Here is a 57671-nt window from a genome sequence, read left to right as displayed (position 1 = left end):
GCAATCGACTGCCCGAGTGAGGTCTTACCAACCCCGGGAGGTCCGACCAGGCAAAGGATCGGCCCTTTAACTTTTTTGACGCGCTTTTGCACGGCCAAGTACTCGAGAATCCGCTCCTTGACCTCTTCCAGACCGTAATGTTCTTTCTCGAGAATCTCTTCAGCTTTCTTGAGATCATGCCTTACCCGACTGGCTTTTTTCCAGGGTAGGCTCAACATCCAATCGATATAGCTGCGCAGAACCGATGCCTCTGCCGACATCGGTGACATCATCTTCAACTTGGCAAGTTCAGCGCGGGTTTTCTTTTCCGCTTCTGCACTCATGCCGGAGTCTGCAATTTTATTTTCCAGCTCTTCAATTTCATTGGGCTCTTCGGTTATTTCGCCCAACTCCTTCTGAATCGCCTTCATCTGCTCATTCAGGTAATACTCGCGCTGGCTCTTCTCCATCTGCTTTTTCACGCGGCCACGAATGCGCTTCTCCACCTGTATCAGGTCAATCTCCGAATCCATAAGGCCTAGCAGATGCTCGAGGCGCTCTTTCACACTGGAGGTTTCCAGGAGCTCCTGTTTCTGTGCCAACTCGAGGGACATATGAGCAGAAATAGTATCCGCCAGGCGTCCCGGCTCGTCGATGCCCGAAAGAGAGGTAATTACCTCATTGGGCACCTTTTTGCTCACAGAGACATACTGCTCAAACTGAGTCATAACAGAACGCACCAGGGCCTCAGCCTCGGACTCTGGCAGTTCCAAGGTCTCCATGGGCTCCACGGTGGCCTCGAAGTGGTTTTCACGCTCCATTACATCGCGGATGTTCACTCTCTCCCCCCCTCTACTAGCACTTTAACTGTGCCGTCAGGGAGCTTGAGCAGCTGCAAAACACTGGCAATCGTGCCCACGCGATAGATGTCCTCAGCACCAGGATCATCTTCCGATGCCTTTTTCTGAGCAACGAGTAAAACTTGCTTATCCCTGCGCATGGCCTCTTCCAGGGCCTCAATGGATTTTTCCCTGCCGACAAACAGCGGGATCACCATGTGGGGGTAAACAACAACATCGCGCAATGGCAACAACGGATATTCAAGCTTGGTGTCGGATGACTGATCCATAGAACTCCTCTCGGCCCTATCACTGGGTATTTGGCGCGGCATCATGCTGCTGTAGAAAATGACAGCTCAATTTGGGCCACCGCCCTTCAGTTGCTAGAGATGGGGGGGGGAGCCCGGAATACAAGTCTAATCTCGCGACCAATTTGTGCCGAACTCAACTGAATACCAATAAGCCGCCCTTGCATAGGGAACCTTAAAAGGTAAATAAATCGTCTTTCTGATAAGCAGAAGTTATAAAAAAAGCCCCTGACTGGGGCTTTTTCGTCGTTAAGCGCTACTCTTCAGGAGCCGCTTTCTGAGGCTGCGCCTCACTCTCATAGACAAGCAGTGGGGCTGACTCGCCTTTGATGACCGCTTCATCGATAACCACTTTAACCACATTGTCAGTGGACGGGATATCGTACATGGTCTCCAACAGAACTGACTCCATTATTGAACGCAATCCACGGGCGCCGGTTTTACGCTCCATCGCCTTGGTAGCTACAGCGTCCAGGGCATCTGGACGGAAGTCCAGCTCCACATCCTCCATCTCAAACAGCTTACCGTACTGTTTGGTCAGGGCATTGCGTGGCTCCGTTAGGATCTGCACCAGGGCCTCGCGATCCAGCTCTTCGAGAGTTGCGGTGACCGGCAAGCGCCCGACAAACTCGGGGATCAGGCCGTAACGAACCAAATCTTCAGGCTCCAGATCCCTGAGGATCTCGCCAAAATTACTGGCCCCGTCTTTTGACTTTACCTCAGCACTAAAGCCTATCCCACCCTTCTCGGAACGATCGCGGATCACTTTGTCGAGACCGGCAAATGCGCCGCCACAAATAAACAGGATATTGGAAGTATCCACCTGCAAAAATTCTTGCTGGGGATGCTTGCGGCCGCCCTGCGGGGGCACAGAAGCTACTGTACCTTCAATCAACTTCAGCAATGCCTGCTGCACACCCTCACCAGAAACATCACGGGTGATCGATGGGTTGTCTGATTTGCGGGAGATTTTGTCGATCTCATCGATATAGACAATACCCTGCTGCGCCTTCTCGACGTCGTAGTCACACTTCTGCAACAATTTCTGGATGATGTTCTCAACATCCTCACCCACATATCCCGCCTCAGTCAGCGTGGTGGCATCAGCAATGGTGAAAGGCACATTGAGTAATCGCGCAAGGGTTTCTGCAAGCAGGGTCTTACCGCTGCCGGTAGGGCCAACCAACAGGATGTTGGATTTACTCAGCTCTACCTCATCCTTGCTTTTCACACCGGATTTACTGCGCAGGCGCTTGTAATGGTTATATACGGCAACCGCCAGAACGCGCTTGGCCCCCTCTTGACCAATAACGTACTGGTCGAGAATCTCGGTAATTTCACGCGGCGTGGGCAGGCGCCCCTCCGGACCCTCCGCACTCTCCTGGACCTCTTCGCGAATAATGTCGGTACAAAGTTCGACACATTCATCGCAGATAAAGACTGACGGTCCAGCGATTAACTTCCGCACTTCCTGCTGGCTCTTGCCACAGAAAGAGCAGTACAGCAATTTGCCGCTGTCTTCTCCGCTGCTTTTGTCGGTCATCAAAATACTCCGTGGTCACTGGCCGGCCAGGGCCTTCAAATTCAGCTATTACAGCAAGATGCTGTCTTTTGGCGTAATTTTCAAGCCCCCTTTCAAGGAAGTCTGCTCAAAATTATCCACTTTATTAGGAAAACGCCACTAGCAAATTTTTTTCGTTGAAATTCTATTTTTGCAGTGCCTGGCGATGGGACATAACATCGTCCACCAAACCATACTCCTTGGCCTCATCGGCACTTAAAAAGTGGTCTCGCTCAGTATCCCGCTCAATATCACTGACCGGGCGGCCGGAGTGATGAGCCATCAGTTCATTGAGCCGATGGCGGATCTTCAGGATCTCCTGCGCCTGGATATGGATATCACTTGCCTGCCCCTGAGCTCCACCACTGGGCTGGTGGATCATCACCCGAGAATTTGGTGTGGCAAAGCGTTTACCTTGAGCACCTGCGGTTAGCAGGAAGGCACCCATGCTACACGCCTGACCGATACACATGGTGCTTACATCAGGCTTGATAAACTGCATGGTGTCATAAATTGACATGCCAGCAGTCACAGAGCCTCCCGGAGAGTTGATATACAGGTGGATATCCTTATCGGGGTTCTCAGCCTCCAGGAACAGCAGCTGAGCAACGACCAAGTTAGCCATATGGTCTTCAACTGGTCCAACCAGGAAAATAATCCGCTCTTTGAGCAGGCGGGAATAGATATCAAATGAACGCTCACCCCGGGCAGTTTGCTCCACCACCATGGGTACCAAACCGCTTGCTGAAGGATCGATCGAGGCTTGGGGATAATCAATTCGTGCCATAGGTACCATTGCTTCCTTTTGTGGCGTTTTCGGCAGCACAGCAAATAGGCGACTATCGCCCATGCTGAAAAATTCGTTTTCAGAGCTTAACCGGTCGGGCCAGATAAAGCCAGCCGGCAAAAAGGAAGGAGATGCTGCGACGCCCGACAAAGTCAGGCGCCAGCGCATTCTTGAGAGAGAGGGTATCAGCCCTGCTTCTGCGGCTTGATTACGTCGTCGTAGGTGCTTTCCACCTCTTCAACTTTCGCAGCGTTCAGTACGAAATCGACAACCTGATCTTCCAGTACCACAGACTCAACACCGGACAATAGTTCACGGTTGTTATAGTAATATTCAACCACTTCTTCCGGCTGCTGATAAGTGGATGCCAGCTCTTCAACCTTCGCTTTTACGCGGTCTGCATCTACAGACAGGTTATTCTGCTTAACAATCTCACCCACAACAAGACCCAACACTACACGACGCTTGGCCTGCTCTTCAAACATGGTATCTGGCAGCATTCGCTCGGCATCTTCAGCTTTAATCTGACCGCCGAACTGTTGAACCATTTGACCGCGCAGAGTGCGGACTTCGCCGGCAACCAGTGCGGACGGCAATTCAACCGGATGCTTTTCAAACAACTGGTCCATCACCTGGGTCTTAACTTTATTCAGAGCGGCATTTTTCAGTTCACGCTCCATATTGTTGCGAACTTCCTCGCGGAACTTCTCTTCACCGCCCTCTTGAACACCATAAGCTATGAAGAACTCTTCGTTCAGTTCAGGCAGCTCAGGTTTTTCAGAGGCAGTTACTTTAATATTGAAAGTTACCGCAGCACCACGCAGCTCTTCAGCTTGATAGTCTTCCGGGAAGGTCAGATCCAGGTCTTTTTCCTCACCGGGCTTCATACCCAGAATGCCATCCTCAAAACCGGGAATCATTTGGCCAGAACCGAGTACCAGCTGGTGGCCTTCTGCTTTACCACCCTCAAACTCTTCGCCGTCTTTGCGGCCTATGAAATCGATAACAACACGGTCACCCTTTTGCGCTTTGCGCTTGGTGTCTTTCCAGGAGGACTGCTGCTTGCGCAACACGTCAATCATGTTATTAACATCAGCATCCGTTACCGCGGCAACCGGGCGCTCTACGCTGATTTCTGCCAGTTCAGACAGCTCCACCTCAGGATAGACTTCAAAAGTGGCAACGTATTCCAGGTTTTCGCCAGCAGCTGTCTGCCTAGCTTCAATGCTGGGCTGACCCGCAGGCTTCAACTCTTCTTTCTGAACTGCGTCGGAAAAAGAGCGACTCATAACCTCGCCGAGCACTTCCTGACGGACACCGGCACCAAAGCGCTGACGCACAACTTTCAAGGGCACCTTACCCTTACGGAAGCCATTTACGCGAACAGTTTTGGCGGCCTGCTGGAGACGCTTGTCCACTTCTTTATCGACGATTTCCGCCGGCAAATTAACCGTTAAACGACGCTCCAGACCGGAAGTAGTTTCGATGGAAACCTGCATGTTTATCCTCGTGAGACTATCTCTTTTATCGCGCCGCAGCGCCAACGAATACCGGGCACCAGGAAATTACCGGCTGCCTCGTATGGCATAGCCACTTAAACTGCAAAGCAATTACCGGCCAGCGCCAAATACAAGGAGCCCGCACTCACCCCTCCAGGGTAAGTCATGCGGACTCCAAAGTTTTTAATTTGGTGGGGACGGGGAGACTCGAACTCCCACACCTTTCGGCACCAGAACCTAAATCTGGCGTGTCTACCAATTTCACCACGTCCCCAAAACCTTCTTTGCCGCTAACCCTTTGAAATGTAAAAGGTTTCAGCTCAAAACAAGAGCCCATTGCGACAAGGGGTGCAGATTGTGCCACAGCATTTTAAAGGCTTCAACATCTTGCCGAACAGAAATCTCACAAAATTAAAAAAGGCGCCACTTGGGCGCCTTTTTAACAGCCGGGGGAGCTTTATACCCGTTCTACGATCGTGGTGATACCCTGACCGAGCCCGATACACATGGTGGATGCACCCAGGCTGCCACCCTCATTTTGCATTACGCTCAGGAGAGTGCCCGTAATACGCACGCCGGAGCAGCCGAAGGGGTGCCCCAGGGCGATAGCGCCGCCGTATAGGTTGACCTTCTCATCCATCTGCTCGAGCAGATCGAGATCCTTCAGCACTGGCAATGCCTGAGCTGCAAACGCCTCATTCAGCTCAACTTTGTCAATATCACTGATAGTCAGGCCCGCCTTCTTAAGTGCCTTCTTGGTGGAAGGTACAGGGCCATAACCCATGATGGAGGGATCAACTCCGGCCAGGGTCATTTCTTTCACCCGGGCAATCGGGGTCATACCCAGAGCCTGAGCGCGCTCAGCCGACATTACCAGCATTACAGAGGCGCCGTCGGTGATTTGCGAGGAGGTTCCAGCAGTTACCTGGCCGTGCTTGGGGTCGAAAGCCGGCTTCAACTGGGACAGGCCTTCCACTGTGGTGTCCGGACGAATAGTCTGGTCCGCTTCCACCAGAAACGGTACGCCGTCATCATCGTGGCCCTCAATAGCGATTATTTCGCGATTGAACTTACCCGCCCTGGTAGCCTCTGCGGCTCGATGGTGAGATCGCGCACCAAACTCATCCATCTGCTGGCGCTGGATACCGTGCATCATTGCCAGATACTCAGCAGTCATGCCCATGGAACCTGCAGCCTTAGCCATATAACGCCCCAACATAGGATTGGGACTAACGTGCTCCATCATATTCAGGTGACCCATGTGCTCGACACCACCTACAACATACACATCACCTACACCAGCCTGGATATTCGCGGCAGCAGTGTGCAAGGAGGACATCGAGGAGCCACACAGGCGATTAACCGTTTGTGCTGGAATAGTGTGTGGCAGACCAGCACGTAACAGGATAAAGCGGGCAACATTGAAGCCCTGCTCATCGCGCTGCATTACACAACCCCAAATCAGGTCATCGATCTCAGCGGGATCCAACTTTTCGTTGCGTTGCAGGAATTTTCTCAGCAGCTCTGCGGACATATCGTCGGCGCGAACATGGCGATATACGCCATTTTTCGAGCGACCCATTGCCGTACGTGCGTAGTCGACGATTACGGCATCTCTAGGATTTAAACTCATCGCTATTCTCCTCACTTGTTGCCGTAGTAGGTTTTGCCACTTGCGGCCATTTCACGCATGCGATCGGTCGGCTTGTACAGCTCACCCAGATCAGCATACTTATCGGCAATTTTTACGAACTCTTCCAGACCGATACTATCCAGCCAAGCGAAAATGCCACCGCGGAACGGAGGGAATCCGATGCCATAGATCAGAGCCATATCAGCTTCAGCAGGGGAGTCGACAATACCCTCTTCCAGGCAGCGAGCCAGCTCGGTCGCCATAGGCACCATCATGCGCTCAATAACTTCGTCTTTTTCAAATTCACGACGCTCTGCGACATGTGGTTTGAGCAGCTCATAGGACTCTTCGGTAGCCACTTTTTTCGGGCGGCCTTTTTTGTCCTGTTCGTAGTTGTAAAAGCCCTTGTCATTCTTCTGGCCATAACGGCCCGCCTCGTACATAACGTCGGAAGCAGCGGTGAAGTTTTTACCCATGCGCTCAGGAAAACCCTCAGCCATTACGCTCTCAGCGTGAACGCCAGTATCAATACCGACAACATCCATTAAGTAGGCGGGGCCCATAGGCCAACCCCAGCGCTCCATAACCTTATCGATAGCCTGGAAGTCAGCACCATCGCGCACCAACATGGAGAAACCGGCAAAGTAAGGGAAGAGTACCCGGTTTACCAGGAACCCGGGGCAATCACGCACAACGATGGCTTTTTTACCCATCTTGTTCGCGTAGGCAACTACACGTGCAACAGCAGAATCAGAGGTCTTCTCACCGCGAATCACTTCCACCAGCGGCATTTTGTGCACCGGATTAAAGAAGTGCATTCCCAGGAAGTTTTCTGGGCGCGAGAGAGGCTCAGCCAGGTGATTGATAGAAATGGTGGAGGTATTGGAAGCGATTACAGTGTCATTGCTTACCTTGGTTTCCACTTCTTTCAGCACGGCGTGTTTTACTTTCGGATTTTCGACAACCGCCTCTACAACAACATCGATATCCTCGAACCCGTCATAGCTCAGGGTTGGCTCGATGCGATTGAGCACCTCACCCATTTTAACCGGTGTAAGGCGCTTGCGATCAACCAGTTTGGACAGCAGCTTGTTCGCTTCATTCAGACCGAGATCGATACCCTTTTGATCGATATCCTTCATCTTGATCGGAGTGCCTTTGTAGGCAGACTGGTAGGCGATACCACCACCCATAATGCCAGCACCGAGAACCGCAGCGCGCTCGATAGGTTTATCGGCTTTCTTTTCCCAGCCTTTGGCAACTTTGCCAATAGCCTGATCAGCAAGGAAAAGGCCTACCAGCGACTTGGCAGTGTCAGTCTGGGCACAGAAGATAAATTTCTCCTGCTCAACTTTCAGGGCCTCGTCGCGAGTCAGCTTGTAACCCTGCTCTATAGACTCTACCGCAGCAACCGGGGATGGATAATTCTTGCCTGCCTGCTGACCAACAAATGCCTTAGTGGTGAAGAAGGCCATCAACGCTTCGGTGTCATTCAAGGGAATTGGAGACTTCTTGGCCTCACGGCTGGCTTTATAGTCCAGCTCCCCGCTGATCGCGCGCTCAAGCAGCTTGAGCGCCACATCTTTGAGCTTGTCGGTCGGGACTACAGTATCTACAGCGTGAACTTCCAGTGCTGCAGCCGGCTTTTGCTCTTTGCCTGCTGCGATCCACTCAGCAGCCACATCAACACCCACAACCCTGGGCAGACGCACTGTACCGCCCCAACCCGGAATCAAGCCGAGCTTGACTTCAGGCAAGCCAACTTTGGCCTGCTCACCCATTACACGGAAGTCACAACCCAGGCAGACTTCAAAGCCACCACCCAATGCATAACCATTGATAGCAACTGCAGTCGGTACTGGTAGATCTTCCAAGCGGTTGATATTTTCATTGTTCTGATTCATCAAATCAGCAACACCTTCTGCGCCCGCAGAGAAGGCACCACCAAATTCGGTGATATCGGCACCGACAATAAAGACACTCTTACCACTGGTAAGCAATACGCCTTTTACGCCGTCTGCTGCTTCAATAGCATCCAGCGCTTGAGAGAATTCGGAAACCGTCTGACGGTTAAACTTGTTGACGGATTCGCCTTGCAGGTCGAATTTAAGCTCGGCGATGCCGTTATCCAGCATCTGTACCGTGAGCGCTTTGCCACTAAATAACATTGATTGACCTCTTTTATTCTGGGCCGCAATCCTGGACCCGGGGTCGGAATTTTTGTGCAACCATGGGCCGTCCGCATGGCGCGGAGACGCTTGTGCCCAATCTGGTCAGCCGTAGTATAGCCAGATTCAAACGATTGTTTGAATACTATTTCTTACAAATGGAATGGCGCCAACGGCGTTCGAGTACAGAAAACGACCAACCTTTTGAAGCGGTGGCCGGGTATTGGAACCGGAGCTAGTCTATCGCGGATTGATTCGTCTTTTCAGCCGCCTGGCGCGATTTACTCTTTGTTGGCCTCGACTTCTAGCTCAGCAGACAAAATACCGGTAGGGATTTGTGCCGGGGTCGCTGCATGGACAACTATACAGTCACAACTACCGGGATTCCTGAACCGATGCGGCCGCTTACCACTGAAGTAGAAGCCATCTCCGACGCCCAGCAGGGCCAGGTCAGAACCCACGGTAACTTCCAGCTCACCGGCCACAATTATTCCCCCAACCTCACCATTGGCAGCCGCCAAGTCCGGCCCAGAGTCCTGCCCGACAGGGAATACTTTTCGCAGGATAGACATACTGCGCCGGCCATGAAAGCCGCCGAGCAACTGGCAGCGCACTGCCCCACCGCCAATATCAGGCATTTCACTTGCACGGAAGAAAATCTGATCGGGTTTGCCAAGCTCGAGAGAGAAAAACTCAGCTAGAGACATTGGGACACTTCCCAATATTTTATTGAGCGACCCAACTGAAGGACTCACTCGCCCCTGCTCAATGAAGGAAATTGTCGCATTGGTAACCCCTGCCCGTCGCGCCATCTCACGCTGGGAAATACCATAGATTTTGCGCACTATCTTCAGGCGCGCACCCACATCATTGATTTCCCCAGACTCACTGCACACATCCATGTCTGCCATTGCATTTCCTGTCAAATAAAAGCATTAAGCCCCGACTTGGCCACTTTGCGTAGCTATGGTGACTCACAGGGGCAATCTCCATCCGCCCACTCTACACCATATCGCTATAGGGGTTATTTTTGGGCAGAGAAACTGGTGAAAGCCCTGGAAGAACCACCTCTTCAGTAGAGAGGTCAATGTCGCCTTCATCAATCAAGCCCTCCCCAAATCGGTAGATGGTATCCAGCTCTCCCCGACTTGCCCGGACATCATAAGCCTGGGCCTGCTCAACAACGGCCTCATTGTTCTTGCGGTAAGTCGCCACGGCTTTTTTCCCGTGACGCTTCTCAATCATATTTCGGGTCAGGCCCGGAGAGAGCACTGCGGCAGTGGCGTTATTACCACCAAAACCTTTTGAGTTCAGAAGGGCGAGGTCCAGGGAGCTCGGATCTCTCTCGACATGCTCAAGGGAAAAGTCCAGATTCGCCTGATGAACGTCATCGGCAACCCGCTCAGTTGTCACTATACCCGGCAATATCCCCTTATCAAAAATACCCAGGGCCGTGACCAGCTGATCCCCGCTAGCCGCGGCAACAGTGTGGCCCACATAGGCTTTAACAGCGCAAACAGGCCAATTTTCAATACCAAAGGCTCCCGCTAATCGATCGAGAATCGCTGATTCGGTCACACGATTTTGCGGTGTGCTGGAACCGTGAGCCTGAACAAAGCTACGCCTGCGCAAGCCCTCTTCACCGACAATTGAACTGGCTTCCGCCATGGCTCTGGCCATAGTCAGGTAGTTACCCGGACCGGGTGCGGAGATTGACTTCTTATTACCATCGGCATTGATATACACTCCGGCAACGGAGCCGTGGATATTTGCACCAAGTTCCAATGCCAGCGCATCATCCATCAAAATTGCCCACTGGGTACCTTCGCCCAAGGTAAACCCACAGTTCTCTCCAAAGGGGCGGCTGGTGCGACGAAAATCCACCTCACCAGGGTAGAGTTTGCGCAGATTTTCGATAGTCGCCAAAGCCCCCATTGTGGAATAACCATCCACAACTTCCGGCACCAACGGAGCCTCGGCGGCCCCTACGATGGCAACACGGGCACGACCGCTGCGAATATCTTCAACCCCAGCGCGCAGATTGTACAAATAGCTCGCGCAAGCTCCCGTGACCGCACCGGTCGATCCCACATTATCCAGAACATAGGCATTAACAAAATCCGCAGGCATGCTGTTCAAGCCTAGCGCCAACTGCTTGGAGCTCACCCGCGAGCCTCGCAGCCGGGACTGCATCAGCCCACCATTGCCAAAGTGGTCCAACTGGCTCATTGCCGAGGAAGCGTAAACAGAAATATTACCGGGTCCCGCAGCTGCAACTACAGCTTCCCAATCAATACCCATGGATCGCACTGCGTCAGAAGCGCCCAGTACGGCCAGCTGCAGACCTCGGGGGTGGAAGCGTGAATTGTAATGGTCTCCTGGCTCAAAGCCGGTTGGCAACTGCCCGGCGGCACCTACTGGAATTTCCCGGTAGCTATCCAACATCACCGACAAACTCGGAGCCGTCACTCGCACTTTGCCACTACCAATAGCCTCCACTTGCCAATCTGCCGGCTGGGGATGGGGTAATTGCCGCGTCGATATCTCGAAAGTAATGCCATTGGCATTGTTCAGATTTGCAGCTTGGTGAAAATGGCATTTGCGGTAGTCATAAAAGCGCGTCTCAAGTTCACGCACCAGGGTCCCATTCAACACCTGTCGCTCGAGTTCCGCACCCAGGGGACCCTCTGCGTCTGCCCCGGCACGAAGTCCCATCAGCGCGGCGAGATCGGACAGGGTGTCGGCCCGCTCTCTCTGGCCGAGCTTATCCAGCACCAAACGGGAATAGCCCCGATGAAAGGAACTACGTCCTGCGGGGTTAAAACCACCAAACGCGGTGATTACGGGAAGGCGCTGCATCCTGATCTCCAGCCAAGCACTAAACACTTAATTTTCGAGTTGGGGAGTGTAGGGGGTGGCGATTCCGCCCAGTTATGGGCATACTGGCCAGCAAAATTGAGTGTTTTGGCCAATGGCGCAAGTGCGCTTGGGTATGCAATGCGAACGGTTACCTTTCTCCTGATTGATCAAATGCTGGCAACCGGCACAGTACTTCCACTTGAGATGCTGCGTGGCGCTGAAAGCCGCGCCCGGGTAGAGGGAAAAAAAGAATCCCTGCGCCTGATTACTGCCAGCCTGGATGGGCGTCCAGTCAATACCCGCTGCGGCTTTTCTTTCCAGCCCGATGTCGCCCTAAGTGAGGTCCCGAACAGTGACCTTGTCTACATTCCCGCTCTATGGCGCAACCCGCGCCCCGCACTTAAGCGTAGCGGGGCGCTACTGGACTGGCTCAGGGTTCAGGCGGAGGCTGGAGCCGCAATCAATGCAGTAGGCACCGGTGTTTGTTTTCTGGCGGAGGCAGGACTGCTCGATGGCAAGCCGGCCACGACTCACTGGCACTATTTTGACCAGTTCAGTACCGATTACCCAAAAGTTAAGCTTAAACAGCAGTATTTTATTACCCAGGCGGATAAGCTCTTTTGTGCAGCAAGCGTCAACGCTCTCGCCGATGTTACCGTACATATGATTCGCCAGCTATACGGACCTGCAGTCGCAAGCCATGTGGAACGCAATTTCTCCCACGAAATTCGCAGGCCATTTGAGGAAATTGCCTATTCTGAGGGCGCTGTACATCTACATCCAGATGAAGATATTGTTCAGGCCCAGGCTTGGCTGAAGGAGCATTGCAACACCGAGGTGCGCCTGAGTGAAGTTGCACAGATGTTTGATATGAGCGTGCGCTCATTTAACCGACGCTTCAAGCTGGCTACAGGGCAGACCCCCCTGCAGTACCTGCAAAATGTACGGGTGGACATGGCTCGCGAGCTTTTACAATCCAGTAACCTGTCAGTCAACGAAATTGCAGAGAAAGTTGGCTATCAGGATATGGGTCACTTTACCGCGCTTTTCAAAAAATTCCTGGCCACAACACCCAGCGAATACCGCACCACTGTGCGAGCAAAGTTATTCCGGGTAAATACCTGATTTACGCAGGAAAATTACATCACTGTCGGCAAATTGCAGTTCGGCGCCCAGTTGCTGGGCCAGCCAATGAAAAGTCTGCACACTAAAAAAACAGATATGGGTAGGATCGCGAATATAGTGCCAGCTGGCAAAACGGTCTGTAGAGATAACCAGCTTCGTCATTAACGCCAACATCCCACCACGGCGCAACCTTTGCCACAAGCACGCCAATTCCTCTCCTGGCGCTGCGAGGTGCTCGATCACCTCTGTCGCAACGATAAAATCATACGATTTTTTTAGGGCGTCGGTGGTGGGAATATAGTAACGATCATATAGTTCAACCCTGTGGCCATCTCCGGCCAAAATTTTGGCGAGAAGCGGGGCCGGGCCACAACCAAAATCCAGGCCATCACTTGCCGGTGACAACGCATCCAGTAACGGGGCAGCACAACGACTGAGAAAACGATGATAGCCCTCATCCTCCATGGAGTTTTCATGCAGGTCGTAATAGGCATGCTCTTCATCGGGGGTAAGGTGGTATTCACTCGGAACAAATATCATCGCGCAGCGATCACATTGGTGATAACTGCGGAATTTATCGCGATAGTAAAACTGTACCGCCGTATGGCGGCACAGTGGACATTCATAAGTCAAATCAGGCCGCTACCGTATCTGACTTTTTCGTTCCCTCAGCATGCTGTAGCAAATTACCTTCACTGATTTCAATCTTGCGCGGCTTCATTGCCTCAGGAATTTCTCTCACCAATTCTATATGAAGCAATCCATTGGCGAGTTTTGCATCGGTCACTTTAACATGATCCGCAAGCTGGAAGCGCCGCTCAAAATTTCTTGCAGCTATACCTCGGTGCAGGAAGTTTCCCCCAGGAGACTCATCCGGTTTTTTACCTGCTACAGTCAAGCGATTTTGCTCAACCTGAATATCCAATTCTGATTGCTCAAAACCCGCAACAGCCATAGTAATCCTATAACTATCCTCACCAGTCAGCTCTATATCATATGGTGGGTAGGTAGGCTGTTTTTGCTCGCTGGTAGTCATAGCATCCAGCAGGCTGGCCATACGGTCAAAACCGATCGCAGAGCGATACAAAGGGGAAAAATCAAAATTACGCATTGTTATATCCTCAATTCAGAGCAATATTAAGTTTCACTCGCCACTAGGCCCGAGCATTTTCACGGGAAACACTTTAGAAAGCTGCCTCCCATACTTTAAAAATATGGGTAACAAATAGTAATTCAAGGGCAAAAGGAGAAAAAAGATGACAAAAGAGCTGGGAATGGCCAGCAGAGGCTCTTCGCGTTTGTTTGTTGGAATTCGCCCACAGACTGAATTACAGATACTCCTTGATAACTTATGCGCACAATACAAGGATATATTACTTCCTCGCCCATCAGCCGGAATACGCTGGACCAACCGACTAAACCGGCACCTTACACTGATATTTCTTGGCGAAACAATTAACGAAAAAATACCATTTATTCAGCTGGGACTAAAAAAAATTGCAACAGAAACAGGTGGGTTTGAAGGGCGCATCACCTCACTAAATCTCTTTCCCAAAAGTCACTCAAAAATACTCGCTGCCGAACTGGAATGCGAAGCAAAATTATTAAAGCTACACGAGGACTGTAAAGGGTTAATCGAAAATCTGGGCATGGTGCCCGAAAAACTAAGCTATCGCCCACATATTACACTGGCTCGCTGCAGGAGCGGGTTTTTCAGGTTTCCCCCCGCAGTTTTGGACTGTCCCCTTTGGCTTGGGAACATCACCCTCTACCAAAGCACTCCTAGAGCGGAAAGCAGCCTTTATCGCCCACTCTATGAAGCAACCCTGGCGGGCGCCAGGAAGATCAAGTAAAAAAAGCCCGCAGATTGCGGGCTTTGGAAAGTTTATTTTAGGGAGTTCAAAACATACTCCGGATACATCACAAGACGCGGCCTTGAAAGGCGCCGGGCATCAAAGACAAATACATAGCGCGTACCATCATCCTCCGCTGGGATTGTACGGCGGAATTTCCAAGTGTTGATTTTATACGTCTGCCTGCCGGCTTCGACTGTGGTTACCAGCCGATATTGATTCTTACCAAGGAATTCGAAGGACACCCTCTCTCTTCCCGAGGGTCGCAACTCCAGATTGCGGAAGGTCTGTTTGTTATCCCCATCCTGATCGGCAAGCAGAGACGTTAAACGCTCCTGCTCACGCTTTACATAAGCGAGCAGCTCAGGGTCGATATCCCGCTCCACAGCCGGCGCGGGCTTCGGCTGAGATATTGTTTCACGCTTTTTGGGTTTTTCTATTGCCGCTGTTTTCAGCTTGGGAGGCTTGGGCTTCTCAAGTCGAGCGCTTTTGGCCAGAGCAGCTCTACGCTCGGACTCCTCCGCCTTGGCCAACATGGAGTCCACCAGCTGGCTGATCTGATCCTGCTGGGCAGAGATCTTGGCCTTGGTCTCGGTTATGGACCGCTGCTCTTCAGCCAGTTTTGCCTGCAACTCTTTGTAGTTTGCCTGGATAAACTCGAGACGGCGGCTCCGGCTATCTACGCCACGCTCTGCCATTGCAAAACCGTGCTTGGCCTTGGTCAAACGACGCTCGGTATCCGAATTCGCGTTGGAGTCGTGACTGCGGCGCGCCTCCTCCAGCTCAAGGCGACTCTCTTCGAACTCCTTGCGCAGCCCGCTCAGGGACTCCTGTGCGCGCTCGAGCTTGTACTCATAGGAGAGTAGCTCGTTCTCAATATCTTCCAGCTGGACCTGCTTATTCTCGAGAGACTGCTCCAGTCGCGCAAGTCGGTTCTTTTCCACCGTCAGGGCTGATTGCGCCTGCGCTACGGCCCCGCCAAAAACTACCAAGCCCGCTAGGAAGAGCGAGCAGTACCGCTTTACTGCCATTGTAAAGAACCCATTTCTCGATTTTTTGCCACACGTGAGATAAAAGCGCAGAGCCTAATTTTTGTTCAAACGTCCCAAAATTTGCTGCGCACTACCGTTAATTTTACGCAGGCTAAAGCTCGTGAGCAATGACCTCTCGTCCACATTTCGTATTCACTTGCTCAATAAACCCCCAAAACCCTAGAGACAAAGTCAACTGAATGATGAATCGTTAAAATTTATATGACATTTTGCTGCGATAGCGCTTGATTTTTTTTTTAGCGGAAGCATTATGGATAGCAGGGAGATGATCGCTGGACTCAGCGGAAACCCGACCCGGACGTAAAACACCCTAGCTGTATTATCAGCAAACTTTCGTTGCGATCCCGGCGGCTCGGTGCTCCAACTGCAGGCACGACTCCTCCCTCTAGGGCGCCCTACCTTCTTTCAGCAAACCGCAAAAGCGGCCTGCATGGTTTCCTTTAACCGGAGGTATTTGCCCATGAAATCAGCGCCTAACGATAACATTGTGTTCCGCGATATCGACAAATCAGCCACACTGGCCACCACGGTATCCAAAAAGTTACATAAACTGGAACGTTATTGTGGCGACATCATTCGCAGTCGTGTAGTCCTGGAAGCCCCCCACCAACACAAAAGTAAAGGCCGACAATTTCGCGCCTCCCTGGAACTCGCCATCAGCGGCAATCCAGTCACCATTAGCAGTGAAAACGAATCTATCCACCGGGCGGTCAACGACACATTTGCCTCTGCTGAGCGCTGCTTGAAAGAACGCAGCGAACGCAGAAAAGCCTTGCGCCACCAGGCACTTTACGAAGAAGTAGAAACAGAAGCGGAAGAGTAATTCGAGGAGATTAAACAAAAAGGCAGCGCACAAGCGCTGCCTTTTTATAAGTAACACACTCCACTTGAGCAGGAAGGAACTTCAATAAATCCAACCTCCCTGCACGCCAGCTCGATAGCAGAGACTCACAGCACAGCCACATCTACAAACACCAAGTTAAATTTCCCGCCTAGCCTCCCACTGGTGTACGCATTGTGACAAACTCTTCTGCTGCAGTCGGGTGGATCCCGATAGTTTCATCAAATGTCTTCTTGGTTGCACCAGCTTTCAGGGCTACTGCCATTCCCTGGATAATTTCGCCGGCATCATCACCGACCATATGCACACCGATCACTTTGTTCGTATCGGCATCGATGACCAATTTCATCAATGTCCGCTCAGTATTGCCACTCACCGTGTGGCGCATTGGCCGGAACTCTGATTTATAAACAGAAACCGAGACACCTGAATCCCTCGCCTCCTCCTCTGACAAGCCCACGGTACCGATATTTGGCTGGCAGAATACAGCTGTGGGAATATTGTTGTAATCTATTTCCGCAGTATTACCTGTGCGCCAGTGCTTCACCAGCGCCATGGCCTCTGCCAGTGCCACAGGTGTAAGTTGGGGCTCACCAGTAACATCACCTAGCGCATAGATGGAATGCACATTTGTACGGAAGTTGTCATCCACCGAGATAGTGCCGTCCTTATGGAGCACCACTCCTTGCTGCTCCAAGCCCAACCCTGAGGTGTTAGCCTTGCGCCCGGTAGCATAGAGAACCATATCCACATTCAGGCTGGAACCAGCTTCATCATGCACAAGAAGACTGCCGTCTTGCAGTTTTTCAATCGCCTTGACTTGGTGATTGAATTTCAAATCAATACCTTTTTTGACCACCTCATCGCGCACAAAATTGCGGACATCCCGGTCAAATCCACGCAGAAATAAATCGCGACGGTAGGAAAGGTGAGTATCCGCTCCCAAGCCAGCAAAAATTCCAGCAAACTCTACGGCAATATAACCCCCACCAACAACTAATACGCGTTTCGGGAAATACTCCATGGAAAAAACTTCATTGGAGGTCAACACAAATTCTCTACCGGGAATTTCCGGGACAAATGGCCAGCCACCAGTGGCAACTAAAATTCGCTCAGCTGTAAACTCACGTCCATTCACAACCACAACATGAGGGTCGGCGATGCTGGCACGCCCATCAATTACTGTTACACCGGAATTATCCAGCAGATTGCGATAGATCCCATTGAGCCTGGTAATTTCTTTCGCATTGTTATCCCTTAAAGTGGGCCACTCAAAATTCCCACCGGAGTTCTTCCAGCCATAGGCCTTTGCATCATCAAAATTTTCACTGTAACCGCTAGCGTAAACAAACAGCTTTTTCGGAACACACCCCACATTGACACAGGTCCCCCCCATATAGCGGTCTTCCGCCACTGCAACTTTCATGCCCTGGCTTGCAGCCATACGTGCTGCACGTACACCACCAGAGCCCGCCCCGATTACAAAAAGATCAAACTCATATTCCGCCAAAACAAACCTCTATATTTCACTTAATTTTTCAACAAAGAGCCAAAGGGAATCACAACCTAGAAACGCATTCAGGACAAAGCTGTCACTCCTCACTTAATAATCGTTGACACTTTTTGACGCTTTAGATATTCATGTGAAGAGTGTCACAAAAAATGGCCCGCCGAACAAAGTCACAAAACAACAAAGCGCGTTTGGCGGATAGAATAACCGTCACTAAAAAGAGCAACGCATGGGCAAGAACATGAAATCTCCTATCTCAGTATTCCTGCGGGCCACCGGGCTCCTGTGCCTACTAATTGCCAGCAACCCAAGCAGTGCCAATACACACCCGTCTTACCTCACTGAAAAATACTGCAATAGCGTGGTGGAGCAGTTTGTCGACTCAGGTATGCGCAGCCTTGACAAGTATATCAACGAGCACTTCAATCCAGAGTACAAGGGTGGCATCCGTAATACTATTCGCTTTCTGGAGCAGCGCCTTGCATGGCTGAATGAGTGCAACGACTATCTGACAGACACTGCACAAACCTATGTTTTCCACAGCGAAGATGATACCCAGACCATCTTCAAGGCGATCAATGAGTTAACTCGTGAGCTACAACACGTCCGCGCTGGTGTTGAATATCGGGACGATGCGGGAAATAACAACCCTGCCCCCTATGTAAAGCGCCGCTATGAGACCCTAGCCCAGCTAGTAGATCAGCACCATACTCGCATGCTAATGCAAAAACAGTTTCAGTGAGGAGTTAACCAAACGGCTACCTTTATCCTGATAAGCTTTAACCAGCACACCCCGGCCCATCCTATGTGGGCCGGGCTACAAGTTGTCAAAAATAAAACGGATTAACTCTTACTGGAGCGAGAAAATCCAGCATCCTCTTTACGCGCCGGTTTCGCTTCTTTACCGCCGAATCCCACAGCGGAGAAAACCTGTGGCATTCTCTCCCTCAGACCGAGCCCGATACGAGCCATCACCGATCCCAATCGCGGGCGGCGCTTCTCAGTAAATGGGATGGGCCTGCAACTTTGCATTGTCGCCAGGCCGATACGTGCAACAAACAGGCTGGCTCCTACCCCCTGCCCCAGGCGCGCGGAAACAGTACTGAGCATACTGTCCCCTACCAGCTCAGGCCACATTTCACTAATTGCATATTCACTAGCCCCACTGTAAGCCACCAGAGCAAGAACCTTTTTGAATAGACGCCAGCGGACTACAAGGGAGGGACGTACTCCGTATATTTGTGCCACATCGTCAATCATGCGCAATGACTGACGCAAGGCGACCAGAATATCAATACTGGCAAATGGACTCAGCCCCACTAGTGCACCAGTGGTTGTAGAGTGGCGGACAACTCGACGCAATGCTTCCTGGTCGAGAGCATCGAGAAAGGTAACCTCAAGGTGCTGCAGCAATTCGCTGCTATCAAAGTAGTCTGGAGCCTCATCTAGTACACGATTGAGCAACACTCCCTGTGGCTTATTGGCAAAATGCTCTTGCAACCGCTTTCGAAATGGATCAGCTTCCTCATGACTGCGGCAATCTCGCATCGCAGCAGCCATCGCCTGGGTTCTCTCGAGCTTTCGCAGCGGACGCCCGGCGCGAAAAAATTCCCACACTGAGCTGACAATAGTAGCTGCGAATACCGCTATTACCACAGCCGCCAAGACACCAAGTCCCCAGTGTTTATCTGCCGCCCAGGAGTAAAATTGGCGCAATTCCCAAGCCAACACTCCAAAAGACAGCGCCAGCGCCGAAAGTAACGCCGGCTTCAACCACTTGAGGCGAAAAACCGGCAGCCGCAACTCAGAAAAAGCGATGCGATCCGGCAGGGACTCCCCTGTGGTGATCGACCTGGGAATGTCACCCTGCTCCTCACTCAGAGCCTCAACTCTTGTCGTATCCCTGTGCGGCACTTCCCTTTCTGGCTCGTCTAGTGACTCAATACGTGTGGTTCGCCGCTGTGTTTCTTTATTGTCACTTTGCATCACACTTTATCTCCAAGCAGCAAATTCAATAGTGCATCGACCCGAATATGGGGAATAGTGCCGGACTCCATACCATGGGGAGGGCGCAACTGCGGCGGAGCCGCGCCGGTATAATGGCCCCATCCTTCTTCCTCACTCGGTAGTCGAGAGAATATCTCCGCATTCTCAAATCCCAGATATCGCCCTTGCAAGTCGTGTCCAACCAGCATACGCCGGCCATTGCGCTGATCTTCACGGGAACAGCGCACCGCAGCAATTGCCTCGCTGAAAATGGGAAGCCCACGGTGACGCGCACCGCTAAAAGTCTGCTGAAGCTGTTGTCCGAGTAACTGGCGCAAAGCATCGTGATCTGCAGCGAGTACCTGATCCACTTTGGTCGCAGCAAACAGTAGGCGATTGACCTTCGGGCGCCAAAGTTTGCTTAGCAAGCCGGATTCCCCATAGCGGAAAGTATCGGCAATATGGGCGAAGGCCAGGCGCATATCATCCAGAGCCTGCTCACCGGCAAACAGTGTTCCAATCATGTCCACCAGAACCAATTGCCTGTCCAGGTGACGGAAGTGGCTCTCCACAAAAGGTATCACCTGGCGCTCAACATAAGCTTCGTAGTGCCGGCGCAACACCTGATAGTTACTGTTATCCGGCATCGCGGCCAGCTCCTCTGCACCAAACTCGCGTAAGTCGAGTAGCGGCACTACCCCATACTCCTCATTATCGAGCAGGGCGCGCCCGGGTTGCAGGTAGCTAAGCTTGCGCTCCTTCCGGCAGCTAACGAGGAATTGCCGGTAATCCCTCCAAAGTGATTCGATTTCACCCTCTTGGGCTTGGGCTTTGGGAGACAGAGCCGCCAAACGTGATACAAGCTCTGGAGCCAGGCCTGCTCTGGTATCGGATCCAATAATATGTGCCTGATGACGACACCATTCGCGGTAATCCATACGCAATAGCGGCAGATCCATCAACCACTCCCCCGGATAATCACGCAATTCCACAACCAGAGTCTTATGGGCTTTGCCACGAAAGCGGCGGTGACTGCGCAAGTGGATATGCAATTCCATAGCCGAGACATCGTGTGTACTTTGCGGCCAGCGAGGTGGCTCAGACACCAGTGCATCAAGGCAGCTCTGATAGTCGAACATCGGCAGGCCAGAATCGAGAGCCGGCTTCAATTCAGCGCCGAGCAGGTCGCCGTTGAGCGCCGGCGCAAACCCCGGCAACTGGGCCTTTTGCGGGTGGCTCAACTGATAAATCAGACTTGTAAGCAATGTCGACTTACCGGCGCCACTGAGTCCGGTCACCCCAATACATACACGACGATCCAGAAGCCGCTCTGCAGCCCAGTGGGATTTCTCCTGGGCTCCACGCCCCCAGCGACGTAGTTTTTCCTTGAGACGCTTACTGCGCTTAGTGTCATGATCAGGGCTGCTTTCCGGGCTGTGCTGCCGAGGCTCAATCACCTGGGATTCCATGAGGGAGGTAACTTCCTAAATAGCGAGAAAGACCGCGCATGGCCGGCCTTGCAAAGGGAAGCGCACTGCCAGCGAGACAATGCGCAGAAAGACGATTGGCAATCAGGGTCAATCCACCAGGGCAACATCTCCAGAGCCCATAACCGAGAAAGAATCCCGCTGTGGACGCTTCAGGACAATATCTCCAGATCCCATTACCGAACCAGTGGCGCTATCTGCACGCAGGCTGCGTCCGGCAAAGTCACCAGAGCCCATAATGTTGATGTCGACATTTGCGACTCGGCCACCAACTGTCATATCTCCCGAACCTTTAATTGCGGCAGAGAGGCTCTCGCCAGTAATACTGCGAAAATGCAAATCACCGGAGCCTGTGATTGTGACTTCACCATTAACTGCCAGAGCCTTATCGACCAACAGATCGCCAGAGCCCGTCACATACGCACTCAAGGACTCAGCAGCCGCCTTTTTCACATAAATCGTTCCGGACCCACTAATCCCAAGATCGAGGCTTTCACTTTCAATACTCGCAGCATTGGCGTCGCCTGAGCCTGTGACCAGAAGCCCCTCAACCTTGGGCATATGCACCTTGAAATGCATCTCCTGGTCACGAGTAATAGTGACCACACCAAACCAGCGCTGGGTATTGTCTTCCACAGACAGCTCGAGAGTATCGCCTTTTACTACCACCTTGACATAGGGCATAGCCTCGGCTGGACCAGTTGCATTCACGGCAAAGTGGTCCGCCTGGATAACCTCGACATGAGAGCTGCCTTTGAGGGACACCCGGGTAAATCCATTGACATCGAAAGTCTTGCTTTCCATTTTCTCAGCCTGAACAGAGGCGCTGTAGACCGAGCAAACAGCCAACAGGGCGAGTATCGGGGCCAAAAAAGCTTTTTTCAAAGTTGCCATCACAGGTTTCTCGTAATTATCACTGTTACGTTCTCTTAGACTACCTGAGAAGCCCGCTTGGATGCACCGCCTGCTGAAAATTTTCAAGAGACCGAAAGCAGACCAAAGAGTCACAGGTTTTTTTAGCAACTTCACATCAAGCACAATCGGCTGCGCTGCAACCCAGCTCCTTCAGCGCTGCACGGATTTTCTCAGCTTCAACTGCCAACTGATCAGACGTGGCAGGTTTCTGCAAGGAAAAATCAAAGTCCGTTAATTCATCGACAGGAATCAAATGTAAGTGGGTGTGGGGCACTTCCAAGCCTGCGATCATTACGCCTACACGTTTTGGCGAATAAGTCGCCTTCAGACCTTTGGCGATTTTTTGTGCAACCAACATTAAGTGCGCCGCGAGATCAGCTGGCAACTCATCCCAGTGATTAATCTCCTCTACCGGAATTACTAAACAGTGTCCAGGTTTGATCGGAGAAATTGTCATAATCGCAATCGCTTTATCATCACGCCAGATAAAGTGACCAGGTAATTCCCCATTCATAATTTGAGTAAAAATACTTGCCATAAATTAGCCTATACAGTTGCTTTTTTTGTATTTGGTTCAATCGTGCAGTCTAACATTGAGAGAAAAAAACACAGTCCCATGCGGCAAAAAACACTAACACAAATTGCAAATTTTTATTTGGCGTACATAGAAGCAAGGCAAATAACAACCTGTCGAACAAAATGACAAATTCCTTAAAGCAAGTTGGCAGTACGGGCGTATATGTCTTACGCTGCTCACCAATTAATGTTGTACCGTAATAGAGCCAACGCACTTTGTGCATTTTCGTCACCACAATATTTTTCGGCTCTGCGGAAATTTTTATTTCAGTACCAACTGCTCACCGGGGGGAGAGATATGGACAGCCTGTTAGATCAGGTCGGTGGTGCTAAATTTGTAAATCGCACAGTCAGTGAATTCTACGAGGCCATAGGCCGCCACCTATCTAGTTACGAAACCTGCGATCACCGCAAACAACAGAGCCGGCAGGCTCAATTTCTCAACCATGCACTTTCAGAACAGCCCGAACCAGATCGCAGCAGTCGAGCAAGCTTCCTTGCGCGCGGCCTGAATCCGGCTTTGTTCGACGCCTTGCTCGAGTACCTTGAGGAGCGCCTGGTAGAACTGGGGTTCCCCTGGCAGCTCAGTACAAATCTGGTCCAGACTGCCAGCAGCCTCTACGGTGGCTGTGAACAGGACCTTTCCATCGCCTGTTGATTTTTTGGGCGCTCCGCGCAAGTTGCGGCGCGCCCAGCCTCTCAATACAATTGGTGCCTCACAGCCTTTACCTTCCGTTTTCCAGCGCAGCGGTAAGCGCTACTTCACTCACTCTTCTTTATCAGAGATTATTCATGAAGATTGCCAACCACACAGTTGTGGAGATTCACTACACCCTGAAAGATGCAGACGGCACAGTCATCGATTCATCCGCCAATGGCGAGCCGCTCAAGTTCCTGCAGGGGGTGGGCAATATCATTCCCGGCCTTGAACGGGAAATGCTGGAAAAAACTACCGGTGACAAGTTCACCGCAGTGATCGCCCCGGAAGACGGATACGGCCCTCAGAACCCTGAGCTGATCCAAACTATGCCACGCAGTGCTTTTGGTGGTGTTGAAGACCTTAAAGTAGGTATGGCATTTCGCGCCGAAAGCACTGAAGGCCATCCAATAGAGGTGGAAATCATTGATATCGACGGCGATGAGGTAACCATCAACGGCAATCACCCCCTGGCCGGCGTTGAGTTGCACTTCGATATCGAAGTTGTTTCCGTGCGCGAAGCCTCCGCAGAAGAGATTGATCACGGCCACGTGCATTAATCTGCCGGGCGGTACCGGAGACGGTTTTGCCTCCCGGGCCGCCCTTCCCCTAGCCATGCTACCTCCTACCCCTGACAAAATCGTTCTCTTCGACAGCCTTTGCAACCTGTGTAACGGTTGGAGCCGCCTGATCTTAAAGTATGATCGGGAACAGCATTTCACCCTGTGCCGGGCGCAGTCGGCTGCGGGGCAATACCTCCTCAGGCAATTGGGAATGCCGCTGTATAACTACGAGACCATGATTTTATTGGAGCGTGAGAACAGTTCCTTTCGCCAATATCATAAAAGCGATGCCGCACTGCGAATCACAGCCTCTCTCAAAGGCTACTGGCGCTTCCTGGCCCTTTTACGCTACATTCCGCGCCCCATACGCGACTTGGTGTACGACCTGGTTGCACGCAATCGCTATCGCTGGTTCGGCCGACGCAATCACTGTCTGCTGCCGAATACCGCAGATGAACATCGCTTTCTGGAAGAAGTATCGGAAGAAAATCCCAATGAGCCTGTCTGAACAATACCTGCAACGCTTCGGCGGTATCGCCCGTCTTTATGGCCGCCAATCTCTGAAAATATTGAGTGACGCACACATGGTAGTGATCGGCATCGGCGGCGTGGGTAGCTGGACAGCTGAGGCCCTGGCCCGCAGTGGGGTCGGCACCCTTACCCTGATCGACCTGGATGATGTATGCATTACCAATACCAATCGCCAGAGCCATGCACTGGCAACCACCATTGGCACCATGAAGATCGAGGTGATGGGTGAGCGCCTGAAGCAGATTAACCCCGAATTACAAATCAACACTATTGAAGACTTTATCGCTGCTGACAACCTGGCCGAGCTAATCGACCCTGATAAAGCCCCTATTGATATTGTTATCGATGCTATCGACAACGCACGGGTCAAGGCAGCCTTAGTAGCCTACTGCAAAGCGCGCAAATTGCGCCTGATCACAGTCGGTTCCGCCGGGGGCAAGTGCTCTCCCCAAGCCATTGAATGTACAGATCTCGGGCGCACCATCAACGACCCCATGTTGGCCAAGGTACGGCAGCACCTCTACCGTTTCCACAACTTCCAGAAAAGCCGCAAGCGCCTGTTTGGTATTGATGCTATCTACTCCCGCGAAGCAATGGTTTATCCAAAACCCGACGGGGAAGTATGCCAACAGAAAAGCGCCATGCAGGATGGGGTAAAACTGGATTGCAGCGGCGGCTTCGGAGCTGCCACTATGGTGACAGGCTCTTTTGGTTTCACCGCCGCAAACCGAGCCATCGAGCGACTCCTTCAGTCCCAAAGCTAAGCCGGCGCCAATTGGGCTCTGAGCTGATCCCGGTGGCGCCGACTCACAGGCACTTGCTGTCCACTGACCAGGTGAATACGCGCATCGCCACTCTCCAGAGGCTCAATCTCCGCAACTGAATCCAGCCGTACAATATAGGAGCGGTGCACACGTACAAAGGATTCTGGGTCCAGGCGGTCCAGCAACTTTGTCATGGTCTCCCGCAAGGGGTAGACCCTGCCTCCCAGATGCAGGTTCACATAGTTGCCAGCAGCTTCGACCCACTCGATATCCTTCACGTTAACCAAAAACTCTTTACCCAGTTTCTTCACTAGAAGCCGCTCTGGACGCTCAATTGGCTCCACCGGCTCCCCCTCATCCGGACGTTCCAACATACATGCCTCTCCCTGCATGCGGAGTAGCAAGAAACGATACAGATAAACTGCGCTTAAGAGGGAGCCGTAAGTGCGGAAATCTTTGAGATACTCATAGAAAAATTCGACCGGCCAATCACCAAAGTCGTAAGAGCCACCCTCCAACCAGTAGATCGTTGTACGCATTGCCACCATCCCAACAACATGTAATAGCGACCATGGCAGGGTAAGCAGTAGGTGTATGGCAAGATTGCGCCCAAGTTTCCCCCTGCTTAAGGGAAACTGACGATCCCAGGTCAGTATCAAAGGGAACAGCATCACCACAGCCAGCACGCTGGTACCTTCCCATACAAGAAACTCCCAGAGCTGAAAGCCCGACCCCTTTTGTGGTGCTCCAGGTACACCACCGTAGACTGAACCAACCACAGCGCAAGAAAAAACAGAATCCAAAACCCCACTTCAAACTGTCGCCTGCGCGCCAGGTACATGAGTACCGTCATTAAACTCAACCCTGTTTAAAATTTCACCGGCAGTCAACCTGCTGTTCGTCCCTAAAAACCACCACTGGCACCTAACTGAGTGCCGGTGGGCCCTTTATGGTGGCGGGAGATGTATCTAGAAGGGGAGCATATCCGCAATCCAATTCAAACCTACCAAAGAAGGACGCTATGCAAAGCATTACACAACGCCGCCACGATATCGACGCACTGCGTGTGCTGGCCTTTGGCCTGCTAATTTTGTATCACATGGGAATGGCCTACGTGGCCGAGTGGGACTGGCATGTAAAGAGCATCCATCAGAGCGATACCCTTCAACTGCTGATGCTGGCAGTAAACCAATGGCGTATGCCCTTGCTTTTTTTAATCTCTGGCGCCGCAACTTACTTCCTATTTAACAAACTGGGAAGTACCAGATACCTGCTGCACAGGCTGAGACAACTGTTAATCCCCTTACTGTTTGGCATGCTGGTTATAGTGCCGCCGCAGGCCTATTATGAAGCCCTGAGTAATGGTGTAATAGAGCCGGGTTACCTGGGGTTCCTCTGGCAATACTTCTCGTTCCAGCCTTGGCCAGCCGACAGTTTTGCCGGCAGCCATATAGGCATCACCTGGAATCACCTGTGGTACCTGCCATACCTGCTTTGCTACACAGTGGCCATTGTCCCTATTGCTCACTTTCTGCGAAGCAGGCAATCACTTTTGAGAAGCTGGATTTCCGCTATCAAATTCTGGCACCTACTACTCCTGCCACTACTGCCACTCACACTGTACGGCCTCTTTCTCTTCCCGCGCTTTGGCGGCATTAACTACGCAGTAGTCGGGGACTGGTACACCCATGCGCAGTACTTTACATTTTTTTTGATCGGGTATTTGCTTGTGAGCTGCCAGGCGCCCTGGCAGCTACTAAGACGCCTGCGTATTTTCCTGGTGGTTGCTACGCCCCTGTTTTTCTGCCTGTTTTTGCTCTTCGATCGGGGGCTAGAAGATGGCTCCTTCCCCGGGCAATCATTTATCAACCTGTTAATTATTTACGCCAATCGCTGGCTCTGGCTGCTGGTAGTTTTGGCTTGGGGACATCACTACCTCAATCGACCTTTTACTTGGTTGCCCTACGCCACAGAAGCAGTTTACCCCTGGTACATCCTGCACCAGACCATCACCGTCGCAGCCGTTTTTTCCCTGAGCAGCCTGCCCCTGGGACCAGTAGCAGAGCCACTGCTGGTACTGGCGATCACCGTAGCAGGATGTCTAGCCATCCATGAACTGTTGATCAGGCGAACGCCCTTACTGCGCTTGCTGTTCGGTCTGAAGCCCCTCAAGGCCCATGACATCAGAAAGACAGGCGCCCTGCCCCAGGAGACCTGATGTATCACGACTCAGCTTTAGACCCCTCTACCTGATGCAGGGCCCGACGCATCAGGGCATAGAAGCCATTACTTCGGGATTGACTAAGATGCTTACTCAACCCCAGCTCCCTGAAGAGCTGGGGCAAATCGAGCTGATGTATTTTCTCTGTTGTGCACCCATCAATTTGCGACAACAGCAGCGCACCGAGCCCTTTCACTACACGGCTATCACTATCGAGCCCGAAGAAGTGACGCCCATCAATTTTCCTATGCACCAACCAGGCCTCCGATTCGCATCCGCGCACAAGGTTTTCCGGGCTGCGAATCTCCGGTTTTTGACTTACCAACTTGCTCCAAAGCAATATCTCGCGGTAGCGCCCCTGCCAGTCACTCTGAGTCGCCAGACGCTCCAGTGACAATGTGGAAAAGTCATCGCAAGTCCAGCTCTCACTTTCACATTCATGAGCCGAAGTTGCCAACCGCTGGAACTCGCAATAATCCTCGAGCGCCTGTAAAAAAGCCCGAATGTCGTTATCGGTGTTGTACGCTGCTACGGAGGCACGTACTGTCACCGGATTGCCACTGGTCCGCCCCAGCAGCTGCGCGCAGTGATGACCAACACGCACTGCTATATCCCGCTCATCCAGCCAGTGCATGAGGTCAGCTGCACTACCTTGAACAGGCACAAAGGCCACAATTCCCAAGTTGTGGCGCTCCTGGCTAATCAGGCGAAAATTGGGCGAAGCTCTTAGCGCACGATGTAACCAGTGGACCAGTTTCTGCTCATGCTCCTCCATTGCCCGGCGATCCTGCTCGGCAAGAAAATCTATCGCAGCCCCCAGACCTGCGAGCGCAGCCAGGGGGATGTACCCGCCTCAAATTTATGTGGCAAGCCTGCATACTGGCTGGTCTGCAGCTCCACTTCAGAAATCATCTCACCACCACCAAGCCATGGCGGCATGGAGTCCAGTATTGCTTCCCGCCCATAAAGAAAACCAACTCCACTGGGACCATAAAATTTATGCGCTGAACACACAAAAAAGTCACAACCAATTTTTTGCACGTCTATTTCTTCATGCGCAGCCAGCTGGGCACCATCGACAACCCACATGATATCTCTGCACTTTAAAAACTCACGGATAACTCCCAAGTCTGGGCGCAAACCAATAGAGTTCGAGCCACCTGTCAAAGAGACAACCCGGGTGCGGTCGCTGAGTATTTCATCCAGCCGTTCAAATTGGGGGATTCCTGATTTGTGTGGGACATAGCGCAGGTTCAGCTGATATCGCTCCGCAGCCATCTGCCAGGGAACAATATTCGCGTGATGCTCAGCAGTAGAAATAACAATTTCATCACCCGGCTCCAAATCGCTACAAAGACAGTGAGCGAGCAGGTTCAGGGCTTCAGTGGCACCGCGGCAGAATACAATTTCTCTTTCATTGGCGGCATTAACAAATTGTGCGGCTTTCCTGCGCACCTGTTCCACCATTTCAGTGGATTTACGAGCGAGGCGATGGCTGGACCTGTGGGTATTGGCACTGCTGTGAATATAGTAGTCACGTACAGCATTAATCACGGATGCTGGTTTTTGGCTTGTGGCTGCATTGTCCAGGTAGACCAGCCCAGCATTTTCCTCCTGGGCAAAAAGCGGAAACTGCCGTTTAAAGTGTTCTGCGGAAAAACTCATAGGGAAAATAACATCTCAGTATTTATTCGTGTCTTATCAGCAATTTCCTGTAGGGGAACAGCCCGCAGTTTGGCAAGTTCAGCAGCTATTAATGGCAGGTTTTCCGGACTGTTACGTTGACCCTGCCGACCTGACAACGGCATATCCGGTGCATCGGACTCCAGAACTAAACTCTCCAGGGGTACCTGTGACACGGTGTGGCGGGTTTTTGCCGCACGCGTATAAGTAATCGTGCCACCAACCCCCAGGTAAAAACCCATTTTCCAATAATCCATGGCCAGTTGTTCACTACCACTAAATGCGTGAACCACACCGCCACGAGGCAGATGGAATTGCTTCAATAACTTAATCAGCTCATTATGCGCTCGATGTACATGTAAAATCAGCGGCAACTTTAACTCACTAGCTACTTCCAGCTGCGCTTTAAAAACAGCCTTTTGTATCTCAATAGGGGTATCAACAGCGGCATCAAGGCCACACTCTCCTACGGCTATACAATGGTTCTGGCTAAGATGCTCGGCTAGCGCCAGCCCCAATTGTGCAGCGTCAGCAAAGCCGCCGCTGGGACCAGTTTCTTTTGCCACCCACCATGGATGAATACCCGCAGCGGCATACCACCCTGGATGACTGTCGACTAAAACTGCAAGAGGTCGCCACTGTGATTTACAAACTCCAGGAATAATAAGATTACTAATCCCAGACTCCATACATCTCCGCCAAACCTGCAAGCGGTCTGGCTGAAAAACATCGAAATCAAAGTGGCAATGGCTGTCGATCATTTTCACTTTTGTTTCCCAGGCTTTGCCTGCATCTTAGCATGAAGACTGAGACGCACTCTGAAAAACCATGGCCAAGTGCCCTGATATCAAAGGTTGAATACCCTTTGCTTGCAGTGATTTTCCAGCCCCCGGTCCCATACCAAATATGACAACTGGCGCATGACTAAAAACTCATGTGATATCGGTGCCAAAGTAGCTGATCTAGTGAGTAACTTACGATTTGGGGAAGCGCTCATAGACGAAGCCACCAGCACATAACCGGTGGCTTCTATAGGTCAAGAAAAGTCATGGCTGGGGAATCAGCGTGATGCGGTCTGGTTGGCAGTTGCTGCTCGCAGTGCTACAGAATCCTCTAGCCATACGATATCGCCCGCATCGATTTGGCTTCCAGTGACACCAGAAAGGGTTTCACCAAGACTCTGCAAGTTTTCCCTCTGCAAAGTGGAAGTGCCAACGGGGACTTCTAACCAGGCCTGCCCCTCTTCATCAATCACCTGGCGCACCTTGTCTTTATCGACACTACTGACGTGGCGGTCAATCACGGAGCTACTGCCCGACGGCAGGTAAATAGTGCCGTTGGTAAAGTCCACCGCAAAGGCCACGACCCCTGGGATAATCCCAAACAGAAGTGCTGCACCATCTAAAATCAATACTGCAGGATCAATACGCCCACCGGCCTGCCCCTTGCGCTCCGGGTATAGGAAGTAACCACAGGCGCTAATGTTGAGAATCATAATCAGCAAGCCGCTGAACACAATGCCACGCTTGATATGTCTATTCATGGCCTACCTCTTTTATTTCATTTACAAGTTTATTTTCAACTGGATTACGGCCCCACAAAGTGGGTTCTTCCAACTGCTCTGGCCTTTACGCTGGGAAGTAAGCCCAAGCCAGCCAGGGCAAAAGATAACCAAATTTACGCCGATCTGCACCAACGTACAACATTTAGCCAGTTGCACTGCCTAAACTTTAACCAGCACTTGTTACGGTATGTCATGGAGATGTAAGCGATTTCTGACAGTGTGGAATGACGCACTTGTGATCAGGCCGGGCAGTGAGCAGTCGCCAGGAGTCCGACACCGGAAATTTCAGGGAGCAGTAGTCGTAGCAGGTGCCGCCATGGATTGGCTAAAGCACGGTATCGAATTCGATACCGTGCTTTTTTATTTTAGCTAACGCGAAATCCAACCAAGAAGTGGCGATATTCACCCACCGATTCCTGAAAAATTCCCTCCAGCGCTGTATCCTGCGCCCAACAACAAGCGTGGAGCTCACTACATGTATATAACCAGTGCTTTTGACAGCGGTAATATCAAAGTTATCAACACAGAAAGCAGCCCTGTGGAGCTGGCCATAAGCCAGGATAATAATTCTGACTTCTACCAGTGGTTTCACTTCCGCCTGGAGGGAGAGGTTGGCACAAGTTACCCCCTTCGCATAGTCAATGCAGGCAAATCCGCCTATCCAGAAGGCTGGGAAAATTATCGGGTTTGCGCCTCCTACGACCGCCAGAACTGGTTCCGTATTGGGTCCAACTTCGACGGTAATACACTCGACTTTACGGTAACCCTGGACGAACCAAGCATTTACCTTGCCTATTTTGCTCCCTACTCCTGGGAACGACATTTGGATTTACTGGCCTGGGCGCAAAGCAACGATCGTGTGAAGATGCAAACCCTGGGTAAAACCCTTGATGAACGCGATATGACCATGCTCACTATTGGCGATGCCGAATCCGCCAAGCATCGCGTATGGATGATAGCCAGACAGCACCCAGGGGAAACTATGGCTGAGTGGTTTGTAGAGGGTTTCCTCGAAGCGCTGTTGGATGATGCCAACCCCCTGGCCCAGAAGTTGCTGGCAGATACCGTGTTTTACGTGGTGCCCAACATGAACCCCGACGGCAGTGTACGCGGCCATCTACGTACCAATGCGGCCGGTGCCAACCTCAATCGAGAGTGGCTCAACCCAGCTATGGAACGTAGCCCCGAGGTTTTCCTGGTCAGGGAAAAAATGCTGGAGATTGGAGGAGATATCTTCCTGGATATTCACGGTGATGAGGCGCTTCCCTACAACTTTGTAGCCGCCTGTGAGGGTATCCCCGGCTATGATGAACGTCACGCAAAGCTGGAAGAGACCTTCAAGCAAGCCTATGAGATGATCAGCCCCGACTTCCAGACCGAGCAAGGCTATGAACTGGACAAACCCGGTGAGGCTAATCTCACAATTGGTACCGCCTGGGCCGGGCATCAGTTCCGTACCCTGGCCCTGACCCTGGAAATGCCGTTCAAGGATAACGACAACCTACCCGATCCAGTAGAAGGTTGGTCTCCAGCCCGCAGCCAACAATTAGCCCGCGATATCCTATTCCCAATACGTCAAACTCTGAAGCTCCTGAAGTAACTTCAAGCCATACCAAGTACCCTGGTCAATATGACCGGGGTTCTTGCGTAAAAGCCCTGCAGTACCCTATACAAAGCACTTATAACTAGCGCGCTCACTCTCTACCCACATTTCCAATATATCAACACGAGCTTTGATGCTAGTGCTGCACGATTCGTACATTATTAACGGTGGCTACCAACCTCCCACCTGCTCCCTATCGCATATAATAAGATAAACTCCAATTTTAATATGACATCGTCACAACACGCTTGCTCCCGTGAGCTGCCCACTTCCCCGTAATTTAGCAACAGATAAAAAGACATCTCATTAACAGCCTTGAAAAAATTGAGCCATTACAACGGTAACTCTTAAAATACAAATTACACCAATTCACTGTCAGATTATCCTCTTTGGGAAAAGGTGGACCAGTACTAATTCAAAGTACTGGGCCACAGAATCAAACCCGATATTGCCAAGGTATTTAAGTGTACAGTGCGACATTAAAAGGCACAGGACATCAGCGGCAAGAAAAACCAAGAAATATTCCTAACAGAGGAATGGGGTTGACTCAGAAACATCTCCCGCACCCACTATACGCCTTACTAAGCGCCATGCCACTCTGACTATGTCCTCCTCACCCATAAATAAAATGTATAAAAGTTTGACGGCGCTAAAGTTAGGTTCGAAATTTATTGAATCACCCCTACAAATGGGTACCGAACATCGCGAGGATTATAATCATGCCATTCTACGCACGATGCCTTTTATTTACACCGGGAGATCATCCGGAACGGTTTAGCAAGGCTGAATCACATGGCGCAGACGGAATTGTTATCGATCTTGAAGATGCAATAGCCGAAGACAATAAGGATAACGCCCGAAATATAGTCATCGAATACCTCCAAAAGACTAAAAGAAAGCCTGACTTCATTTTGGGGTTACGCATAAACTCCCTAAGAACATCGGCAGGTCTCAAAGATATTCTCTCCCTGATAGATTCCAGTGCATATCCAGACGTTCTAATGCTACCTAAAACGGAAAGCGCTGAAGAAATTGCGATTCTCAATGAATTACTAATTGATCAACAGACCTCAGTAATCCCGCTTATTGAAACGGCTAAAGGCCTCTATCAAGCAAAAAAAATAGCGGAATCCAAGTTTGTTGTGGCACTGCTTTTTGGCGGGGCAGATTTTTCCGCAGACCTTGGCGCGAGTCTCACCTGGGACGCCATGCAAAGCTACCGCGCAGAAATCAGCAAAGCGGCAGCTGCAGCTGGTATTGCTGCCATTGATGTCCCCTACCTCGACCTAAAAGATCAAGACGACACCAAGCTCATTAAAGAAACTCAACGGGCAAAAGACCTTGGTTTTACCTGCAAGGCCTGCATTCACCCTAAACATATCCCCGGAATCCTGAAAGTATTCAACCCTACCGAAAATGAAATTGAGAAAGCACGCACTATAGTCAACGCCTTTGAGAAATCTAAAGGTAATGCCTGCGAAGCGAATGGAAAAATGATTGATGTTCCCGTTGTGCGCTCTGCGCAACGCATTTTAGAACTTGCGGAGAAAAAATAGTGAGCGCGCCATTTTTGTGTTACATCAAAGTCGGCGAAAATCAATATCGAGAACATTTCGGTCTTGATTTTGAGGAATTTGAAGCAGGCCAAGTCTTTGAACATCGACCAGGATTAACCATTAGCCAACAAGACAATGCCGAGGAAGCACTAGATACTATCAACAACGCCCAATTACATTACGATGCCTGTTATGCATCAAAAACCGAATGGCATAAATGCCTAGGGGTAAGTACTTTAACACTGCAAAGGCTGATCGGAATTGCATCTAAGACTTTTGCACGCAAAGTAAATATTTCAGCTTTCGAAGATGTAGCCATGACCAGACCCGTTTTTGGTGGCGATACACTTTACGCAACATCTTTAATCACCAGCAAAGGAAGCCACAATGAACAATTGGGTGAACTATTCGTCACAACCAATGGAATCAATCAAAAAAAACAAGTTGTAGCAACCATAAAATACAAAATATTAGTGTACAAAAATGGCCAACACCCTCTTGAACTTAAATTAGGGCTTCATCGTTCTAGCTTACCGGATAAGTTTTGCTCCCATCGCCAGCTTGATAATGGAAATTATATTGAGCAAACCGGAATCTACTTTGAGGACCTCGAATGTGGCGAGACCTACGAACATTCACCTGGAAAAACCTTCAGTACTGAAGAGTGCCAGATCCATGCGTTACGCTCACTCAACATTTGCCCGCAACATTTCGACCAGTATTACGCAGAACAATATACTAATGGTAAGTTAATTGTTAATGAGCCATTTGTCCTTGGCGCTTTGACAGCTCTCACTACCCGCACATTTGGCCGTGTAGTCGCAAATCTTGGCTGGAATAATATAAAGATGCAAAAACCCGTCTACGCAGGTGATAGCATGTATGCAAAATCAACCATTCTCAGCAAGCGTGAATCCAATTCGCGGCCTGACCAAGGCATTATGCATGTCAAAACCGAAGGAAGAAATCAGTTCAACGATCAATTATGCAGTTACGAAAGAACTTTCCTGATTTATAAAAAAGGGCTCGGCCCCTACACCGCAGCGGATTATTAATAGAGAACCACGCAGCCATGTACGAACAAATGTACCAGCAAAAGCTCAGCTCCGCAGACAATGCCGTCAACATTATTGCCAAGAACTGCAATATCAGTTTTGGTATGGCGGTATCACAGCCTCCAGCACTACTGGAAGCTATTGGCAAAAGGGCAAAAGCAGGAGACTTTGACTCACTAAAAGTTTATTATTTGCATGCAGAAAAGCCAGCCAATGAATTTTTATTACAATATGATCTGATGAACGTAATAAAACCCTGCCCAGGATTTATTGGTGCAAAAGAACGTGAACTAATAAAAATGGGCGACAAAGAAAACCGAAAAGTCATTTTCTATGTGCCAAATTCATTCAGTCACCTACCAAGATATTTTCGCCATTATATCGAACTGGATACTTTTGTCGTTACCGTATCCCCTATGGATAACTCTGGAAATTTTTCCTTTGGTACCAACAACGATTACACCTCTAGCGCGGCAAGGCTAGCCAAAAAAGTAATTGTCGAAGTCAACGAGAATATGCCCCGTGTTTTTGGTGACTCTGACATCCACATATCAGAAGTAGACGCAATTGTCGAAAACCACACCCCTCTACTCGAATTCTGCCCACGCCCACCCTCTGACCAAAGTAGAAATATCGCTCGCTATTGCTCAGAGCTAATACCAGATGGCGCCACCATTCAGATGGGCGTTGGTAGCGTACCTGATGCTGTGTGTTCATATATCAAAGATCGAAAGGACCTGGGCATACATTCAGAACTGTTGTCGCCAGGTATGGTTGAGCTCATAAAAGAGGGGTGTGTAACTGGTAGGCGTAAAAAAATCAATAAACGCCGCCATGTTTTCACTCTTGCAATGGGTAATAAGGCCATGTATGACTTTATGGATGACAACCCCACAATAGAGAGTTATCCCGTTGACTACGTCAACAATCCGAGCGTTATCGCCAAGAATAACGATGTTATTTCAATCAACACCATCATTGAAATCGATCTTTTTGGTCAGGTAAATGCCGAACAGATTAATAATCGACAATATGGAGGTCCAGGTGGTCAAAACGATTTTGTGCGTGGTGCATTTTTATCCAATGGCGGAAAAAGCATCCTCGCTTTTGAGTCAACAACCAAGGGAAACACTATCAGCAAAATAGTACCGAAGATTAACAATATCGTTACAGACCTGCGCATAGATACACACTATGTATGCACTGAGTACGGCATAGTTAACCTTATGGGATTAACAAGTTCTGAGCGCACCGAACAGATAATTAACCTGGCGCATCCTGATTTTCGTCACTCACTTACAGAGGCGGCAAAAGCCATGCATTTTATCTAACCTTAATTTCTAGATGAAAATCTTCAGCATGGCCTTCCATATAAAGACAATTAGTCAGCGTATATAACTTACTGCAAATCAACAATGAGGCTTCTTATGAATCTAATACAGAGCCCCCATTAAGCGACTTAACTACCCAACCCAAACACTTATAACTACAAAAAACGCCAAAACTCAGTGTTCACAGAATAACTCCCAAAAAAATGTGCTTAGAAAAATACACAAATTAAAATGAATATCTTGATAAACAAACCTCAATGGAACCTCTGATCGAACAGCCCAATAAAACCCAAACTCCCCCAGCCACCACCTAGAAACTTTCTATTTATCAGAAAGAGCATTAATACAGAACAGACAGTCACAGCATAGTAGCCTCACCGTAATATTTGTACTTTCCCGCCATACGATTCACCAAAAAACCCAATGGCAAGCACAAAATTTCATATTCCATTTATTTCCCTGTAGACAGAAAAACATATCCATAGTAAAAACCAGAAAAACAATAAAAAGCTACTTATATCAAAAACCAAGACCCTTAAATCAATAAAAATCCAAGAGTCTCGCCCATTTCAAAACCTGAAATGATCTCACGGCTTTTTATGCCTATAAAACTCCCCCGGAGAATAATAATGAAACGCACTATCATGCAGTTAATCCAGGCAACAGCTATTATCTCGCTGTTTGTCTGCTCCCCCCTGTGGGCAGATACCGTTACCGATTTTCAAAATAGCTGGACTGGTAAAGCTTTGGATCTACAACGGAAAATTGACAACCACACGCCTATGAGCGAGAACAATATTCTCGGTACGCACAATACCTACAATTCGGAAGTGTACCGGGCTTGCAATTTCTCTGTTGGTTGCCGCTACCTTGACCCCCAGCAGGAATATTCCATCAAGGATCAACTGCGGATGGGTGCCCGGTTTATAGAACTTGATGTTCATTGGACAGCGAAGATGGAGAGCCTTTTCTCCTACCCCAAACGCCTGCTACTTTGCCACGGGTTGTGCAGCCTCAATGACAAGTATGCGACCGAAGGCTTCAATGAGGTAAGAGCCTGGCTCGAAGACAGCGCGAATCAGGATGAAGTCATTATTCTGTACATCGAAGATCACTCCGACGGTCGCCATCAGGATCTTTACAATCAGATTACCAGCCGTTTCGGGGATAGAATTTATTATAGTGGCGGCTGCAAGAGCATTCCAAGCACCCTAACCAAAAATCAAGTGCTGGCAGAAGGCAAACAGGTGATTTTATGGAAAGACGGCGGCTGCTCTGGAAACAGTGATATGCAAAATATGGCATTCACTGGTCTCGGTGAAATCGGTCGAGTATGGGAAGACAGCACCACCATTGGCACCATTGGGGAAATTTTTAACGGCGGTATCAAGAGAATTACTGCCAATGATGTTCGCGAAGGCTTTGCCCTTGGCCGCAACATCATCAATCTAGACAATATGAATACTACCGATGGACGCATCGCAGCTGCCATCTGGTCATGGGACCAAAGCGAACCCAACAATCTTAATAATGAAGATTGCGCGATGCAGTGGGGTAATGGCCGCTGGAATGATGCCAATTGCAGCAACCAGTATAGCTTCGCCTGTAAGAATATGAATGATGGCAGCTGGCTGGTCAGCGCATCCACCGGCCCCTGGTCCCACGGTGCCAGCGCCTGCCAGTCGCTTGGCAGCCAGTACGCTTTCGAGGTTCCTACTAATAGCCAGGATAACCAGGCGCTAAAAGCGGCCAAGGAAACTACGGGTTACGATAAGGTTTGGGTCAACTATCAGGACCAATCCAGCGAAGGACAGTGGGTGCGCGGCGAGTAACCCCTGCATTCGTTCAGAAACTGCAATTTACCTACTGTTCTATTCAGGGCCCACCCCTATTACTGGGGTGGGCTCTCCACTTCCCAACCTTCCTGCCCCCCGCTCCACCAAATGTGGAATTGTCGTTAGTTTGCTTTAGATCAGGCATAATCTGTATCTGAGCAAGACTCTCAGGACATAATTATGCGAATCCCCACCCTCTGGCGCCGCCTTGGCTTAACCATAGCCGTTGGCAGTGCATTTACCGCCTGTGGTAAAGGCAACCCCGAAGCCACCAAACCGGAAGCAGATCACAGTGCAGCCCATGCTGAGCATCAGGCCGCTGAATCCAAGCTCCCCCTTAGCAAAGCTGAGCAGGCGCAAGTTGATGCCATAGCTGCAGACCTGCACAAGCATATTGCAATCCTAGCTTCCGACGAGTTCGAAGGGCGCGCTCCTGCCACCAAGGGTGAGGAACTGACCGTTACTTACCTGGCAGAACAGTTCAAGGCCCTGGGCCTGATGCCCGGTGCCATAGATGCCGCCGGCAAGCCAAGCTGGTTCCAGCAGGTGCCCATTGTGGAAATGGACATAGAAGCCTCTCCCCTTAAATTCTCAGGAAATGGTTTCGAGCAGCAGCTGCAACCTATTGAGGACATGGTGACTTTCACCCAAAGGCAAACTGCAGCCTCCGCCCTGGATAACAGCGAGCTGGTATTCGTCGGCTACGGCATTGTCGCTCCTGAAAACAACTGGAACGATTACGCCGGCCTGGATATGAAGGGCAAGACAGCAGTCATCCTGGTCAATGACCCTGGTTACGCAACCAAGGACAAAGCTCTGTTCAATGGCAATGCTATGACCTACTACGGTCGCTGGAGCTACAAGTTCGAGGAAGCGGCCCGCCAGGGTGCTGACGGTGCAATCATAATCCACGAGACCGGGGCTGCGGGTTACCCATGGGAAGTGGTTAGCGGCTCCTGGTCCGGTGCGCAAGTCAGCCTCGAAGCTGAAAACAAGAATGCTGACCGTGTCGCTGTAGAGGCCTGGATGACTAACCAAGCCGCTAACAAGCTATTCAGCGCCGCAGGTCTGGATTTACAAAAGGAAATGGATGCAGCCAAAACCCTGGGCTTCAAACCTAAGGCCCTTGGGGTAACAGCCAGTGTTCAGTTGAAAAACACCCTGCAGAAATCCAACTCCCGCAACGTAGTGGCCAAACTGCCAGGCACAAAGCACCCGGACGAGGTGGTTATTTACACCGCACACTGGGATCACCTGGGTGTCAACAAGAACGCGGAAGGTGAGGACCGGATCTTTAACGGTGCCGTGGATAATGCAACAGGTACTGCCGGCCTGCTCGCTATGGCAGCCGAAGCCGTAAAACTGGATCGCCCGGAGCGCTCACTACTGTTCGTAGCTGTGACAGCTGAAGAGTCCGGCCTGCTCGGCTCCAAATACTACGCTGAAAAGCCTGTAGCCCCCCTGGAGAAAACTGTTGCCGGTATCAATTTTGACGCCATGAATGTACTGGGCCCGGCTCGTGATATTACCGTGATTGGCTACGGCAGCAGTGAACTGGAACAACTGCTGGAAGTATCCGCCAAAGGACAGGGCCGTTACCTGGCTCCGGAAGAACACCCCGAACGTGGCTACTTCTATCGCTCAGATCACTTCAGCCTGGCGAAGAAAGGCGTGCCCATGCTCTATTTCGATTCCGGAACAGACAACTTTGAGCATGGCCGTGAATGGGCCCAGGCAAAGGGCAACGAGTACGTCAGCCAGCACTACCATAAGCCCGGCGACGAATATGACCCATCCTGGAACCTGAAAGGTTCAGCAATGGATTTACAGCTCGGCCTGAAACTTGGCTTACAGCTGGCTAACAGCCGCGACTGGCCCAACTGGTATCAGGGTAACGAATTCCGTGCTATCCGCGATGCGAGCGCCGAATCACGCCAATAACCTGTCTATTGCGGCGGCACCCAGCTGTCGCCGCAATACCTTTCCATCCCCATCAAAATGTATCCCCCGCCAATCCGCCTCATTGGGTAGCTAATCAAGCAGGCAGCCAGTTAGCCACATCGTCAAAACAAAAAAGCCCCACTGTTTCCAGCAGGGCTTCAAAGGAACATTAGACCGGGGACTCGGACTTAGCCCGGTTTATCAATCAGGCGCTAACTGCAGCCTCGATCTTTTTTAGCTCTTCATCACGCAGTTCCCGGCGCAGTATTTTGCCGACGTTGGTCTTTGGCAGGTCTTCGCGGAACTCAACCTGCTTGGGCACTTTGTAGGCAGTCATATTTTCACGGCAGAAAGCGACCACCTCTGCATCGGTCAGGGACTGATCGGCCTTCACAACAAACAGTTTCACCTGCTCGCCGCTCTTTTCGTCAGGCACACCAATCGCTGCCGCTTCAGTAACCTTGGGATGGGCACTGACCACATCCTCGATTTCATTGGGATAGACGTTAAAACCGGACACAATGATCATGTCCTTTTTACGATCCACGATCTTGATGTAGCCATCATCCTGGATTACTGCCATATCCCCGGTATTTAGCCAGCCATCGCTATCAATAGTATCCGCAGTCGCTTCGGGGCGCTGCCAATAGCCTTTCATTACCTGGGGGCCACGCACGCACAACTCACCAGGTGAGTTATTCGGCAGGTCATTACCATTCTCATCCACTACCTTGACCTCAGTGCCCGGCACCGGGATACCTACTGTACCCAGCTGAACACCATCGGTGGGATTGAAGGAAACAACCGGAGAAGTCTCGGTCATACCGTAACCTTCCATCACCACACAACCGGTCATCTGCTCCCAGCGCTTGGCCGTATCGCGGGTCAACGCCATACCACCGGAAGCAGTAGAGTGCAGCTTACTGAAGTCCAGCTCGGCAAATTCCTTGTTACGCATCAGACCATTAAACAAGGTGTTCAGACCGACAAACCCTGTGAAACGCTGACCTTTCAGCATCTTCACAAAACCGGGAATATCGCGCGGGTTAGGAATCAATAGGGAATGGTTGCCTGTAGAGAACAGGCACATGCAATGGATGGTAAAAGCGTAAATATGATAGAGCGGCAGCGGCGAAATGTAGAACTCCTCACCCTCTTTCATTCCGCTGCCAAATGCTTCGCGCACCTGCTCCATATTCGCAACCAGGTTGCGGTTGGTCAGCATAGCGCCTTTGGCTACACCGGTAGTGCCCCCAGTGTATTGCAGTACAGCAATATCTTCCGGAGCACGATCAACATCCTGTTGCGGCTGCTCAGCACCCAGGGTCATTGCCTCGCGGAAGGACACCTGGTTGGCAAAGGAAAACTCCGGCACCATTTTCTTGATGTACTTGGCCACACTGTTAATCAACGTGCGCTTGAGCGGGCTATGCAAGTCCGCAATCTCAGTAACAATTACTTTTTCCACACCGGTTTCCGCAACAATCGAGGAAGCGGTATCGGCAATATTGGCCAGAACGATTAATGCCTTGGCTCCTGAGTCATTCAGCTGGTGCTTCAACTCACGCTGTGTGTATAGCGGATTGGTATTTACCACCACAAGGCCAGCGCGCAAAGCACCAAAAACCACCACAGGGTACTGCAGTACATTGGGCAGCTGGACGGCAATACGATCACCGGGCTTTAAGTTCGTGTGATTTTGTAAATAAGACGCAAACTTCGCGCTCAGGGTGTCAATATCACCAATTGACAGAGTTCGCCCCAGGCAGGTAAAAGCCGGTCGGTCACCAAATTTGGCGCAAGCGCCCTTAAAAACATCGAGTATGCTGCGATCAATGTCCAACTCTCTTCTCCCATTCCTGATTGTTGTTGTCGCTTGCTCTCATCTTCCGTCCTTATAGACGAAACCTGCCATCTTAGGGAGCCAGCGAGTATTTATTTATTGTTTGTAGTATCTTCCGAGATAGTGAAAAAGAGGTGCATTCATACCTCTCCGAACATATCTCCCTCTTTACTCCGCGCAGGGAATAAACCTGCCAATGCAGCTGCCAGTTCTCTGTCCCCGGAATATTGAACATCCCCCAAAAGAAAGGCATGACGTGCATTTAAATGGCCATCCAAAATTGCGCTGAGCGTTTGATTGGCCATTTCTAATATTAGTGCCGGTTGTTCTGCTTGCCCGAATTCGGAAATTACTTCGAGATCTCCGGCGCGCCCCTTGAGGTATACATAAAAATCACAGGCATCCGGCAGCCGAAACTGTACCCGAGCGAGTGGGTGCAAACAAGCTAGACGCCGCAGGCGCTGCTCTACTGGATCCGGCAATTGCATCGGAACTTCTCCATTAATGACCACTTCAGCGCCGGTAAAAAAAACCGCCGGTGATAGCCGGCGGTTTTTTTACTGGGAGTGGATTTAGAAGGCAAAATGCTCTGCATCCAGATCCATCAGATTGTCCGCACCGCTCAGCATGGTTGCGGCATGGCTGGCAGTACGTGGCAGAATGCGTTCAAAATAGAAACGCGCAGTCTTCAGCTTGGCTTGATAGAAATCCGCTTCAGCTGTGCCTTCGGCAAGTTTCTCGTTGGCCAGCTTGGCGGCACGCGCCCACATGAAGCCAAGTACGGTATAACCGGAGAACATCAGGTAATCAACAGATGCCGCACCAACTTCATCTGGATTTTCCATAGCTTTGCCGCCGACGTGAAGGGTCAGGTCGCCCCACTGCTTGTTCAGCTCCTGCAGCTTGGTCACGAAAGGTGCGAGGGCTTCGTTATCAATTTCAGCCTGGCAGAATTTATGTACTTTCTTGGTGAAACCGCGCAGCAGCTCGCCCTGGGTCATCAATACCTTGCGGCCCAGCAAGTCGAGAGCCTGAATACCGGTGGTACCTTCGTAAATAGTGGAGATACGTGCGTCACGCACGTTTTGCTCCATACCCCACTCGGCTATATAGCCGTGACCACCAAAGCACTGCAGGCCCAGGTTGGCAGACTCAAGACCGGCTTCAGTGATAAATGCTTTGGCAATCGGAGTCAGGAAAGCCAGCTGGTCTTCAGCTTCTTTCTTCGCAGCCTCGTCACCCTTGTGGGTAATATCAACCAGCAGCGCACAGGTGGCGACCAGCATACGGCTGCCTTCAGCGATGGCCTTTTGGGTCAACAACATACGGCGTACATCGGGGTGTACGATGATCGGATCAGCAGGACCTTCAGGGTTCTTGGTGCCGGACAGGGAGCGCATTTGCAGGCGGTCCTTGGCGTAAGCCAGGGACTTCTGAAAGCCGATTTCAGAGTGGGCAAGACCCTGCAGGGCAGTGCCCAGGCGCGCGGTATTCATAAAGGTGAACATGTAGTTCAAACCTTTGTTTGGCTCGCCAATCAGGTAGCCTTTCGCACCATCAAAGTTCAGTACTGCAGTGGCATTTCCATGAATACCCATTTTGTGTTCCAGGGAACCACACACAACGCCGTTGCGCTCACCAACGGAGCCGTCAGCATTGGGCACAAACTTGGGTACGATAAACAGGGAGATACCCTTAGTGCCAGCCGGTGCGTCCGGTAGGCGCGCCAGTACGATATGCACGATATTCTCGGTCATATCGTGTTCACCAGCAGAAATAAAAATCTTGGTACCGGTAATGGCATAGGATCCGTCGCCATTGGGGTCGGCCTTGGTGCGCAAAATACCCAGGTCGGTACCACAGTGCGGCTCGGTCAGACACATTGTGCCGGTCCAGCTACCTTCTACCAGCTTGGTCAGGTAAACGCTCTTCTGCTCCTCGGTACCGTGCTCTTCCAGGGTGTTCATGGCACCGTGGGACAATCCGGGATACATACCCCAGGACCAGTTGGCAATACCCACCATCTCGCTCATGATGGTTCCCAGCGAGGCCGGTAAGCCCTGGCCACCGTACTCGGGGTCGTGGGGGAGAGCTGGCCAGCCAGCCTCTACAAACTGTTTGTAAGCCTCTTTAAAGCCATCTGGAGTAGTGACTTCACCGTCTTTCCAGGTACAACCCTGCTGGTCACCGACCTGATTCAATGGTGCCAATACGTTTTCACAGAACTTTGCACCCTCTTCCAGGATGGCATCCACGACATCAGGAGTGGCCTCCTCAAATCCAAGTGACTCGTAATGCTTGTCTGAGTCCAGCATTTCGCGCATGACGAAACGCATATCACGCAGTGGCACTTTGATATCGGTCATCCTGATACCCTCAATTTGTTTATGTTTGGGACCAAGCGCAAAACTGGCTGGTCATAGTTGTGACTGATTACTAAGATTTGTTCATCATAGTAGTAAGCTGGCAGCCCTCTCTATGGCTAAATCCGTCCAAAGCGGTGACAAATCGAGGCGGGAATTCGAAAAAATGTGACCAATTCGGTCAAATATCCAGGCCTGCCGCGGCGCGGCCACCCCGACGGTACTCGCCTGGGGTAATCCCGGTCCACTTCTTGAACGCACGGAAAAACGCGCTGGATTCATCGAAACCCAGCATTTCCGCAATCTGACCATTGGAAAGATCAGGGCAGCTCAGGTAATGGAAGGCAGCCTCCATACGGCACTCATCTTTGAGCTTCTGGTAGGAGGTACCCTCCTGCTGCAGGCGACGGCGCAGAGTGGTCACGGACATATTGAGACGATCTGCGACAGCCTCTGCTGCAGGCATGGATTCACTCACATCCCGATTGAGAATGGTCTTGACCTTGGTTTTGATACTGTTAGCGCTGCCATCACTGATTACCAGGTGATAGGGTGCAGTGCGGATAAAATCCTCCACGGTCTGCGGACTTTGCACCACCGGGTACTCAAGGTAGCGGGCGTCGTACTCAAGGGCATTAAATGGCTGCTCGAACAGCAACTCATCCGCCTCACTTTGGGCCAGGCTGCGAAATTCCTCCGGGCAGGGAAAGGAAAAGTGCAGTCGCGCCAACGGAACTTCACGCCCCGCCAGCCAGCAATAGAAGCGGTGCCAAACCGCCAGCGTCGTACGCACAACACTGGGACTGGTATTGGCCAATAGTTGATTAAATTCACCCTCTCCGAGCGAAGTAATACCGTGGATCTCTACACGTACACGCCCTGAGGGGTCCCCCTCAAGCACTGGCTTTACCTTAAAGCCGCGGCAGATTTCCATAAATTCAGCACATAACATGATTGCTTGGCGCAGGGTGGCACAATTAACCACCGCCAGGCACAAAAGGCGGAAGGAACCCGAGCGTACACGCCCACCACTGAGCATGCCAAACCACTCGTTTTGGGCCAGCCACATTACCCGCTGATAAAGACGCCCGTACCTGATCGCTGAAAAGGCAGCAACCCCCTCCAGCTCTGCTTCATCAATACCGACTGAGGCGAGTAGCTCACCGCGATCACAGCCATGGCGTATCGCCTCTTCCAGCAAACGCTCAAGGTAGGCAATCGGTATACGGATATCCTCTTCTGATGCCATCTATCTACTTTCGTCTGCGCAGCCAGTTCAACAAGGCACCAAACCCCATCGCGACTGTAATAATGACAAACAGTACTACCAGCAAGACTATCAGGTAGTACACAACATCCTTGACGGGTAGGTCCCAGCTGTAGATCGCCGCCACAACAAATGCGACACAGGCGAGCACGCTGGTAATAAAGGAGCGGCGACTTTTATTGGCCATGGTGATCTAGATAAATTGATTTTAAAACAGGTGAGATTACCACTTTCTGTGGCGCTACCATTGTAATGTCGGTACCAGGTACCGACGCGGCGTCGAATCGTGAGGGATTGGCAGTTATCTGTCAACGCCGCAGGAGGAGCGGATGCCCAGAAGAATGCTGGAACCTGAAGATCAGGCCACCCTGATGCGCCTGTTTCGCTGGCTCACGTGTATGACAGCGATAATCACTCTATTGATGCTCGGCATAGCCATATTTGCCTGAATACTGCCTACTCACCCACCAATCCCCCTTGGCAAGGTGCGCGGGGTCTAACAGGTCTTCAAGGGACTTACGATCCAAATCCGTCATTTCCAGCGCCACATCCAACACTGGCCGACCACTGCTATAGGCGGCCTTGGCTATCTCTGCAGCCTTGAGATAACCAATGACCGGATTCAGTGCTGTCACTAAAATTGGGTTGCGCCCTAGTGTCTCCTCAATATGGGCTCGATTGACAGTAAAACTGGCAATAGCCCGATCCGCCAACAGCAGTGAAGCATTGGCGAGAAGATTGATACTCTCGAGCAGGGTACTGGCCACCAGTGGCAACATCACATTTAATTGAAAATTACCGCTTTGCCCAGCCACAGTAATCGTGGTGTCATTGCCCAGTACCCTAGCCGCCACCATAGCCGCGGATTCAGCTATTACTGGATTTACCTTGCCCGGCATAATACTACTGCCCGGCTGCAGGGCTTTGAGCGCAATCTCAGTTACACCAGCCAGTGGCCCACTGTTCATCCAGCGCAGGTCATTGGCAATCTTCATCACTGCCACAGCCAAAACCTTGAGCTGTCCTGACAGCTCCACCGACGTATCCTGGCTCGAAATAGCCGCAAACAGGTTGTCGGCCGGCCGAAACTGCTGTGACGTATGAGCACTCAATTTTTGCGCGAATAATTCTGAAAAATCCGGATGGGCATTGAGCCCGGTGCCGATTGCAGTACCACCCTGGGCCAACTGCGCCAGTCGTGGCATAGTCGAGCGAATTCGTTCGCGACAATCCTCTATTTGTGCAGCCCAAGCTTCCACTTCCTGGGCCATAGTCATGGGTACTGCATCCATCAAATGGGTACGACCGGTCTTGACCACACTCTGCACCTCCACAGCCTTGTCACATAGGCGAGTATGCAGATGACGCAGCGAGGGCAGCAGCTTGTCGCGCACCGCAAGCAACGCGGACACATGGATCGCAGTAGGGATCACATCATTACTGCTTTGACTCATGTTGACATGGTCATTGGGGCTGATGGACAGACCATTACCATCACTGGCCAAATGTGCCAATACTTCATTGACGTTCATATTTGAACTGGTGCCGGAGCCGGTCTGATAAATATCCACCGGGAAATGGGCGGCAAACTCTGGATCACCCAGACTGTCACAGGCACCGATAATCGCCGCCGCGCGCGCTTTATCCAGCAACCCCAGATCTCGATTGGCCTCAGCCGCTGATTTTTTAATCAGCACTATGGCCTGAATAAACTCCGTCGGCAGCCCCTTACCGCTTACCGGGAAGTTTTCTACCGCACGCTGGGTTTGCGCGCCGTAGAGTGCCGTCTGCGGAACCTGGATTTCACCAAGACTGTCCATTTCGATACGGAATTTGTCGCCCATTTCTATTCCTCAGAGTGCGCCTGGGCGCACCCCTCTTTCGTTGTTAAAGGCTCCGACAGAATCACTCGACTTCGACGGTAATTTTTTTAGACATCACAGGATTCTTGTGCGGTACATGCATATAGTTACCCAACACCAACTGAAGAGTATGTTTACCTGGCGGCAAGGTAACTTGTGTCTCAGTCTGGCCACCGCCAAAGTGAATAATATTCTTACTCGCTGGTAGTGGCTTACTCATATCAGGCAGTTTATCCACGTCTATCAGTAGGTGGTGGTGCCCAGTGTTTTCAAGTTCCACACCGGCCGGTGCCACCCCCATGCCAGACAGGCCAAATTTTACGGTAAAAGTCTGCGGAACCTTTTCACCGTCCTTGGGGGAAATAATATAGAGCTTGGTATTCTCCGGCGCCTTGCTGGCCATATCGGTTTTGCTGTCGTGCTCCGCTGCATGCAATAGTGGCGACAGCAACAGGGCGCTGGCAAAGAGTAGAGAGTTCGCTTTGATCATGATTATTCCTTCCTGATAGGGCGCCTCTGGCGCCAATTCTTATAATCTGGCTTTACTGCCTGTCACCGCGGTTTTTGCTACCAAATGACATGGGCACTTTACCAGACCATCGTTCCGCTGAAAGGTGTTCACTGGGAATATAGTTGCCGAATCGGGATGGGACATTAAAATCTGTGCCGCGGTAGCCCAATAGCTACCGCACCTGCCTAAAGGCAAACGATGGAGGGAAAAGAGGAACCCAGCTTAGGATTTTGAACGGTTTTAAGAGAGGGCCGGCACGTACACTAGACGCTGACACGCCCCTCCTGTGTCCATTCACAGCGTACCTGCATATCGCCACTGCCGGGTTCATGGTAAAGGCCTGCCGCCTCCCAGCTGAAAGAATGAACGCCGGACAGCTCAGTTTCCAGGTGCACCGTTGCCGACACCCAGTACATACTTTTCAAAAGTTCTTCAAATTTCAGGATCCACATATCCCACTCATACTCTACCGCACGGTATGAGGCTCCAAAGTGGATCACATCCGTCTGGTATTGGGATTGCTTTACCTTGATGGTAGGGATGGAAAACATATCGCGGCAGAGGAAGGGCCATTCATCCGCGCTGGGCAGGGCCAGGACCGCATTGCGGTTCACTCGGCGACGTTCGCTGCCACCGCTGAGACTATTACTGTCTTTAATACAACCGTAAACTATGGATTCCTGATCGCCCTGAAGCATTAATTCCATTCCTTACCGCAACGCCACCGGACATCAGGTACCCAGGGCAAAATAGATCTAGGAGATGCACTTTAACGGCGAAGCGACCAGAAAGCCATAACTCTGCGGGCGATCACCTGTATTGCACAGTGTTTCACTCGTTTTTCACAATTGGCTTGCGCTATTTAACGGAGGTTGCGGGCACTGTTTCACGGTACCCGCAAACCTGAATTAAATTTCAAACCCCCATTGACGCAACATTTCCATCAGTCCCTCTTCATCCATCACCGGAATTTCCAACTCCCGCGCCTTGTTCAGTTTTGAACCAGCACCAGGGCCCGCCACGACATGGCTGGTTTTCGCCGAGACACTGCCCGCCACCTTGGCGCCGAGTCGCTGTAGATAATCCTTGGCTTCACTGCGGGAGAGGGTTTCGAGTTTTCCCGTAAGCACCCAAGTCTGACCCGACAGGGGTTGTTCTTCACCGCCGATTTCCTCTACTGGCCAGCGCACTCCGGCCTGGCGCAGTGCTTCAATTTCCTCTTGGGCGTGAGGCTGGTGGAAAAATTCAGCAACAAAATGCGCCACCACTGGGCCCACATCATCCACTTCCTGCAGTGCCTCTTCGGTGGCCGCCGCCAACTCCTCCAAGGTGCCAAAGTGCCGCGCCAGGTTGCGCGCGGTAGCTTCGCCCACCTCGCGAACACCCAGTGCATAGAGAAATTTCGGCAGGGTTGTATCTTTACTGTGCTCCAGGGCATCGAGCAGGTTCTGTGCCGACTTTTGCCCCATACGTTCAAGCCCCGCCAGCTGCTGCAGATCGAGGTGGTAGAGCCCGGAAACCGAATGCAACAACCCCTCGTCCACCAACTGCTCCACCAGCTTGTCACCGAGGCCGTCAATATCCATCGCCTTGCGTGAAGCGAAGTGCTTGATTGCCTGTTTACGCTGGGCACTACAGATCAGGCCGCCACTGCAACGGGCCACGGCCTCACCGGGTGTTGATTCCACCGGCGAGTCGCACACTGGACAGTGAGTGGGAAATTCGATGGCGCGGGCATCGCTCGGGCGTTTGCTCTCCACGACAGAAACCACCTGCGGGATTACATCACCGGCACGGCGAATAACCACTGTGTCGCCAATCATAACGCCAAGGCGCTGGATTTCATCGCGGTTATGCAGGGTTGCATTGGACACTGTCACCCCGCCGACAAATACTGGCTTCAAGCGCGCGACCGGAGTCACCGCGCCAGTACGGCCCACCTGGAATTCCACATCGACAAGCTCTGTCATCTCTTCCTGTGCGGGAAACTTGTAGGCCATGGCCCAGCGCGGTGCACGAGCAACAAAACCCAATCTCCGCTGCATGGCAATACTGTTGACCTTGAAGACGATACCGTCGATATCGTAGGGCAGGCTCTCACGCTTCTCCCCCAACTCTTTGTAGTAATCAATACAGGCTTGGATATCCGCTGCCACACCCATCTGGCTGTTAATACGGAACCCCCAATGCCCGAGTAATTCAAGGGTTGCCACATGCTCCCCGGGCAGGTTCGCCCCCTCCACCAGGCCGGTACCATAGACACAGAGCTCCAGTGGTCGCTGCGCGGTAATGCGGGAGTCAAGCTGGCGCAGGCTGCCAGCGGCGGCATTGCGAGGGTTGACGAACAGCTTTTCACCGGCGGCGGCAGCTTTGCGGTTCAGTTCAGCAAACCCTGCCTTGGGCATGTAGATTTCACCGCGTACCTCAAGCACAGCGGGTATCTTTGCCACCCCTTTAGCCTGACGCAACCGCAGAGGCACCGACCCCACCGTACGTACATTCTGCGTTATATCCTCACCAGTGGTGCCATCTCCGCGGGTGGCTGCGCGCTCAAGAATCCCTTCTCGATACAGCAGGCTGATAGCGATGCCATCGAGTTTTGGCTCGCAGGCATATTCGATTGGTCCCTTGCTGTTCAAACGCTCACAGACACGGCGATCGAACTCCAATAGTTCTTCATCGCTGAACGCGTTATCGAGTGACAGCATCGGCACTTCATGGCGTACTTCGGTAAAGGAGGACAACGGTTCGGCACCAACCCTCTGGGTGGGCGAATCAGGAGTCCGCAGTCCAGGGAACTGCTCCTCCATATCCTGTAATTCCCGCAAACGGCGGTCGTATTCCGCATCCGGCAACTCCGGATCATCCAGTACGTAATATTGATAATTGGCTCGCTGGAGCAATTCATGCAACTCCTGCGCCCGCTCGCGTTTCTGTTTGGGGATAGTGTGTGTGGTCATCAATTGTTCGAATGAAAAACGGATTAATTTAAAAAATTAAACTTGATATACAGCAGCGGCCCCAGCTCGCGGCTAAAACCCCAGGGGTTCAACCGCGGCCTGGGGCCGCTGCTATCAATAAATAAAGAAGTTTGCTATTAATTCTGCGCCATGGCCAGTGCCCGGCGGCGCTGGTATTCCATTACACGCTGGCGGTAATGCTCGGCAGTCTGCAAGGTAAAAACACTGCGGTTTTCATCCTTCAGTTCGCCACCGAGCAGCTTGGCAATGGTGTAAGCAGTGGACAGCAACTGGTCGAAAGCCTTAATCGCCTCCCCCTCAACCGGTAGTGCCAGAAACAGGCTGACTCCGGGTGTGGCAAACTCCTCCATCTGCGCAAGATCAAATACCCCCGGCACAACAATATTGGCCAGACTGAAAATAACCGCTCCATCGGCACCACCACCCTCGTGGTAGTGAAAGATATTCATTTCACCGAAACGCATACCTGAGGCAACCATCACACGCAGCAGATCGTTGCCCTCAAAATAATCCCCTTCTGGTGCCATCACATTGATGACCAAAACCTCATCGCGTACAGCTGCCCTTTCCTCAGGGTACTCTTCAGCCGATGGCATTTGCGCACCTGGTTCGCGGTGCATCAGCGGCTCATTTTCGCGGGAAACTCCAACAGCTGCCGCCTCCCTGCTGATGGCTTGCAGGCTTCCGGATTCATCCAGCTCTGGCTCACAGCGATGTTCCTCGCTTACGGATTCCATCAGAGTGGGCACCTGCTCATCGAGGTCCAGTACACCCTGCTCTTCCACTCTGCGCTGCGGCGTGCTGCCGGCGAGCGGTTTGCGCGAGGAGATAAAGCTCTCCTGTACCTGGCGATTTACATGCAGGGCATCCTCCATGGCACGGCGCTGGACCACGCGCACTTGCCCGGGCAATTCACTATTAGCCTGCCTCTGCGGCTGTTCCTCCTGGAAATTCTTCGGGGTTTCTTCAACCGGGGGCATGGGCTCCACTTTGGAAACGGGATCCGCCTCACTGTCGACCTCAGATTGCATCGCTTTGGATAAATTCCGGGAGACTTTTACAGCCGCCCGCTGCCGCAGTATTGCGCGGCGCACTCCATCCAGCACCGCTATAAGCAGTACCACGACAAGGATTGTAACCAGCCAGTTATCCATTTTAAGCGTCTCTCCTTTTACGCTTTTATGCGGAAGCCAGCTCAGCGGCTTCTTCCACATTCACTGACACCAGGCGAGATACACCCGGCTCATGCATGGTCACACCTAACAGCTGATCCGCCATCTCCATTGCGATCTTGTTGTGGGTAATATAGATGAACTGAACGTGTTCTGACATTTCTTTAACCATTCGTGCGTAGCGACCTACGTTAGCATCATCGAGAGGAGCATCCACCTCATCCAGCATACAGAAAGGTGCCGGATTCAGACGGAAAATAGAGAAAACCAGGGCGATCGCCGTAAGTGCCTTTTCCCCACCAGACAGCAGGTGAATAGTACTGTTGCGCTTGCCCGGTGGGCGCGCCATGATCGCGATTCCAGTATCGAGCAGGTCTTCACCAGTGAGCTCCAGGTAAGCGTTACCGCCCCCAAATACTTTTGGAAACAGTTCCTGCAGCCCGGCATTGACCTGATCAAAGGTCTCCTTAAAGCGGGCTCTCGTCTCCTTATCGATTTTCTTGATTGCATTTTCCAGAGTCTCCAGAGCATCCATCAGATCACCATGCTGGCGATCTAAATAATTCTTGCGCTCAGACTCCTGTTTGTATTCATCGATAGCTGCGAGGTTAATCGGCCCCAGGCGCGAGATACGCGCAGCTACCAGCTCCAAATCTTCCTGTACCTGGGCGATAGTCAAATCACCGGACAACTGCTCAAGCAGCTGCTCCACATCGTGATCACTCTCGCGCAACTGCTCGACCAAGCCGTTGCGCTGCACCTCCAGGGTTTGCGCGGCAAGACGCTCCTGCTCCAGCTGGGCGCGCACTCCCTGCAAGGCCGCTTCAACCTTGTGGCGCTCCTGCTCCTGCTCACGCAGACCGGTCTCCACTTCCTCAAGCTTCTTGCGCGCTTCGGCCAGTTCCGTTTCCACCTCAATGCGCTCGCCCAGCCTCTCCTCCAGTTCCGCCTGGAAATCCTGGGAAGGGTCCTCGGTCTCAGCCATTTGCTCCTGCAGCTGGGTGCGACGCATACGCAAACGTTCGAGCTGCTCGTTCATCACTTGCAGGGTGCGCTCCAGAGAGACCATTTGTGTGCGCACTGATTGCTCACGCATAGCCAGCTCGTGAGCGCGATCTTTATCCTCCCGAGCGCGTTGACGAGCGGCATCCAAAGCTTCGCGCAATTCCTCGCGACGCGCCATTAGCGTTTCACGACGATCGGTATCATCGCTCATGGCTTCCACTGCTTCTTGAAGCAACAGGCGCGCTTCCGAAAGGGACTCCCCCTCCAGCTCCTGCTGTTCACGCACCTCAACAATTTCCTGCTCAATACGGGTGCGACGTTCATTCATTTGTTCGGCGCGGGCGCGTCGGGCAGACAGCTGGCTGCGCAACTCCGCTTCGCGTCGACCAAATTGCTCGGAGTCCATGCGTGCCTGCTCAATTGCGCGCTCTAAGTCTGCGGACTGGCCACGCATCGCCTCTCGCTGCTCACTGAGACTTTCTATCTGCTCTTCACACAGTGTGATTTCCTGTGCCAGCGCCTCAAGCTCCTGCTTGCGCGCAAGCACTCCAGACTCCGCTTCGCTGGCCCGGCTCACCCGCAGCCAGTTCGGCCCCAACCAGAGTCCATCGCGAGTCACAATGGATTCATGAGCCTGTAGCCCGGCACGCTTTGCCAGCGCCTCCGCGAGGTTTTCGGTGGTGTAAATACCGGAGAGCAGACCAGTGAGAGAGACGGGCCCCTGCACCACACTGGCCAGCGCAGGCAGAGTATTGGCAGAAGACTCGGTCACACTGGCACCGTCAATAAAAACTGCCTGACCACTCTGTAACTGGCCCAACCCTTCTGCAAGGCTGTCGAGCTGGTCTACGCAGACCGCTTGTAATTGTGTTCCCAGTATTGTCTCAACCGCCGTCTCCCATCCGGCCTGGGCCTGGATCTGATCGGCGAGACGCGGTTTGTCGGCCAGCGACTGCTGCTGTAGCCAGCCCTCCACGGCCTTGCCCTGCCCCAGTGCGGCCTGTTGCAGCGCTTCCAGGGAGGCCTGACGGCCGCGACCGGTCTGCAATTGCAGGCGCAACTGGTCCAGATCCGTTGCCAGTTCTCGCTCGCGGGAGCGCAAGGCATCAAGGGTTTCGCGCCGCTCAGCAGCTTCTTCACGGCGCTCCTGGATCTGCATTTCCATTTCGGCGAGCTGCTCATTCAGCTGCAGGGTCTCCTCATCACTCTCGGAGACCTGCAAGCTGGACTGCTCTGCGACGAGTTTGTTGATGCGTTCGAGTAACCGCTGCCCGGACGTCTCCAGATGCTGGATACGCGACTGCTGTACCTCTGCCTTCTGGCGGGAACCGGAGGCTCCCTGGTTGAACTGGTCCCACTCGTTCTGCCAATTGCGCATCTGCTCTTCGGCTTCGAGCAGGCCGCTGGCAGATTCCTCTTCGGCAGCGAGGGCCATTTCCAGGTCCGGTACAATCACTTCCAGCTCTTCTTCGAACTGAGCAGCCTTCTCGCGATCCACCTCCAGGTTGCTCTCTGCCTCGCGGAACTCTTGCTCAGTCTGCGCCATGTCAGAGTGCAGCCGGCTGGAGCGTTCACGAGCGTGGGCGATACTCTGCTCAAGACGTGCAATATCACCGCCAACTGCGTAAAAACGCCCTTGAACCTCATTAAAGCCATCAGACAACTCGTGATAACCAACGCGTTTTTGCTCAATGCCGGTATCGCAGCGCACTTGGCGGGTCACCAGCTCTTCAACGGTCAGTTCGAGCTCGCCAATCTGCTGTTGTTTCGCAGTGCTCTGCTCATTGAGATCACGGTATTTCAGAACTTGCAGATTTGCCTTGTGGCTGCGCTCCTCCTCTTTGAAACGACTGTATTTCTCCGCGGCAGCAGATTGCCGCTCCAGGCGCGATAGCTGGCGTTCCAGTTCATCGCGAATATCTGTGAGGCGCTCCAGGTTTTCATTGGTGCGGCGCATGCGATTTTCAGTATCGCGACGGCGCTCCTTATACTTGGAAATACCGGCAGCTTCTTCGATATAGACCCGCAGTTCCTCCGGCTTGGCCTCAATCAACTTGGAAATCATGCCCTGCTCGATAATCGCATAGCTGCGAGGACCGAGGCCGGTACCCAGGAACAGGTCTGTCACATCCCGGCGGCGACATTTTTCACCGTTGAGGTAATAGTTATTCTGTCCTTCGCGGGTCACTTTGCGCTTTACAGAAATCTCAGTGAAGGCAGCGTAAGTCCCGGAAAGTTTGCCCGCGGAGTTATCAAAAATCAGTTCGATAGAGGCCTGACCTACAGGTTTACGCCCGCTGGAACCATTGAAAATGACATCCGTCATGGAGTCACCGCGCAGGTTCTTTGCTGACGATTCCCCCATCACCCAGCGCACAGCATCAATGGTGTTGGATTTCCCACACCCATTGGGACCTACCACCGAGTTAAGGTTTGTAGGAAAAAAGACAGTAGTGGGGTCAACAAAGGACTTGAAGCCCGCAAGTTTGATGCACTTCAGACGCATGTATTCTTTAACTCGGTATTTTTATCTTTGCCGGCCCGATCACCAAACACTCAATTGTACATGGCGCTGCCTGGGCTTTCAGCGCAATTCTTCACAGTTACATTTCAAGCGGATTATCGGCCGGAATGGCCAGCGGTCAAGTCAAGATCACTAAACAGCCACAACTGGTACTCAAGGCCAACACAATCATCCAGCGAATCAGCCAAAAGCCACCACTGCTGCGTAATTTCATCTTGCGCCTGTGACCATTTAGACGTCAACAAGTTCTCGAGCCGCAATACACCACAATACAAAGTAATACATAACAGCCGCAGCTGCCGACATTTGGCCGGCAGGGAAAGAAGCTGCTGGACTCCAGAATTTTGTCCGCTACAACTGCTGGTCAATCGTAATGGACTGCGCCTTACTCCAATTGGCCTTAGGCAGAGTTTTAATTGTGCCCTGCCAGTCTCCGGCTGCCGGGCGCGCATCGCCATGCAGAGCCAAACGGGCAACCAGCTGCACAGAGTCCACCGTCGAAATAGAGCGACCCGGCATCATCGCCCGGGATTCATCCAGTACTACCTCTGTCGGTAGTTGGCCGGCTGTTAGCCGCACAATCGCCAGCGGCATTGGACTCTCAGAACTTCTCGCATAGATAAATACAGGTGTGGAAGCCTCAACCTCGACGCTGCTGTCCAAGCTAACCTGAACACGGATTTCAGGGCCTGATTTATCACTGGAATCGTGCGCAACGATCACTGGCTCACCAGCATCAGCCAGCGCCTTTTCGGCTCGGGCTACACCTGCGGCAAGCGCTTCGGCCGCTGCCGACCCAGGAGCCAGCTGCTGCAAAGCACCCTGCCAATGCTCGCGTGCTTTGCGATAGTCTCCACCTTCATAGGCAGCAATTCCCGCCAAGCCCAGCGCTGTGCCATTACCCGGCTGGGACTCGAGAACCTGGCTAACAAGTAGCTGTATCTCATCAGTCATCTTTGAGCCACCAGCAAAAAACAGCGCCTGGGCCAGCTCGGCTTTCACAGAAGCAGCCTGGGGCTCACGCTCCACAACATAGCGATAGGCATCCACGGCTCCGGCAATATCCCCACTCATCAACAGCCTTTGCGCCAGCACATAGCGACCACTCAAGTCTTCCGGGTGGCTTTCAGTTCGCGCCTTGAGCTGGCTGGTGATCCGCTCTTCGGCGGCTGCATCTGCCTGCCCTTGCTGACTGGCTAGCATTTCACGATAAAACGCCACTTCACTGGGTCGATCGGACCAGATATAAGCACCAACTGTCATTGCCGGCACTAATATTGCCAGCCCAAGCAGAAGGCCGGCACCGCGCCGGGAAGGTGCCGTGGACTGCGCCTCTTCCTGGGCACTGAGGAGCTCGCGAGCCAACTCCGCCTCGAGCTGGTCAAACTGTTTTTCATCCATAGCGCCGCTCTGCACGGCCGCACGTAATTCCCGAGAACGCTCACGATATAGTTCTGCCAGGGCCTCACGCTTATTCCCACCCAAGCGCCGCGCACCAGCGGCCCGCCACCCCGGTAGCAGGAAGACAAAGGCCAGCAGCAGTAACAGGATCGCCAAACCAAACCAGATATCAGTCATTTGCTCTTCTTCCCACCATCAGTCAAATCACTGGGATCTTCACCCAGCAACTTCTTCAACTTACGTCGCTCATCTTCGGTCAGCGCGCCACTACCATCACCCTGGCTCGCACCTGTTCCACTGCTGGATCGCACTACGATAATGATCAACGCCAATAGGCCCACTAACGCGAACACCCCTGGGGCCAGCCACAAAGCCAAAGTATTGCTCTGTACAGGTGGGCGATAGAGAACAAAATCCCCA

At 51.8% G+C, this 57671-nt stretch carries 47 protein-coding genes, 1 tRNA gene and 2 pseudogenes (2 of these 50 cut by a window edge); 15 read left to right on the top strand and 35 right to left on the bottom strand.

Annotated elements, in window-relative coordinates:
- The 9 genes and pseudogenes from lon to GL2_RS14490 form a co-directional block, all read right to left on the bottom strand.
- A pseudogene (gene lon / locus GL2_RS14530) lies at positions 1 to 1108 on the bottom strand (endopeptidase La) (it extends 1297 nt beyond the left edge of the window).
- 274 nt (positions 1109 to 1382) lie between these two features.
- Positions 1383 to 2669 carry an ATP-dependent Clp protease ATP-binding subunit ClpX gene (gene clpX / locus GL2_RS14525; RefSeq protein ID WP_143731328.1) on the bottom strand — a complete coding sequence of 429 codons (1287 nt, stop codon included), beginning with the start codon at positions 2667 to 2669 and terminating at the stop codon, positions 1383 to 1385.
- A 163-nt stretch (positions 2670 to 2832) separates the two neighbouring features.
- Positions 2833 to 3474 (bottom strand): ATP-dependent Clp endopeptidase proteolytic subunit ClpP, encoded by a 642-nt coding sequence (clpP, locus tag GL2_RS14520; RefSeq protein ID WP_143731327.1) that lies wholly within the window; start codon positions 3472 to 3474, stop codon positions 2833 to 2835.
- Positions 3475 to 3659: 185 nt separating this feature from the next.
- On the bottom strand, positions 3660 to 4973 hold the full coding sequence (tig, locus tag GL2_RS14515) for a trigger factor (protein WP_143731326.1): 1314 nt from the start codon (positions 4971 to 4973) through the stop codon (positions 3660 to 3662).
- A 189-nt stretch (positions 4974 to 5162) separates the two neighbouring features.
- A tRNA-Leu gene (locus GL2_RS14510) sits at positions 5163 to 5247 on the bottom strand.
- Between the two features lie 183 nt (positions 5248 to 5430).
- Positions 5431 to 6606: an acetyl-CoA C-acyltransferase FadA gene (fadA, locus tag GL2_RS14505; RefSeq protein WP_143731325.1), complete on the bottom strand. Its 1176-nt coding sequence runs from the start codon at positions 6604 to 6606 to the stop codon at positions 5431 to 5433.
- An 11-nt stretch (positions 6607 to 6617) separates the two neighbouring features.
- A complete protein-coding gene (gene fadB, locus GL2_RS14500; RefSeq protein ID WP_143731324.1) occupies positions 6618 to 8774 on the bottom strand; it encodes a fatty acid oxidation complex subunit alpha FadB in 2157 nt (718 codons plus the stop codon).
- Between the two features lie 281 nt (positions 8775 to 9055).
- Positions 9056 to 9685 (bottom strand): helix-turn-helix domain-containing protein, encoded by a 630-nt coding sequence (locus GL2_RS14495; protein WP_143731323.1) that lies wholly within the window; start codon positions 9683 to 9685, stop codon positions 9056 to 9058.
- Positions 9686 to 9776: 91 nt separating this feature from the next.
- Positions 9777 to 11633, bottom strand: coding sequence for a beta-ketoacyl synthase (locus GL2_RS14490; protein ID WP_143731322.1), 1857 nt, complete (start codon positions 11631 to 11633; stop codon positions 9777 to 9779).
- 138 nt (positions 11634 to 11771) lie between these two features.
- Here GL2_RS14490 and GL2_RS14485 point away from each other — a divergent pair, with 138 nt between their 5' ends.
- On the top strand, positions 11772 to 12758 hold the full coding sequence (locus GL2_RS14485; protein ID WP_143731321.1) for a GlxA family transcriptional regulator: 987 nt from the start codon (positions 11772 to 11774) through the stop codon (positions 12756 to 12758).
- Here the strand turns inward: GL2_RS14485 and GL2_RS14480 are convergent.
- On the bottom strand, positions 12738 to 13391 hold the full coding sequence (locus GL2_RS14480) for a class I SAM-dependent methyltransferase (RefSeq protein ID WP_143731320.1): 654 nt from the start codon (positions 13389 to 13391) through the stop codon (positions 12738 to 12740). The two genes, GL2_RS14485 and GL2_RS14480, sit on opposite strands and share 21 nt — an antisense overlap.
- 1 nt (position 13392) lies before the next feature.
- Positions 13393 to 13869, bottom strand: a complete 477-nt coding sequence (locus GL2_RS14475) for an Hsp20 family protein (RefSeq protein ID WP_143731319.1) — start codon at positions 13867 to 13869, stop codon at positions 13393 to 13395.
- 145 nt (positions 13870 to 14014) lie between these two features.
- On the opposite strand from GL2_RS14475, the gene thpR reads away from it, so the two are divergent.
- Complete coding sequence (thpR, locus tag GL2_RS14470) at positions 14015 to 14611, top strand: RNA 2',3'-cyclic phosphodiesterase (RefSeq protein ID WP_143731318.1); 597 nt, start codon at positions 14015 to 14017, stop codon at positions 14609 to 14611.
- A 32-nt stretch (positions 14612 to 14643) separates the two neighbouring features.
- On the opposite strand, the gene GL2_RS14465 is transcribed toward thpR, so the two are convergent.
- On the bottom strand, positions 14644 to 15642 hold the full coding sequence (locus GL2_RS14465) for a hypothetical protein (RefSeq protein ID WP_143731317.1): 999 nt from the start codon (positions 15640 to 15642) through the stop codon (positions 14644 to 14646).
- 481 nt (positions 15643 to 16123) lie between these two features.
- Here GL2_RS14465 and GL2_RS14460 point away from each other — a divergent pair, with 481 nt between their 5' ends.
- A complete protein-coding gene (locus GL2_RS14460; protein ID WP_143731316.1) occupies positions 16124 to 16486 on the top strand; it encodes an HPF/RaiA family ribosome-associated protein in 363 nt (120 codons plus the stop codon).
- A 169-nt stretch (positions 16487 to 16655) separates the two neighbouring features.
- Here GL2_RS14460 and gorA read toward each other — a convergent pair whose 3' ends face one another.
- On the bottom strand, positions 16656 to 18014 hold the full coding sequence (gorA, locus tag GL2_RS14455; RefSeq protein ID WP_143731315.1) for a glutathione-disulfide reductase: 1359 nt from the start codon (positions 18012 to 18014) through the stop codon (positions 16656 to 16658).
- A gap of 241 nt (positions 18015 to 18255) precedes the next feature.
- On the opposite strand from gorA, the gene GL2_RS14450 reads away from it, so the two are divergent.
- Complete coding sequence (locus tag GL2_RS14450) at positions 18256 to 18756, top strand: hypothetical protein (protein WP_232053630.1); 501 nt, start codon at positions 18256 to 18258, stop codon at positions 18754 to 18756.
- Positions 18757 to 18857: 101 nt separating this feature from the next.
- On the opposite strand, the gene GL2_RS14445 is transcribed toward GL2_RS14450, so the two are convergent.
- The 4 genes from GL2_RS14445 to GL2_RS14430 all read right to left on the bottom strand — a co-directional run bounded on the left by GL2_RS14445 (position 18858) and on the right by GL2_RS14430 (position 22940).
- Positions 18858 to 20000 carry a YcjF family protein gene (locus tag GL2_RS14445; RefSeq protein ID WP_143732908.1) on the bottom strand — a complete coding sequence of 381 codons (1143 nt, stop codon included), beginning with the start codon at positions 19998 to 20000 and terminating at the stop codon, positions 18858 to 18860.
- Positions 20000 to 21457 carry a YcjX family protein gene (locus GL2_RS14440; RefSeq protein ID WP_232053629.1) on the bottom strand — a complete coding sequence of 486 codons (1458 nt, stop codon included), beginning with the start codon at positions 21455 to 21457 and terminating at the stop codon, positions 20000 to 20002. Before GL2_RS14440 ends, GL2_RS14445 begins: the two co-directional genes overlap by 1 nt.
- A 120-nt stretch (positions 21458 to 21577) precedes the next feature.
- Positions 21578 to 22381, bottom strand: a complete 804-nt coding sequence (locus tag GL2_RS14435) for a GIN domain-containing protein (protein WP_143731312.1) — start codon at positions 22379 to 22381, stop codon at positions 21578 to 21580.
- A gap of 136 nt (positions 22382 to 22517) precedes the next feature.
- On the bottom strand, positions 22518 to 22940 hold the full coding sequence (locus GL2_RS14430) for an HIT family protein (protein ID WP_143731311.1): 423 nt from the start codon (positions 22938 to 22940) through the stop codon (positions 22518 to 22520).
- Positions 22941 to 23276: 336 nt separating this feature from the next.
- On the opposite strand from GL2_RS14430, the gene GL2_RS14425 reads away from it, so the two are divergent.
- The 4 genes from GL2_RS14425 (at position 23277) to tcdA (ending at position 25533) form a co-directional block, all read left to right on the top strand.
- Positions 23277 to 23636: a hypothetical protein gene (locus GL2_RS14425; protein WP_143731310.1), complete on the top strand. Its 360-nt coding sequence runs from the start codon at positions 23277 to 23279 to the stop codon at positions 23634 to 23636.
- A gap of 134 nt (positions 23637 to 23770) precedes the next feature.
- Positions 23771 to 24235 (top strand): peptidylprolyl isomerase, encoded by a 465-nt coding sequence (locus tag GL2_RS14420; protein ID WP_143731309.1) that lies wholly within the window; start codon positions 23771 to 23773, stop codon positions 24233 to 24235.
- Positions 24213 to 24746, top strand: coding sequence for a thiol-disulfide oxidoreductase DCC family protein (locus tag GL2_RS14415; protein WP_197736461.1), 534 nt, complete (start codon positions 24213 to 24215; stop codon positions 24744 to 24746). The genes GL2_RS14420 and GL2_RS14415 overlap by 23 nt, the downstream gene beginning before the upstream one ends.
- Complete coding sequence (gene tcdA, locus GL2_RS14410) at positions 24733 to 25533, top strand: tRNA cyclic N6-threonylcarbamoyladenosine(37) synthase TcdA (RefSeq protein ID WP_143731308.1); 801 nt, start codon at positions 24733 to 24735, stop codon at positions 25531 to 25533. The genes GL2_RS14415 and tcdA overlap by 14 nt, the downstream gene beginning before the upstream one ends.
- On the opposite strand, the gene GL2_RS14405 is transcribed toward tcdA, so the two are convergent.
- On the bottom strand, positions 25530 to 26336 hold the full coding sequence (locus GL2_RS14405) for a LytTR family DNA-binding domain-containing protein (RefSeq protein WP_143731307.1): 807 nt from the start codon (positions 26334 to 26336) through the stop codon (positions 25530 to 25532). The genes tcdA and GL2_RS14405 overlap by 4 nt on opposite strands.
- 218 nt (positions 26337 to 26554) lie before the next feature.
- On the opposite strand from GL2_RS14405, the gene GL2_RS14400 reads away from it, so the two are divergent.
- Positions 26555 to 27751, top strand: a complete 1197-nt coding sequence (locus GL2_RS14400) for an acyltransferase family protein (RefSeq protein WP_172621160.1) — start codon at positions 26555 to 26557, stop codon at positions 27749 to 27751.
- A gap of 4 nt (positions 27752 to 27755) precedes the next feature.
- On the opposite strand, the gene GL2_RS21955 is transcribed toward GL2_RS14400, so the two are convergent.
- The 4 genes and pseudogenes from GL2_RS21955 to GL2_RS14385 form a co-directional block, all read right to left on the bottom strand.
- Positions 27756 to 28304, bottom strand: coding sequence for a SufE family protein (locus GL2_RS21955; protein WP_232053847.1), 549 nt, complete (start codon positions 28302 to 28304; stop codon positions 27756 to 27758).
- Positions 28305 to 28307: 3 nt separating this feature from the next.
- Positions 28308 to 29419, bottom strand: a pseudogene (locus GL2_RS14395) (aminotransferase class V-fold PLP-dependent enzyme); the annotation flags it as partial.
- The gene (locus GL2_RS14390; RefSeq protein WP_232053846.1) at positions 29416 to 30198 is read right to left on the bottom strand and encodes a TatD family hydrolase; all 783 of its coding nucleotides are present in this window, start codon (positions 30196 to 30198) and stop codon (positions 29416 to 29418) included. The gene GL2_RS14390 and the pseudogene GL2_RS14395, both read right to left, overlap by 4 nt.
- Positions 30199 to 30497: 299 nt before the next feature.
- Positions 30498 to 30980, bottom strand: coding sequence for a hypothetical protein (locus tag GL2_RS14385; protein ID WP_143731304.1), 483 nt, complete (start codon positions 30978 to 30980; stop codon positions 30498 to 30500).
- Positions 30981 to 31476: 496 nt separating this feature from the next.
- On the opposite strand from GL2_RS14385, the gene GL2_RS14380 reads away from it, so the two are divergent.
- The 6 genes from GL2_RS14380 (at position 31477) to GL2_RS14355 (ending at position 40322) form a co-directional block, all read left to right on the top strand.
- On the top strand, positions 31477 to 32601 hold the full coding sequence (locus GL2_RS14380; RefSeq protein WP_143731303.1) for a carboxypeptidase family protein: 1125 nt from the start codon (positions 31477 to 31479) through the stop codon (positions 32599 to 32601).
- 722 nt (positions 32602 to 33323) lie between these two features.
- Complete coding sequence (locus tag GL2_RS14375; RefSeq protein ID WP_143731302.1) at positions 33324 to 34160, top strand: CoA ester lyase; 837 nt, start codon at positions 33324 to 33326, stop codon at positions 34158 to 34160.
- Positions 34160 to 35215 (top strand): MaoC/PaaZ C-terminal domain-containing protein, encoded by a 1056-nt coding sequence (locus tag GL2_RS14370; protein ID WP_143731301.1) that lies wholly within the window; start codon positions 34160 to 34162, stop codon positions 35213 to 35215. Before GL2_RS14375 ends, GL2_RS14370 begins: the two co-directional genes overlap by 1 nt.
- Before the next feature lie 17 nt (positions 35216 to 35232).
- Positions 35233 to 36546, top strand: coding sequence for an acetyl-CoA hydrolase/transferase family protein (locus GL2_RS14365; protein ID WP_143731300.1), 1314 nt, complete (start codon positions 35233 to 35235; stop codon positions 36544 to 36546).
- A 629-nt stretch (positions 36547 to 37175) separates the two neighbouring features.
- Positions 37176 to 38378, top strand: a complete 1203-nt coding sequence (locus tag GL2_RS14360) for a phosphatidylinositol-specific phospholipase C domain-containing protein (protein WP_143731299.1) — start codon at positions 37176 to 37178, stop codon at positions 38376 to 38378.
- A 183-nt stretch (positions 38379 to 38561) separates the two neighbouring features.
- On the top strand, positions 38562 to 40322 hold the full coding sequence (locus GL2_RS14355; protein WP_143731298.1) for a M28 family metallopeptidase: 1761 nt from the start codon (positions 38562 to 38564) through the stop codon (positions 40320 to 40322).
- A gap of 205 nt (positions 40323 to 40527) precedes the next feature.
- On the opposite strand, the gene GL2_RS14350 is transcribed toward GL2_RS14355, so the two are convergent.
- From GL2_RS14350 to GL2_RS14290, 13 genes are all read right to left on the bottom strand, one after another.
- Positions 40528 to 42165: an AMP-binding protein gene (locus GL2_RS14350; protein WP_143731297.1), complete on the bottom strand. Its 1638-nt coding sequence runs from the start codon at positions 42163 to 42165 to the stop codon at positions 40528 to 40530.
- Positions 42166 to 42305: 140 nt separating this feature from the next.
- A complete protein-coding gene (locus tag GL2_RS14345) occupies positions 42306 to 42653 on the bottom strand; it encodes an SCP2 sterol-binding domain-containing protein (RefSeq protein ID WP_143731296.1) in 348 nt (115 codons plus the stop codon).
- Between the two features lie 84 nt (positions 42654 to 42737).
- Entirely contained in the window at positions 42738 to 44531 is a 1794-nt protein-coding gene (locus GL2_RS14340) for an acyl-CoA dehydrogenase C-terminal domain-containing protein (protein WP_143731295.1), read from the bottom strand.
- Positions 44532 to 44709: 178 nt separating this feature from the next.
- Positions 44710 to 45777 (bottom strand): AraC family transcriptional regulator, encoded by a 1068-nt coding sequence (locus GL2_RS14335; RefSeq protein ID WP_143731294.1) that lies wholly within the window; start codon positions 45775 to 45777, stop codon positions 44710 to 44712.
- A gap of 4 nt (positions 45778 to 45781) precedes the next feature.
- Positions 45782 to 45982, bottom strand: a complete 201-nt coding sequence (locus GL2_RS14330; RefSeq protein WP_143731293.1) for a hypothetical protein — start codon at positions 45980 to 45982, stop codon at positions 45782 to 45784.
- Positions 45983 to 46211: 229 nt separating this feature from the next.
- Positions 46212 to 47639 (bottom strand): aspartate ammonia-lyase, encoded by a 1428-nt coding sequence (locus GL2_RS14325; RefSeq protein WP_143731292.1) that lies wholly within the window; start codon positions 47637 to 47639, stop codon positions 46212 to 46214.
- 61 nt (positions 47640 to 47700) lie between these two features.
- The gene (locus GL2_RS14320) at positions 47701 to 48147 is read right to left on the bottom strand and encodes a DUF4399 domain-containing protein (RefSeq protein ID WP_143731291.1); all 447 of its coding nucleotides are present in this window, start codon (positions 48145 to 48147) and stop codon (positions 47701 to 47703) included.
- 284 nt (positions 48148 to 48431) lie between these two features.
- Positions 48432 to 48866 (bottom strand): hypothetical protein, encoded by a 435-nt coding sequence (locus GL2_RS14315; protein WP_143731290.1) that lies wholly within the window; start codon positions 48864 to 48866, stop codon positions 48432 to 48434.
- A gap of 210 nt (positions 48867 to 49076) precedes the next feature.
- Positions 49077 to 51128 (bottom strand): NAD-dependent DNA ligase LigA, encoded by a 2052-nt coding sequence (ligA, locus tag GL2_RS14310; protein WP_143731289.1) that lies wholly within the window; start codon positions 51126 to 51128, stop codon positions 49077 to 49079.
- 137 nt (positions 51129 to 51265) lie between these two features.
- On the bottom strand, positions 51266 to 52303 hold the full coding sequence (zipA, locus tag GL2_RS14305) for a cell division protein ZipA (RefSeq protein WP_172621159.1): 1038 nt from the start codon (positions 52301 to 52303) through the stop codon (positions 51266 to 51268).
- 25 nt (positions 52304 to 52328) lie between these two features.
- Positions 52329 to 55832, bottom strand: coding sequence for a chromosome segregation protein SMC (gene smc / locus GL2_RS14300; protein WP_143731287.1), 3504 nt, complete (start codon positions 55830 to 55832; stop codon positions 52329 to 52331).
- Positions 55833 to 56201: 369 nt separating this feature from the next.
- On the bottom strand, positions 56202 to 57428 hold the full coding sequence (ccmI, locus tag GL2_RS14295; protein ID WP_143731286.1) for a c-type cytochrome biogenesis protein CcmI: 1227 nt from the start codon (positions 57426 to 57428) through the stop codon (positions 56202 to 56204).
- Positions 57425 to 57671 carry the 3' end of a cytochrome c-type biogenesis protein gene (locus GL2_RS14290; protein WP_232053628.1) on the bottom strand. The gene runs 281 nt beyond the window's last position, so only the last 247 of its 528 coding nucleotides appear in the window; its start codon lies off the right edge, out of view; its stop codon occupies positions 57425 to 57427. Before GL2_RS14290 ends, ccmI begins: the two co-directional genes overlap by 4 nt.

Origin of the sequence: Microbulbifer sp. GL-2 (assembly GCF_007183175.1) — a bacterium.
Lineage (GTDB): Bacteria > Pseudomonadota > Gammaproteobacteria > Pseudomonadales > Cellvibrionaceae > Microbulbifer.
Note: the sequence above shows the minus strand (reverse complement) of the source record. Positions and strands in the feature narration are given on the sequence as shown.

Bases quoted from the DNA above. Each gene is read 5' to 3' on its own strand.
- clpX (WP_143731328.1), bottom strand. From the start codon at position 2,669: ATGACCGACAAAAGCAGCGGAGAAGACAGCGGCAAATTGCTGTACTGC.
- clpP (WP_143731327.1), bottom strand. From the start codon at position 3,474: ATGGCACGAATTGATTATCCCCAAGCCTCGATCGATCCTTCAGCAAGC.
- tig (WP_143731326.1), bottom strand. From the start codon at position 4,973: ATGCAGGTTTCCATCGAAACTACTTCCGGTCTGGAGCGTCGTTTAACG.
- fadA (WP_143731325.1), bottom strand. From the start codon at position 6,606: ATGAGTTTAAATCCTAGAGATGCCGTAATCGTCGACTACGCACGTACG.
- fadB (WP_143731324.1), bottom strand. From the start codon at position 8,774: ATGTTATTTAGTGGCAAAGCGCTCACGGTACAGATGCTGGATAACGGC.
- GL2_RS14495 (WP_143731323.1), bottom strand. From the start codon at position 9,685: ATGGCAGACATGGATGTGTGCAGTGAGTCTGGGGAAATCAATGATGTG.
- GL2_RS14490 (WP_143731322.1), bottom strand. From the start codon at position 11,633: ATGCAGCGCCTTCCCGTAATCACCGCGTTTGGTGGTTTTAACCCCGCA.
- GL2_RS14485 (WP_143731321.1), top strand. From the start codon at position 11,772: ATGCGAACGGTTACCTTTCTCCTGATTGATCAAATGCTGGCAACCGGC.
- GL2_RS14475 (WP_143731319.1), bottom strand. From the start codon at position 13,869: ATGCGTAATTTTGATTTTTCCCCTTTGTATCGCTCTGCGATCGGTTTT.
- thpR (WP_143731318.1), top strand. From the start codon at position 14,015: ATGACAAAAGAGCTGGGAATGGCCAGCAGAGGCTCTTCGCGTTTGTTT.
- GL2_RS14465 (WP_143731317.1), bottom strand. From the start codon at position 15,642: ATGGCAGTAAAGCGGTACTGCTCGCTCTTCCTAGCGGGCTTGGTAGTT.
- GL2_RS14460 (WP_143731316.1), top strand. From the start codon at position 16,124: ATGAAATCAGCGCCTAACGATAACATTGTGTTCCGCGATATCGACAAA.
- GL2_RS14450 (WP_232053630.1), top strand. From the start codon at position 18,256: ATGAAATCTCCTATCTCAGTATTCCTGCGGGCCACCGGGCTCCTGTGC.
- GL2_RS14445 (WP_143732908.1), bottom strand. From the start codon at position 20,000: ATGCAAAGTGACAATAAAGAAACACAGCGGCGAACCACACGTATTGAG.
- GL2_RS14435 (WP_143731312.1), bottom strand. From the start codon at position 22,381: ATGGCAACTTTGAAAAAAGCTTTTTTGGCCCCGATACTCGCCCTGTTG.
- GL2_RS14430 (WP_143731311.1), bottom strand. From the start codon at position 22,940: ATGGCAAGTATTTTTACTCAAATTATGAATGGGGAATTACCTGGTCAC.
- GL2_RS14425 (WP_143731310.1), top strand. From the start codon at position 23,277: ATGGACAGCCTGTTAGATCAGGTCGGTGGTGCTAAATTTGTAAATCGC.
- GL2_RS14420 (WP_143731309.1), top strand. From the start codon at position 23,771: ATGAAGATTGCCAACCACACAGTTGTGGAGATTCACTACACCCTGAAA.
- tcdA (WP_143731308.1), top strand. From the start codon at position 24,733: ATGAGCCTGTCTGAACAATACCTGCAACGCTTCGGCGGTATCGCCCGT.
- GL2_RS14400 (WP_172621160.1), top strand. From the start codon at position 26,555: ATGCAAAGCATTACACAACGCCGCCACGATATCGACGCACTGCGTGTG.
- GL2_RS14390 (WP_232053846.1), bottom strand. From the start codon at position 30,198: ATGATCGACAGCCATTGCCACTTTGATTTCGATGTTTTTCAGCCAGAC.
- GL2_RS14385 (WP_143731304.1), bottom strand. From the start codon at position 30,980: ATGAATAGACATATCAAGCGTGGCATTGTGTTCAGCGGCTTGCTGATT.
- GL2_RS14380 (WP_143731303.1), top strand. From the start codon at position 31,477: ATGTATATAACCAGTGCTTTTGACAGCGGTAATATCAAAGTTATCAAC.
- GL2_RS14375 (WP_143731302.1), top strand. From the start codon at position 33,324: ATGCCATTCTACGCACGATGCCTTTTATTTACACCGGGAGATCATCCG.
- GL2_RS14365 (WP_143731300.1), top strand. From the start codon at position 35,233: ATGTACGAACAAATGTACCAGCAAAAGCTCAGCTCCGCAGACAATGCC.
- GL2_RS14360 (WP_143731299.1), top strand. From the start codon at position 37,176: ATGAAACGCACTATCATGCAGTTAATCCAGGCAACAGCTATTATCTCG.
- GL2_RS14355 (WP_143731298.1), top strand. From the start codon at position 38,562: ATGCGAATCCCCACCCTCTGGCGCCGCCTTGGCTTAACCATAGCCGTT.
- GL2_RS14345 (WP_143731296.1), bottom strand. From the start codon at position 42,653: ATGCAATTGCCGGATCCAGTAGAGCAGCGCCTGCGGCGTCTAGCTTGT.
- GL2_RS14340 (WP_143731295.1), bottom strand. From the start codon at position 44,531: ATGACCGATATCAAAGTGCCACTGCGTGATATGCGTTTCGTCATGCGC.
- GL2_RS14335 (WP_143731294.1), bottom strand. From the start codon at position 45,777: ATGGCATCAGAAGAGGATATCCGTATACCGATTGCCTACCTTGAGCGT.
- GL2_RS14330 (WP_143731293.1), bottom strand. From the start codon at position 45,982: ATGGCCAATAAAAGTCGCCGCTCCTTTATTACCAGCGTGCTCGCCTGT.
- GL2_RS14325 (WP_143731292.1), bottom strand. From the start codon at position 47,639: ATGGGCGACAAATTCCGTATCGAAATGGACAGTCTTGGTGAAATCCAG.
- GL2_RS14320 (WP_143731291.1), bottom strand. From the start codon at position 48,147: ATGATCAAAGCGAACTCTCTACTCTTTGCCAGCGCCCTGTTGCTGTCG.
- GL2_RS14315 (WP_143731290.1), bottom strand. From the start codon at position 48,866: ATGCTTCAGGGCGATCAGGAATCCATAGTTTACGGTTGTATTAAAGAC.
- ligA (WP_143731289.1), bottom strand. From the start codon at position 51,128: ATGACCACACACACTATCCCCAAACAGAAACGCGAGCGGGCGCAGGAG.
- zipA (WP_172621159.1), bottom strand. From the start codon at position 52,303: ATGGATAACTGGCTGGTTACAATCCTTGTCGTGGTACTGCTTATAGCG.
- smc (WP_143731287.1), bottom strand. From the start codon at position 55,832: ATGCGTCTGAAGTGCATCAAACTTGCGGGCTTCAAGTCCTTTGTTGAC.
- ccmI (WP_143731286.1), bottom strand. From the start codon at position 57,428: ATGACTGATATCTGGTTTGGTTTGGCGATCCTGTTACTGCTGCTGGCC.